Here is a 51869-nt window from a genome sequence, read left to right as displayed (position 1 = left end):
GCCAGTTCGCCACGGACAGCGTCTATCACCTCCGCCGAGCACCCCTGCCCGGCGAGCGCCGCGCGGAAATCATCGTCGTTCCACCCACCGCGCGCCGCCGCGACCGATTTGTGCCGCATCCAAAGTGACGCGTTGAAGCCGATCGTCGCGACCACCATCAGGCCGACGATCGTGACGACCGCCGTCCATCCGCTCAAGCGCGCGCGCCCTCCGCAATGGCATCGCTGTTGTGGCGCAGCGCCTTCAGCACGGTGTCGACGATGTGCTCGGCGTTCAGCCGGGCGGTGTCGTACTGCGCGTCGGGCTTGTCCTGGTCCTGAAACACATCGGGCAGGCGCATCGTGCGCAGCTTCAGCCCCGCATCGATCAGCCCGGCGTCGCTGGCGAAGGTCAACACATGCGCGCCGAGCCCGCCGACCGCGGCTTCCTCGATCGTCACGGCGACTTCATGCGTGGTCAGCAGCTTGCGGATCAGCGCCTCGTCCAAAGGCTTAACGAAACGCAGGTCGGCGACCGTGGTCGACAGGCCCTTCGCCTCCAGCGCGTCGGCGGCCTTGAGCGCCTCGGCCAGGCGGGTGCCGAGCGACAGGATCGCCACTTTCTTGCCCTCGCGCACGATGCGGCCCTTGCCGATCTCGAGCGCCTGCGGAACCTCGGGGAGTGCGACGCCGGTGCCGTTGCCGCGTGGATAGCGCACCGCGATCGGCCCGCTATCGTGCAGCACCGCGGTATGGGTCATATGGACCAGCTCCGCCTCGTCCGCCGCCGCCATCACCACAAAGTTCGGGAGAGTAGCCAGATAGGTTACGTCGAAGCTGCCGGCATGGGTCGCACCATCGGCGCCGACCAGACCAGCGCGGTCGATCGCGAACCGGACGGGTAAATTCTGGATGGCGACGTCATGCACGACCTGATCATAGGCGCGTTGCAGGAACGTCGAGTAGATCGCACAGAATGGTCGCATCCCCTGCGCCGCCAGCCCCGCGGCGAAGGTCACCGCATGCTGCTCGGCGATGCCGACATCGAACGCACGGTCGGGATAGGCCTTGGCGAAGCGATCGACGCCGGTGCCCGATGGCATCGCCGCGGTGATCGCGACGATCCGATCATCCGTAGCCGCCTCGCGCACCAGCGCGTCGCCGAACACGTTCTGGTAACTCGGCGGTCCCGGTGGGGCGGTCGCCTGCGTGCCGGTGATGACGTCGAATTTCTGGACGCCATGATATTTGTCCGCCGACGCCTCGGCCGGGGCATAGCCCTTGCCCTTCTTGGTCACGACATGGACCAGCACCGGCCCCTGCTCGGCGTCGCGGACATTCTCCAGCACCGGGATGAGGTGATCGAGGTTGTGCCCGTCGATCGGCCCGACATAGTAGAAGCCGAGCTCCTCGAAGAGCGTGCCCCCGGTCACCATGCCGCGGGTATATTCCTCGGCCTTGCGCGCAGTCTTGTGGACGCGGCGGGAGAGCTTCGCGGTCAGCTTCGATGCAAGACTGCGCAGGCCGAGATACTCGGAACTCGACACCATGCGCGCAAGGTACGCCGACAGCCCGCCCACCGGCGGAGCGATCGACATGTCGTTGTCGTTCAGGATCACCACCAGCCGATTGCCCGCGGCCTCGGCGTTGTTCATCGCCTCATAGGCCATGCCGGCGGACATCGATCCGTCGCCGATCACCGCGATCGCCTTGCCGGGCGCGCCGGTCAGCTTGTTGGCGATGGCAAAGCCCAGCGCCGCCGAGATCGACGTCGAGGAATGCGCCGCGCCGAACGGGTCGTATTCGCTCTCGCTACGCTTGGTGAAGCCCGAAAGGCCCCCGCCCTGCCGCAGCGTGCGGATGCGGTCGCGGCGCCCGGTCAGAATCTTGTGCGGATAGCATTGGTGGCCGACGTCCCACACCAGCCGGTCGTCGGGCGTGTTGAAGACATAGTGGATCGCGGTGGTCAGCTCGACCACGCCGAGGCCGGAGCCGAGATGCCCGCCGGTCGTGCCGACCGCGGAAATGGTTTCGGCGCGCAGCTCGTCGGCCAGTTGGCGCAGTTGCTTGTGATCGAGCTTGCGGAGGTCGTGCGGCGTCGCCACCGTATCGAGCAGGGGCGTTGCGGGAGTATCGGACATGCCCCCGTTTACCCGAGCCTGCGGGACGTGTCGATTGATACCGGATGGAGATTTGATGCACGAACTGCGCCCGGCGACCGCGGCGGACCTGCCCGCGCTCAGGCGGCTGATGGCGCGCGCGATCGATGCGTTGCAGTCGAGCTATCTGTCCGCCGACCAGGTCGCGGCGAGCCGGCTGGTCATGGGCCTCGACACGCAGCTGATCGCGGACGGCACCTATTTCGTGGTCGAGACGGGCGACCGGATCGCCGGCTGCGGCGGGTGGAGCCGGCGCGCCACGCTCTACGGCGGCGACCACAGCGCAGGCTTGCGCGAACCGCGCCTGCTCGATCCCGCCAGCGAGGCCGCGCGCGTGCGGGCGATGTACACCGATCCCGACCACGTCCGCCGCGGGATCGGGCGGGCGATCCTATCCGCCTGCGAGGCCGCCGCCGCAGTCGAGGGCTTCAGACGCGCGGAACTGATGGCGACACTGGCCGGGGAGCCGCTGTACAGCGCGGCGGGCTATGCCGAAATCGAGCGGATCGTGGATGAGAGCGGCCCCGTCGGCGTGCCGCTCATCCGGATGGGCAAGGCGCTCGCGTAACGCTCCCCCGGTCGATGTGTCAGAACGCGGACCCGTCCTTCCGCCGAAAGCCTTTTCCGGCGAACAGGTGCATGTCGATGTCGGGATAATGGCAATCGGTATCGCCCGACCGCCCGACCGCGATGAACACGCACGGCGCATCGCTGCGGTTCTGGAGGACGTGGCCATTGCCATCGCCCATCGGAAACGCCGCGCAGTCGCCCGCGCGCATCGCCGTCTCGCCGCTGTCGTCGACCAGCACCGCCTCGCCCGACAGCATCACCACGAACTCGTCTTCGCCCTCATGCCAGTGGCGGTGCGCCGACCAGGCGCCGGGATCGAGCACGACGTGACTGACGCCATATTCGGTCAAGCCGCCTGCCGGTCCCAGCCGGCGATAATGCCGCCCCTGCACCTGCCCGGCATATTCGGGCGGATAGCCGGTCGCATTGGTCTGCGGGATTGCGTCGAGGTCGAGCTTGGGCAATGCGCCTCTCCATGACTGGGTCGATCGACGTTGTAGCGCTCGCGGGCGCGCTCATCACGCAGGAAAGCGTGACGCCCGCGCGCGGGGGCGTGTTCGACGTGCTGGAGGCGGCGATCGTGCCGCTCGGCTTCGCGGTCGATCGCTTCGTGGTCGGCGAGGCGCCCGACGGTCCGGTCGAGAATCTGCTCGCGGTGCGCGGATCGGGCGGGCCGCACCTCGCCTTCGCCGGGCACCTCGACGTCGTGCCGCCCGGCGCCGGCTGGACCGGCGATCCGTTCGTTGCGGAGGTGCGCGGCGACCTGCTCTACGGGCGCGGCGCCGTCGACATGAAGGGCGCGATCGCCGCCTTCGTCGCGGCGTGTGCGACGGCGCCCGACAGCGGCACGATCAGCCTGATCGTCACCGGCGACGAGGAAGGCCCGGCGATCCACGGCACCCGCGCGCTGATCGATCGCATGGCCGCGCGCGGCATCCGCCCGGACATGTGCCTGGTCGGCGAACCGACCTCGACCACGCGGCTCGGCGACATGGTGAAGATCGGACGGCGCGGGTCGGTCAACATCTGGATCGACGTCCCCGGGCGTCAGGGCCACGTCGCCTACCCCCACCTTGCCGACAATCCGATCCCGCGTCTGGTCGCGATCCTCGCGGAGATCGACGCAATCGCCCTCGACCAGGGCAATGCCTGGTTCCAGCCGTCGAACATCGAGGTCACCGACCTGGACGTCGGCAATCCGGCGACCAACGTCATCCCCGCGCATGCCCGCGCGCGCCTGAGCATCCGGTTCAACGACGAACAGTCGGGCGAGGCGCTCGTCGCGCGCATCCGCGCGGTCGTCGATCGCCACGCCCCCGGCGCCGGGGTCCGCGGGATCGTGTCGGGAGAGGCTTTCCTGACTCCGCCCGGCGATTTGTCGGCGCTGGTGTCGGGAGCAATCACGCATGTCACCGGGCTGACCCCAGAGCTGTCGACCACCGGCGGCACCTCCGATGCGCGTTTCCTGTCGGCGGTCTGTCCCACGGTCGAATTCGGTCTGGTCAACGCGACGATGCACAAGCTGGACGAGGCGGTGGCGACCGCCGACCTGCACGCCCTGACCGCAATCTATGCCGAGGTCATCGCCCGCGCGATCAGGCGGTAATTCGCGCCGGCTCGGTCCGCGCCCAGTCGAGGAACGCCGCCTCGTCCATCGGTTCGGCGATGGCGAACCCCTGGATCACGTCGCAGCCCAGCACGCGAAGCACGTCGATCTGCGCGCGCGTCTCGATCCCCTCCGCCACCGCTTCCATGCCGAGGCCGTGGATCAGGCCGATGACCGCCTGCACGATGACGCGCGCGTGGTGGGCCTCGGCGATGTCGCGGATCAGGCAGGGGTCGATCTTCACCCGGTCCACCGGCAGGTCGCGCAGGCGAGCGAGGTTCGAGTATCCCGTGCCGAAATCGTCGATCGCGATCGTCGCGCCGTCGGCGCGCAGCGCGGCGATCGCGTCGATCACCTCGCGCGAACACTGCATCGCCAGCGTTTCGGTGATCTCCAGCTCCAACAGGTGCGCCGGCGCGTCGGCGGCCCGCATGGCGTTGCGCAAGCCCCTGAAGAACGATCCGTGATCGAGCTGTCGGGCGGAGATGTTGATGGCAAGCCGCTGCGCGATCCCCATTCGCCCCCACCGCCGGATCGTGTCGGCGACCGCCGCGATCACCCATTCCCCGATATCGACGATCAGGCCGGTGTCCTCCGCGCGCTGGAGGAAGCTGCCCGGCAACCGCAGCGCGCCCGACGGATGCCGCCAGCGCAGCAACGCCTCCACCGCGACCAGCCGATTGCCGGTCAGCGCGATCTGCGGCTGGTACACAAGTGCGAATTCGCCGCGCTCGATGGCGGCGCGCAGGTCCGTCTCCAGCTGGCTGCGGGTCGCGATCTCGGTCGCCAGCGCCTCGCTGAACAGCTCCGCGCGGCCGCGCCCGCTCGCCTTGGCGTGGTACATGGCGGTGTCGGCGGCGCGCATCAGGTCGGTCAGTGCGTGGCCGTGGCGCGGGCGCAGCGCGATGCCGATCGACGCGCCCACCGACACCGCCTGCTCGACCAGGTCGAACGGCTCGCTGAGCGCGAACAGGATGCCGCGCCCGATCCGCGTGGCCTCCGTCGGGCACCCGACCGCGGGGAAGAGCATCGCGAATTCGTCCCCGGCCAGCCGCCCGATCACCGCCGGTGCGGCGCCGTCCGCCGGCGCGAAGCGTTCGGCCACCGCGCACAGCCGGTCGGCGACCATGCCCAGCAGAGCATCGCCGACCGCGTGGCCCAGCGTGTCGTTCACCGCCTTGAACCGGTCGAGATCGATGAAGAAGATCGCCGCCGCGCCATCGCCCGGCATCGCCGCCAGCACGCGTTCGGCACTGCGGCGGAAATTGGTGCGGTTGGCAAGGCCGGTCACCTGGTCGAACATCGCCAGCTGCTGAACGATGTCGAGCTGGGTGTGGAGCTGCCCGAACAGACCGGTCATCGCGCCAGCAAGCGGGGGCACCGCCGCGGCCACCTCGTCGGGAATCTCGCTTTCCAGGTCGCCGTTCGCGGCCTGCGTCAGGCGTGCGATCGCGGCATCGATCGCCGCCGCCGTCGATGCGAGCGCGCGTTCGGCGCAGGCCCAGCACATTACCGCGCACACGATCGCCGGGATCAGCGCATGTGCGGCGCCCAGCGCGTCGAGACGCCCCGCCGACGTCGCCGCCAGCGCCAGCACGAACGCGATCATGCCCGCCCCCAGCGCGAACGCCACGGCTCTGCTTTTGAGCGAGACTGCGTTCATGCGTTCGACGTGCTTGCCCCACCCCTCGCGCGGCGCATCGACGCACCGCTGCCATCTGACCCGCCGATATGGCGTCGCAGGGTTAGGAAGCCGTGGACGAAGAGGGTTAAGGCGCCTGCCGGTCGCGCCGCAGAACGATATACAGGGCGCCGGTGCCGCCGTGGCGCGGATGCGCGCCGCGGACCGCGGCGATGCGGTCGGCATGGCGCGATGCCGCCAGCCAGTCGCCAACTGCCGCCCGGATCGCACCGCGGGCGTGGGGCCGCTCGGATTCCTTGCGCGGTGGTTTGCCGGTCACCAGCAGGATCACGCGGCTGCCGTCGCGGATCGCACGGTCGAGCGCGTGGTCGAGCAGGCTATAGGCCGACTGGAGCGTATGGCCGTGCAGGTCGATCGTGCGGTCGGGCGCGACCATCCCGCGCGACAGTCGCCGATCCCAGCCGCCATCGAGCGTCACGCCGGGCGCCACGGGGCGATGTGGCCGCGGCGGTGCCGGCTGCGGTACAGCGGAGAGGGTGACGGCGTGCGCGCGCTGCGTGGCGGGGGCGGCCACGGCGGCCGGCGGTGCGCGGCCCTCGATCGGGCGAACGCTTGCCATCACGCGCCGCCACAGCGCGGCCTCGTCAGGGCTTAGTCGCCGGTCCGCCATATGCCGCCCCCGACGTCAGCCGCGCGGCCGTCCCGATCGGCAGCAGCAGGAATGCGGTGCCTCGCGCGGCCATGCCACCGGCGATCGCGCGGGCATCGTCCCCCGCGCCCCAGAAGGTATCGAAGCGGTTGGCGCCCTTGATCGCGCCGCCGGTATCCTGCGCCACCCAGATGCCGTTGGCATCGGCGCGGTCCATCGACAGCAGCACCGGCGCGCCCAGCGGCACGAACTTCACGTCGACCGCCACGGTCCCGCCGCCGGTGACCGGATAGCCCATCGCCCCGAGCGGCCCGGCGCCCGTCAGTTCGCGGAAGAAGACGAAGCTCTTGTTCTCGCGCATGATCGCGCGGCCTTCCTCTGGGTTGGCGCGCAGATAGCCCATCAGCCCCTGCATCGACGTCTGCCCCGGCTGGAGCAGCCCGCGCTGGCGCATAAGCGCGCCGATGCCGGTGTATTCGCGCCCGTTCTGCGTGTCGTAGCCAATCCGCATGACATTGCCGTCGGGCAGGCGCAGGCGGCCCGATCCCTGGATCTGCAGGAAGAATATCTCGACCGGGTCCGCCGCCCACGCCAGCACCGGCGCGCGCCCGTCGAGCGCCCCCTGCTCGATGGCGGTGCGGTCGTCATAAGGGACGAAGCTGTTGCCCGACACCTTGCCGCGGATCTTCTTGCCCTTCAGGTCGGTCGCGAACAGGCCGAGGTCGACTTCGACCAGATCGCGCGGGCGGGCGTAGATCGGGGTCTGATACGCCCCGCCCCGCGTCCGCGAGCCGGCAATCTCAGGCTCGTAATATCCGGTCGCGAACGCCTTGCCGTCGCCGATCTGCACCGCCTCCAGCCAGCGCGCGAAGAACGCAGGGGCACCGCCGTCGCCCGTCGCGCGCGCGGCGTCGCACGCCGGCTGCCAGTCGGCGGGGCGGGTCAGCCCCGACACATCGGCGCGCTTCGTCAGGCCCGGGCAGGAGGTGCGGAACGCGGCGAGCGCCACCGCGGCATCCTCACGCGTCATCGGCAGCGACGCGACCGGCGGCCCGGCCAGCACGCCCGCCGCCGCCGCCGTCGTCACTCCGGCAGGCGTCGGCGCGGTCGCGATCGGTGCGATCGGCGTCGCGGCGGTCGGGCGCCGCACCGCGACATTGGTCGAGGGATGCACCGCCGAGGTCGCCGGACGGTCGCTCGCTGCCGGCACGCCGGTACCGACGGTAGGCGGCACGATCCGCCCCGAACAGGCGCTCAGCACCACCGCCGTCGCCACAATCGTCATCAGCCGCATCGTCATCGCCCCGTTTCGTCGCCCTTGCCCCGTTCCGTAGAGCGCGCGCGACTCCGGAGCAACGCGTTCGACGCATATCGCCGACCCCAGTCCCTGCCGCCAGTCCCGCGAAGTCACGACGGCAGTTATTGCGAGGCATCCGCAATAGTGTTTGCGAATCACTCTCACTAGCGGTACATGATGCGCAGAGCGTGAGGGATTCCTATGGTTGTCTGCGTTTGCAATGCGATCCGAGAGCGCGATGTGCGCGCCGCCGCCCGCGACGGCGCAATGAGTGCGTGCCAGGCGTACCGGTCGCTCGGCTGCCAGGCCAAATGCGGACAGTGCGTGCCCTTCGCGCGCGCCATCATCGACGCGGAACGCGCGGCTGCGTAGCATTCGCAAGGCCAGAAATCCGCAGAATTCCGCCATTTTCATACTGTTCCGACCGCGCCATTCGCGCTATCGCTCTGCCTGACAGAGAACACGGGGAACAGCCATGAAGGGCGATGCGAAAGTCATCGAATATCTGAACGAGACGCTCCGCAACGAGCTGACCGCGATCAACCAATATTGGTTGCACTACCGCCTGTTCGATCACTGGGGCGTCAAGAAACTCGCCAAGTTCGAGCGCGAGGAATCGATCGACGAGATGAAGCACGCCGATTGGGTGGCGGAGCGCATACTGTTCCTCGACGGCCTGCCCAATTTCCAGCTGCTCGGGCGCCTGCGCGTCGGCGAGACCGTCGAGGAAGCGATCCGCGGCGACCTGGAGCTGGAATATGAGGCGGTCGCCCAGCTGAAGAACGCGATCGAGCATTGCGAAAGCGTGCGCGACTATGTCAGCCGCGACCTGTTCCGCCGCATCCTCGACAGCGAGGAAGAGCATGTCGATACGCTCGAGCGTCAGTTCGAGATGATCGAGCGGATGGGGATCGCCAATTACATCCAGCTCAATTCGGAAAGCGAAGCCGACGCCTGAACGATGCGCCGCAGCGTCAGAGGCTGCGGCGTCCGAAGGCGGCGGGCCGGCGCTCGACCAGCGGGTTGGTTTCCTGTTCCAGCAGGATCAGCGTCTGGTCGAACAGCGCGCGCAGGCCGACGACATGCTGCAACGCGTCCGCGGGCGCATCGCGGCTTTCCACGCAATCGCGCGCGATCACCTCGATCGCTTCGGCCGACGCGGCCAGCACTTCGGCACCGAATTGACGCGATTCGCCCTTCAGCGTGTGCGCGGGCAACACCAGTGCCGCTGCCGAACCGCTGCGCATCGCCGCCTCGATCGCGGCCACCGACTTTTCGCCATCCTCACGGAAGTAACCGAGGATGCGGACGAAATTGGCGCCCAGTTCGATCCGCGCGGCGGAAAGCACCGCCCAGTCGATGAGTGGTTGTCCCGTATCCAAGCCCGGCATTCCCCATTCCCTGCTTGCCCCGTCCGTACGGGTTTCGCCGTATCTTTAGGCCGACAAGCGTAAACAGGGTGTTGAGATTGCTTCAGTTCCCGATGCGAAACACGTGCGGAGCCATCGTTTCGAAGGACAGGCCCCGCGCCGCGGCCACCGCCGCAAGCTCGCCCGGTGCGACCGGATCGTCGGCCAGCACCTCGACCGCCGATGCACCCTCCCTGAGCGTCCGCGCCAGCCGCAGCGCCGGCCACGGACAGCGCATGCCGCGGGTATCGAGCCGGATCACGCCCCGCCTCAGTTCTTGTCGTGGTCGAACGGATTTTTCGGCGCGCGCATCGTCAGGCGTACCGGCACCGCGCCGAATCCGAATTCCTTGCGCATGCTGTTGACCAGATAGCGGCGGTAGCTTTCGGGGATCTGGTCAACGCGCGTGCCGAACAGCACGAAGCTCGGCGGGCGCGATTTGACCTGGGTGACGTAACGCGCCTTGATCCGCTTGCCGCCGGGTGCGGGCGGCGGATTCGCCTCGATCGCGCGTTCGAACCAGCGGTTGAGCTGGCCGGTCGAAATCCGCCGCGACCAGGCGTCGCGCGTCTCGAACGCGACCTTGATGAGCTGGTCGATACCCTTGCCGGTCGCCCCCGACACGGTCATCAGCGGCACGCCTTTCACCTGCGCCAGCCCCTCGTCGAGCGCGCCCTTCACGCCGTTGAACAGGCTCGACGCATTTTCGGCGACGTCCCATTTGTTGAGCGCGATGACGAGGGCGCGCCCTTCCTGAAGCGCGCGGTCGGCGATCTTCAGATCCTGCACCTCCAGCCCGCGGGTGGCGTCGATCAGCAGCACGATGACCTCGGCGAAGTCGATCGCGCGCAGGGCATCCATCACCGACAGCTTTTCCAGCTTTTCCTGCACGCGCGCCTTCTTGCGCATGCCGGCGGTGTCGATCAGGCGAACCGGGCGCTCGTTGCCGTCGCCGTCGGTCCACGACCAGTCGATCGCGATCGAATCGCGGGTGATGCCGGCTTCCGGCCCGGTGATGAGCCGGTCCTGCCCCAGCATCCGGTTGATGAGCGTCGATTTGCCCGCGTTCGGGCGCCCGACGATGGCGAGCTTCAGCGGCCCGTCCTCGGCCTGTTCCTCCGACTCCTCGGGCGATCCGTCCTCACGGTCGACATAGGGGCGCAGCGCGTCGAACAGATCGACCACACCCTCGCCATGCTCCGCCGACAGCGGGATGGGATCGCCGAAGCCGAGCGCCATCGCCTCGATCACGCCGGTCTCGCCCGCCCGCCCCTCGGCCTTGTTGGCGACCAGGATCACTGGGGTGGAGGTGACGCGCAGCCAGCGGGCGATCTCCTCGTCCAGCGGCACGATCCCGGCGCGGGCATCGACCATGAACAGCGCGACATCGGCATCCTCGACCGCGGCCTCGGTCTGCACGCGCATCCGACCGGGCAGCGTCGCGACGTCCTGATCCTCGAACCCGGCGGTATCGACGATGCGGAATTCGAGGCCGAGGAGGTTGGCATCACCCTCGCGCCGGTCGCGCGTCACGCCGGGCTGATCGTCGACCAGCGCCAGCCGTTTGCCGACCAGGCGATTGAACAGCGTCGACTTGCCGACATTGGGACGGCCGATAATGGCAACGGTAGGATGAGGCATGGCGCCCCCCTAGCGCCTCCCGCCACAAAAGTCGCGCGCCCTGTCGGCGCGCGACTTTGGATCAGCGGTAGGCGGTCAGCACGCCCTCGTCGCTCAGCATGTATAGCGTCTGGTTGGCGACGACCGGCGACAGGCCAAACTTGCCCTTGGTCTCGATAGTCGTGCCGACGGTCCCGTCGGTCGGCGAGACCGACGCGATCTGGCCGAGCGAATTGGCCAGCCACAGCCGTCCGCCGGCCAGCACCGGGCCGACCCAGGACACCGGATCCTTCGGGTTCTTTTCCTTTTCGACCCGGAACTTGCGCAGCTGGCTGATCCAGCGGACCTGCCCGCTGGCGCGCGAAAGACAGATCAGGCGTGCGTCGTCGGTGACGACAAAGATCCACTCACCCGACACCCACGGCGTCGAGATGCCGGCGAGATTCTGTTCCCACAGACGCTGGCCGGTGGTGACGTCGAGCGCAACCATGCGACCGCCCTGCCCGATGGCATAGGCGCGGCCCTGGTCGATCACCGGCTCGGCATCGATGTCCGACAGGCTGGACACCGACGCGACGGTGCTGGTCCGCGACAGGGCGTCGGCCCACAGGGTGCGTCCGTTCTCGTAACGATAGGCGTTCAGCTCGCCCGACGAGAAGCCCGCGACCACGGTGCCCTGCGCCACGGCGGGGGCGGCCACGCCGAACACGCCCTGCGTCTCCAGGCTGCCCGACTGAGTCCAGATCACCCTGCCGTCGGCCTGATTGAGCGCGAACAGCTGGTTGTCCTGGCTCAGCACATAGGCATTGCCGTCCGACAGCGTCGGCGCACCGCGCAGCGGGCCGCCGGGCTTCGTGCGCCACACCTCGGCACCGGTCGCGGCGTCGAACGCGACGACTTCGCCCAGGCCGTTGGTCGCAAAGGCACGTCCGCCGTCCGCACTCACGCCGCCGCCGAAGCGGGCGCGGGCGTTGGCATCGCCGGTCTTGCTGGTCTGCGCCGTCCACAGCGCCGCACCGGTATCGGCGGCGTACGCATGCACGGCGCCGTTGGTGTCGCTGACGAACAGCTTGCCGCCCTCGATCACCGGCGCAGCGGCGAGGCGCACGCGCTGGTCGCCGCCCGGGATTACGACGCGCCACGCCTGCGCCACCGAGGCGCCGAGCGCCAGATGGCCCATCGACTTCGATTCGTTGCCGCCCGGCTGGTTCCAGTCGGCGTTCGCCGCCGCGGGAGGCAACACGACCTCGACCGCCGCCAGCGACTTGTCCACCGCGATCGAATTTTCCGACATCAGGATGGGCACGCGGTCGCCCAGCACCGGCGTCTTGGTGCCGCCGCCCTTAAAGATACCGCACCCGCCAAGGCCCGCCGCCAGCGCAAGCGCCGCGGTCGCCGTTACAAACTTCCTCATCCCGCCTTCTTTTCCCCAGATTGGTCGACCGCGTCGACCCCCAGAACACCGGCCATCTGAACCGCGCGTTGACGGATCGATTGCGGAACCTGCTCGTCCGCCGCGATCTCACCGAACATCCGCCCGGCCAGGTCGCGCCGGCCCATGCGCAGATGCGCGACCGCAGTCATCTCACCCGCCGAACCGAACCACGGCTGGCCCTTCACCGCCAGCGGGCGGAGCCGGTCGATCACGACTTGCGGCTGCAGCGTATCATATTCTGCCGATGTCTGGCGCACCAGCGCTAGGTCGCGCAGCGGCTGCGCGACGCCCGTATCGCCCGCGATGCCCGCGAATTTCGCCGCGGCACCCTTCAGATCGTCCTTCTTGAGCAGCAGGTCGGCCTCGGTGAAGGCCGCCATCACCGCATAGCCTTGCGTGCCGGACTTCGCGAGGTCGGCCAGGATCGGCTGCGCCTTCGCATCCTGATCGGCACCGAGCGCGTCGATCGCCTGGTTGAAGCGTTCGCCCTGCTCGCCCGCGACGTTGACGCGGTGCTGCTGCCACCACAGCCACCCGGCGAGCGCCGCCAGCGCCGCCAGCACGACCGCGATTGCGATCTTGCCCCAGCGTTTCCACAGCGCGACCGCCTGGTCCTTGCGCAGTTCCTCGTCCACCTCGCGCAGGAAGGCTTCGTTGGGTTGCGGGGTCAGCGCCAAAACTCAGTTACTCCGAAGCTGTCGGGGGAATTTTCGTCGCGCCAGCCTTTAGCCGCGCGCGATGCGAAACGAAAGTGCCTCACGCCTTGGGGCGATAGACCTGTGCGTCGCCCGGAAAGGCGCGCGAGCGCACTTCGCCCGCATAGTCGGCGACCGCGGCGGAAATGCGGCCAGCCATGTCGCCGTAGGTCTTCACGAACCGCGGCGTGCGCTCGAACAGGCCGAGCATATCCTCAGTCACCAGAACCTGCCCGTCGCACTCCGCCGACGCGCCGATGCCGATGACGGGACAGCCGACCTCTGCGACGATCGCATTGGCAAGCGATTCCATCACTCCCTCCACCACCATCGCAAAGGCGCCGGCGGCGTCGATCGCGCGCGCGTCGGACAGGATTTTCGCGTGTTCGGCGTTGCTGCGCCCGCGTGCGCCGTAGCCGCCGAGCGCGTTCACCGCCTGAGGCGTCAAACCGACGTGGCCGCATACCGGGATGCCGCGCGCCGACAGGAAGGCGACGGTCGGCGCCATCGCCTCCCCGCCCTCCAGCTTCACGCCTGCCGCGCCGGTTTCGGCCATGATCCGCGAGGCGCTGGCGAACGCCTGTTCCGGCGACGCCTCGTAGCTGCCGAAGGGCATGTCGATGATGACGACAGAATGATAGCTGCCCCGGACCACCGCGGCCCCGTGCGCGCACATCATGTCGAGCGTTACCGGCAGGGTGGACGGCAGACCGTAGATCACCTGCCCCAGGCTGTCGCCGACCAGCAGCATGTCGCAGTGCGGATCGAGCAGCTGCGCCATCCGCGCGGTATAGGCGGTCAGCATGACGATCGGCTCGCCGCCCTTTCGCCCCTGGATCGCGGGGATCGTCAGTCGCTTCATCGGCGCCGGGGTCGGCGTCGCGCGGCTGGTCGAGGTATCGATCGTGAAGGTCGTGGACATGGCCGCCGCCCTACGCGCTCCGGCGGGAGAGCGCCAGCTTAGCCGATCCAGCCGCGGCGCCGCGCATGGCCCGACAGCCAGATCGCGAACGCCGCCACCGCGACGATGAACAGCGGGAACGGTACCGTCGCCCCCGCGCCGCGCACCGCGATCATGTCGGTAGTTGCAAACAGCCAGCCGAACTGGACGACGACCGCGATCAACGACACGATGAACAGCAGCCGCGCCGTCGCCAATCGCATAAGCAGCGCGATCGCGCCGAGGAAGCCGGCGCCGACCGCCACCGCATAAACCCAATTGTACCACGCCGGGAGCGTCGCATAGAGCGTGCGGTAATAGGCATCCGCCGGCCCCATCGCGTCGGCGCCCAGCCGGAATTGCTGCAGGCAGGCATAACAGCCCATGGCCCCCCACAGCAGCAACACGATCGCGACGATCCAGAACCACACCGGCGGCTTTTGCCGAAGATAGGACGCCATCGCACACCCCTCCCCAGATATTATGGCGACAGGATAAAGGATTATCGGGGGATGTGCCAGCGGTTCAGGAAAAGGCGGCGGCGTAGCGATCCGGCTTGAACCCGACCAGGACCGCGCCGCCATGCTCGACCACCGGTCGCTTGATGAGCGATGGAGACGCCGCCATCAGCGCCAGCGCCTTCGCCCGGTCGATATCGGCGCGGTCGGCTTCGGCCAGCTTGCGGAACGTCGTGCCCGCGCGGTTGAGCAGCGCCTCCCACCCGACCGCGTCCGCCCAGCCGGCCAGCCGATCGGGGTCGACACCCGCAGTCTTGTAGTCGTGGAAAGTGTGGGCGATGCCGTGCGCATCGAGCCACGCCCGCGCCTTCTTCACCGTGTCGCAGTTGCGAATGCCGTAGAGGATCGTCATTCTTCGTCCTTCAGGAAGCGCCCATAGGTCGCGACCGGCTGCGGCTCCAGGCCGAGGGATTCGTAGAAGGCCGCCGCCGCGACGTTGTCGCCGCGGACCATCAGCTGGATCTTGACGCACCCCCGCGCCCGCAGCCAGTCCTCCGCCGCGGCCATCAGCGCCCGTCCGACGCCGCCGCGCCGCGCATCCGGCGCCACCGCGAGATAATAGACCCAGCCGCGGTGCCCGTCGTCGCCGACCATCACGCTGCCGGTGATATCCGACCCGCCGCGCGCGACCAGCACTGCCGATGTCGCACCCGCCTGCGCACGGTCGAAATCGGCGGCGGGGTCGTTCCACGGGCGGGTCAGGCCGCACGCCTCCCACAGCACCACCACGGCGGCGCGATCGCGGGCGGTCGCCGCGTCGATCATCGCGCCGCCACATGCGCGGCGAGCCGTTGCGCCTCCCGCTCGAACACGTCGAAGCCCCAGGCGCGCGACACGGCATAGACCTCGACATGGGCCAGCATCGCCGCCGCGCGCTGGAAATGCCACGTCGTCAGCCCGAGCGTCGGGAGATATTCGTGGCGGTAGCTGTTCTCCATCACCGCCGCCATCGCCTGCGTTCCGGTCAGCCGCGCGATCGTGCCGGCTTCGCCATCCGCCGCGCGTGACAGGACGTACAGGCGCTTCAGGGGCAGCGCCCGTGCGGCATGCGCCGCGGGAATCGCCACGTGGAATTTCTGGTGACCATCGACCACCCGATCGAGCGTCGCCGGATCATGCCCCAGCGACCGCGCGGCATCCTCCCACAGCTTGACGCGCGGCAGGCCGGGCCAGGCGCAGGGCTGGCCGTCCTGCGCGAACGACAGCGCGCACACGTCGTCGCACAGCACCTCGTGCCCCGCCGCCGCAAAATGCGCCGCTAGCGTCGACTTCCCCGCGCCGGACGGCCCGGCAAAGGCATAGGCGCCGCCATTCACGACGATCGCATTGGCATGCAGCGGCAGCAGACCGCGGCGATAGGCAAGGATGCCGATCGCCGAGCCGAGCAGGAACAGCCGCACCGCCCCATCACTCACCCCGGCGACCGGCGCGACCACGATCTCGTTACGGCCCCGGATCAGATAGCGCGCGACGTCCGGCACGCAGAGCAGCACGTCTCCTCCCACCACCGCGAGCCCGTAGTCGGGGGCGGCCAGCTCGTCCGGAAGCGTCCCGACGCGGATCGTCACCACGTCCCGCACGTCATCCGGCGCCGCCAGCGCGAGCTCCCCCAGTGGGATGTCCGAGGCGAAGCGGAAGTCGAAGCAGGCGTGCAGCGGGGCAGCGCGCGCGACGGCAAGGCCGCCGCCCTGCACCCCGCAATCGTCGCCCGCCGTCACTCCCACTCGATCGTGCCCGGCGGTTTCGAGGTGTAGTCGTAGGTGACGCGGTTCACGCCCTTCACCTCGTTGACGATCCGCGTGGACACGCGCGGCAGGAAACCGCCGGGGAACTCAAACGCCTGCGCGGTCATGCCGTCGGTCGAGGTCACCGCCCGCAGCGCCAGCACATAGTCGTAGGTGCGCCCGTCGCCCATCACGCCGACCGTCCGCACCGGCAGCAGCACCGCGAACGCCTGCCAGATGGCGTCGTACAGGCCGGCCGATCGGATTTCCTCGAGGTAGATGGCGTCGGCCTTGCGCAGGATATCACAGCGTTCGCGCGTGACTTCGCCGGGAATGCGGATGGCCAGGCCCGGTCCCGGGAACGGATGCCGCCCGACGAAGATGTCGGGCAGGCCCAGCTCGCGCCCGAGCTCGCGGACCTCGTCCTTGAACAGCTCGCGCAGCGGCTCGACCAGCTTCATGTCCATCCGCTCGGGCAGGCCGCCGACATTGTGGTGGCTCTTGATCGTCACCGACGGCCCGCCGGTGAAGCTGACGCTTTCGATCACGTCCGGGTACAGCGTCCCCTGCGCTAGGAATTCCGCGCCGCCGATCTTGCGCGCTTCATCCTCGAACACGTCGATGAAGGTCTTGCCGATGAACTTCCGCTTTTCCTCCGGATCAGTGATGCCCGCGAGGCCCGACAGGAACAGCGTCGATACGTCAACGTGGATCAGCGGGATGTTGTACGCACCGCGGAACAGGCTGACGACCTGATCGGCCTCCCCGGCGCGCATCAGGCCGTGGTCGACGAACACGCACGTCAGCTGCTCGCCGATCGCCTCGTGGATCAACACGGCGGCGACCGCCGAATCGACCCCGCCCGACAGGCCGCAGATGACGCGGCCCGTGCCGACCTGCTCGCGGATTTCGGCGATCTTGGTCGCGCGGAATTCGGCCATTGTCCAGTCGCCAGCCAGGCCGACGACATGCCGCGCGAAATTGGCGATCAGCCGGGCGCCGTCGGGCGTGTGGACGACCTCGGGATGGAACTGCATCGCATAGATGCGGCGCGCGTCGTCGGCGATCACTGCATTGGGCGCACCCGCCGACATCGCGACGACGCGGAAGCCGGGGGCGAGCGCCGTTACCTTGTCCCCGTGGCTCATCCACACCTGGTGCGTCTCGCCCTCGGCCCACAGCCCGTCGAACAGGCTGCACGTGTCGGCCACCTCGATGAAGGCGCTGCCGAATTCGCCCGAATCGCCCTTTACGACCGTGCCGCCCAGCTGTGCCATCAGCGCCTGCTGGCCGTAGCAGATGCCGAGCATCGGCAGGCCCGCGTCCAGGATCGCCTGCGGGATGCGAGGGCTCCCTTCGTCCAGTACCGACGCGGGGCCGCCCGACAGGATGACGCCGCGCGGCTGCATCCGCTCGAACGCTTCCGCGGCCGCATTGAACGGGGCGATCTCGCTGTACACCCCCGCCTCGCGCACGCGGCGGGCGATCAGCTGGGTCACCTGGCTGCCGAAATCGACGATCAGGATCGAATCGGGATGGTCTGTCATGCCCGCGCGGTAGGTAGCGGGCGCGGACGTGTAAAGCGCGCGACAGCGCCCCGCACCCGCATTAGGCTGGTCGGCGAAGGGTCGAGGGGGTTCGAATGGGCGACGACGGGGCGGCGGTGCGCGGGCTGGTATCCGCGGGCTTCGAGGGGCTGGTGCGCGCCGCCGCGGGCGATGCGCGCAAGCTGGCCGGGCTGGCGCGAACGGCGAAGTCGGCGGGCCACCGCGACCGCGCGTACCCCCTCGCCCGCGCCGCGCGCGCGCTCGCGCCGGGCGACGTGGAGATCGCTGCGCTGACGCAGCGTCCGCTGGCGGGCGCCGTGCCGAAATTCCACCTGCCGATGCTGCGCGATGCGCCGCGCAACCGCATGTATGCCGATGCCATCGCCCGCGTGGTGCGGCCCGGCGACCGGGTACTCGATATCGGCAGCGGGTCTGGCCTGCTGGCGATGATCGCCGCGCGCGCGGGCGCCGGACATGTGTACAGCTGCGAAATGAACCCGGCGGTCGCGGACGTTGCGGCCACGATCGTCGCCGCCAACGGCCTCACCGACCGCGTGACCGTGCTGCCGGTCAATTCCGCCGCGCTCGATGCCGACCGCGACCTGGGCGGTCGCGTCGATGTCATCATCAGCGAAATCTTCTCCGACGACGTCATCGGCGAAGGCGTCTTGCCGGCGACCGAGGATGCGGTCGCCCGGCTGTTGCGGCCCGGCGGGCGCGTGCTGCCCTGCGGCGCGCAGATCGTGGCGGCTCTGGCGAGCAACGCCCGCGCGGACACCGGTTGGATGACCGCGATCGAGGGGTTCGACCTCAGCGCCTTCGCCGCGCTCGCCCCCGTGCCGCAGCGGTACCATGCCGACGGCCCGCATCTGACGCTGCGCAGCCCGCCCCGCGACCTGTTCTCCTTCGACCTGTCAAGCGGGGGGCCGTGGCGCGCGGCACAGGCATCGGTCGATTTCGTGGCGGACGGCGAACCCGTCGACGGCGTCGCGCTGTGGCTTCGCTTCCAGCTCGACGACGCCGCGACCTATGAAAATCGGCCCGGCGCCGGCTCCGAGTCGCACTGGATGGTGTGCTTCCACCGCTTCCTGGCGCCGCTCCACCCGGCGGCATCCGCAATCGTCCGCGTCCGTGCCGCGCACGACCTGAGCCACATCCACCTCTGGCCCGCCGTCGCCTGAACGGGCAGCGACAGGCCGAGGCGCACGATCAGCGGGCGGTCGGGCTGACCGTCATCCCCGTCCATTTCGCCGAGAATGCCCACAGGTCGGCGGCTTCCTCGATGATCTTGTCGGTGGGCTTGCCCGAACCGTGGCCGGCGCGAGTTTCGATGCGGACGAGGTGCGGCTTGGGCCCGATGTCGGCGGCCTGAATCGCCGCGGTATATTTGAAGGTGTGGCCCGGCACCACGCGGTCGTCGGTGTCGGCGGTCGTCGCCAGGATCGCCGGATAGGCCTTGCCCGCCTGCACGTTGTGATAGGGCGAATATTTGATGAGCGCGCGGAAATCGGCCTCCTTCGACGGATAGCCGTAATCATCGACCCAGTACCGCCCCGCGGTCCAGCGGTCGAAGCGGGTCATGTCCATCACGCCCACCGCCGGCAGCGCCGCGGCGAACAGGTCGGGGCGCTGGTTGATGACCGCGCCGACCAGGAGACCGCCGTTCGACCCGCCCTGGATCACCGTTTTCTGCGGTGACGAAATCCCTGCCTTGTCGAGATACTCCGCCGCCGCGATCATGTCGTCGAACACGTTTTGCTTGTTCTGCAGACGCCCGGCGTCGTGCCACGCCTTCCCGTATTCGCCGCCGCCGCGCAGGTTCGGCTGGGCGATCACCCCGCCCTGCTCCATCCACGCGACGCGCGTCGCCGAGAAGCTGGGGGTTAACGACACATTGAACCCGCCATAACCGTACAGGATCGTCGGCGCCGGGCCCTTCAGCCCCTTTTTGTGAACGATGAACATCGGGATCTTCGTGCCGTCCTTCGACGGATAGAAGACCTGTTTCACCTCATAATTGGCCGGATCGAACGCGACCTTCGGCGCTGCCCACACGCTCGCCTGCCCGGTCTTCACATCGTAGCGATAGATGGTCGAGGGCGTCGCGAAGCTGGTGAAGGCGAAGAAGGTTTCGGCGTCGTCGGGCTTGCCCCCGAACCCGCCTGCGGAGCCGATACCCGGCAGCGCGACCTTGCCGATCAACTTGCCGTCCAGGCCGTAGCGCCGCACTTCGCTCTTCACGTCGACCATATATTGCGCGACCAGCACGCCCCCGACGATCCCGCTGCCGTCGAGCACGGCCTTGTCCTCGGCCACTACCTGCACCGGTTGCGGATTCGCCTGCGCCACGTCGAGCGTCACGATGCGGTTGCGCGGCGCGTCCTTGTTGGTCTGGACGTAGAATTTCGTGCCGACGTTGCCGACCACCGACCATTCATTGTCGAGGCCGGAAATCAGCTTGCGCGGCTTCCAGTCGCTCGACTTCAGGTCGATCAGCGTCAGCTCGTTGCGGTTGTCGGTACCCTCGCTGGTGTAGATCAGCAGGTAGCGGCCGTCGTCGGTGACGCTCGCATAATGGCCGCGCTTGGGCAGGTCGGGCGTCGCATAGACCAGACGGTCGGCGGACTGGGGCGTGCCGAGCTTGTGGTAATAGACCGTCGAATTGAGCGTCAGTGCCTGGTATTTCTGCCCCGCCGGCGGCTCCGGGAAACGCGTGTAGAAGAAACCCGACCCGTCCTTCGTCCAGTCACCCAGGCCCCGCACCCATTCCAGCTGGTCGCCGGTATCCTTGCCGGTGGCGATGTCCATCACCTTCAGGGTCCGCCAGTCGGTGCCGCCATCCTGGATCGAATAGAGCAGCTTCGTGCCGTCATCCGACGCGGCATAGCCGCCGAGCGCGGTCGCGCCGTCCTTCGCCCATGCGTTGGGATCGATCAGCACGCGGCCCGGGCCGTTCAGCGTGTCGCGGACGTAGAGGACCGACTGGTTCTGAAGTCCCGAGTTGCGGCTGTAGAAATACTTGCCACCCTTCTTCACCGGCAGGCCGAACCGCTCGTAATCGTACAGCTGGCGCATCCGGTTTTTGAAGATTTCGCGTCCCGGCAGAGTCGACAGATAGGCGTTGGTCACCTTGTTCTGCTCGGCCACCCAGGCAGCCACCTTGGGATTGGTGCGGACGTCGTTTTCGAGCCAGCGATACGGATCGGCGACCTTCACGCCGAACTGTTCGTCGATCTGGGTGCCGCGCTCGGTGGCGGGATAGGTCATCTTGGGCATGGCATCCTGCGCAAAGGCGGCGACGGGCGCGGTGGCGACGAACAGGGCAGCGACGAGCGCACGGACAGCCATCGGGTTTCTCCGGAAACGAAAAAGAAGGCCGCACCCTATCCGGGCCGGCCTTCTTCTCAAGTCCGAAATCCTGCCAACTGCCGCAACGCGGCAGCGGGCGGGACGATCAGGCGTCGTCGTAGTCGGCGTCCGACATCACCGGGCCCGAATTCTGGCCCTTGGCGCTGACGTCGCGGTCCACGAATTCGATGATCGCCATCGGCGAGGCGTCCGACGCGCGGATGCCGGCCTTGATGACGCGGGTGTAGCCGCCGTTGCGGTCGGCGTAGCGCCCGGCCAGCGTATCGAACAGCTTCTGCAGCTGCACATCGTCGAGCAGGCGGGCATGCGCCAGGCGACGGTTCGACAGGCCTCCCTTCTTCGCCAGCGTGATGAGCTTCTCGATATACGGACGCAGCTCCTTCGCCTTGGCGAGGGTGGTCGTGATCTGCTCGTGCTTGATGAGTGCCGCCGACATGTTGCGGAACAGGGCGGTGCGGTGAGCCGAAGTCCGCTGAAGCTTACGGCCGCCTACGCGATGGCGCATGGTATTTTCCTTCGTTCGTTAAGGGGCCGTTTCACGGAAACCCCAGACCAGGTGGGGACGGTGGCCCACCCAAATAAACCGTCACCCCGGCGAAGGCCGGGGTCCAGTAACGCTGTGCTCGCCGCGGCAATGCCACCCTTCGACTGCCTGCCAAGGCAGGCGCTCAGGACAGCCTGACAGCGGCAAAGCCGATGTCGTCGGTCGGGCTGCGCCCGCCGGCCGTGCTGATCGCCGCGACGCCGATTAGCTTGCGCTAATCGTCTGCGATCAGCCGAGAATTTCCTGCTCGAGCCGCTTCGCCATCTCTTCGATGTTCTCAGGCGGCCAGCCCGGGATTTCCATGCCCAGGCGCAGGCCCATCGACGACAGCACTTCCTTGATCTCGTTCAAGGACTTGCGGCCGAAGTTCGGGGTGCGCAGCATCTCGGCTTCGGTCTTCTGGACCAGATCGCCGATGTAGATAATGTTGTCGTTCTTCAGGCAGTTCGCCGAACGCACCGACAGCTCCAGCTCGTCCACCTTCTTGAGGAGGAAGCGGTTGATCGTCGCGGTGTCGCCGGTCGCCTCGGGCTGAGCCGAGGGAGCCGCCACGCCGATCGGCGCCGAACGGGTCACGCTCGAATCGTCGAAGTGCACGAACAGCGCGAGCTGGTCCTGCAGGATGCGACCGGCATAGGCCACCGCGTCCTCGGGCGTGATCGTGCCGTCGGTTTCGACCTGCAGCGTCAGCTTGTCGTAATCCAGGTCCTGACCGACGCGGGTCGGGTCGACCTTGTACGACACCTGGCGTACCGGCGAATACAGCGCGTCGACCGGGATCAGGCCGATCGGCGCATCGGCCGGACGGTTGTTCGCAGCGGGGACATAGCCCTTGCCCGTATCGGCGGTCAGTTCCATGTTCAGCGTCGCGCCGTCGTCCAGGTGGCACAGCACCAGCGACGGGTTCATGATCTCGATGTCGCCCGATACGGCGATGTCGCCGGCCTTCACTTCACCAGGGCCGGTCGCCGACAGCTGGAGGCGCTTCGGCCCCTCGCCGGTCATGCGGATCGCGACCTGCTTCACGTTCAGGACGATGTCGGTCACGTCCTCGCGGACGCCGGCCAGCGACGAGAATTCGTGCAGCACGTTCTCGATCTTGATCGAGGTGACGGCGGCGCCCTGCAGCGACGACAGCAGCACGCGACGCAGTGCGTTGCCGAGCGTCAGGCCGAAACCACGCTCCAGCGGTTCGGCCACGAAGGTCGACTTACGCTTGCCATCGCCGCCCTTCTTCTCGAGGCCGTTGGGCTTCTTCAGTTCCTGCCAATTCTTTGCGTTGACGGACACGGGCTACCCCTTGCTTTTGGGTCGCGGCTGATCGGGCCGCAACCATTGAGAAACGTGCCCGCGCGGCGCGATCAACCGCGCGCGGGCCAGTCGAAAATCAGACGCGGCGACGCTTCGACGGGCGCACGCCGTTGTGCGGGATCGAGGTCACGTCGCGGATCGAGGTGATCTGGAAACCGACCGCCTGCAGCGCGCGCAGCGCCGATTCGCGGCCCGAACCCGGACCCTTGACCTCGACCTCGAGCGTGCGAACGCCGTGCTCGGCGGCCTTCTTGCCCGCGTCTTCGGCTGCAACCTGCGCCGCGTACGGGGTCGACTTGCGCGAGCCCTTGAAGCCCATCATGCCGGCCGACGACCAGCTGATGGCATTGCCCTGCGCGTCGGTGATCGTGATCATGGTGTTGTTGAAGCTGGCGTTCACGTGCGCGACGCCGGCGGTGATGTTCTTGCGTTCGCGACGGCGAATACGCTGCGGTGCTTGTGCCATGTGGTGTTCCTGACCTGAATCTCAAGATGCCGTTAGGTCCGGAGAGCGACGGGCTGTCAGCCTCTTGCCTGCCTCCGGCGGAGAAGTAAGCGCCCCGCGCTTACTTCTTCTTGCCGGCGATCGGCTTGGCCTTGCCCTTGCGGGTGCGCGCATTGGTGTGCGTGCGCTGGCCGCGAACCGGCAGCCCCTTGCGATGACGCAGGCCGCGGTAGCAGGCCAGGTCCATCAGGCGCTTGATGTTCATCGCGGTCTCGCGACGCAGGTCGCCCTCGACGCGGTAGCCGGCGTCGATGGTCTCGCGGATCTGCAGCACTTCCTGATCGGTCAGGTCCTGCACGCGACGCTCGGTCGCGATGCCCAGCTTCTCGACGATCTCGGCGGCCTTCGACGCGCCGATGCCGTGGATATACTGAAGCGCGATGATAACGCGCTTGTTGGTCGGGATATTGACGCCCGCAATACGTGCCATGAAGATTTTCTCCCAGCTCCACGGGCCCGGCATGGCTGCACAGACCCATCTCATAGCGTTGCCATCCGAAACGCACGACAGCGGCGAGCGCAGACGAGCGCCGCCGGGCAACCGGGGTTTCGGAATGACGGTCAGTTAGGCGCGCGGATTACGCGAGTCAAGCGGTCGGTGCGCCCGAACGGCGTCGCATCCACTTCGCCACCGCGACGCCCGCCCATGCCAGTTCCACCAGACCGAACGGCCAGGCGCCCTGCAGGAAACCATAGGCCGATCCCAGCAGGCAGCCGAGGGCGAACGCCAGCGTCCACCAGTGCGACCGCGCCTCCAGCATGTAGCAGACCAGCATCATGCCGACCGCGAACAGTCCGAATGCGCTCAGCCCGTCCATGCCCGCGCGCCGTTCAGCCGGCAACCGCGCGCATCGTCAGGCGACGCCGGCCAGCACCGCCTCGATCGCCGCGGTCACATGCGCGATGTCGGCCATGCCGTCGACGCGGTGGACGATGCCGCGGGCTTCGTAGATCGGCAGGATCGGCGCGGTCTTGGCCCGATACTCGGCCATCCGCGTGCGCACCGTCTCGGCATTGTCGTCGGGGCGGCGCTTGAAGTCGGTCGATCCACAGACGTCGCAGACGCCCTCGACCGCGGGCTGCTTGTAGCGGTCGTGATAGCCCGCGCCGCACTTCGCGCAGGTGAAGCGCCCGGTGATCCGATCGACCAGCGCCTCTTCGTCCACCGCCAGCTCGATCACCGCGTCGAGCGTGCGCCCGCGCTCCGAGAGCAGCAAGTCTAGTGCGTCGGCCTGCGCCGCGGTGCGCGGATAGCCGTCGAAGATCGCGCCCGACGTGGTATCGGCCATGTCGAGCCGCTCGCCAATCAGCGCCGAGACGATCGCGTCGGAGACGAGCTCGCCCGCCTCCATCACCGCCTTTGCCTTCAGCCCGACCGGCGTACCCGCCTTCACCGCAGCGCGCAGCATGTCGCCGGTGGACAGCTGCACCATGCCGCGATCCGCCTCCAGACGGCTGGCCTGGGTACCCTTGCCGGCACCCGGAGGGCCAAGGAGGATGATGTTCACGTCGCGGCGCTCCCCAAAGTCGCAGTCACAGTCGAGTGGCTTAGCGGAGACGTCCGCCCTTCAGCTTCGCCTTCTTGATGAGGTCGCCGTACTGGTGCGCCAGCAGGTGCGACTGGATCTGCGTTACCGTATCCATCGTGACATTGACCACGATCAAAAGGCTAGTCCCACCAAGGTAGAACGGGATCGACAACGCCGAGACCAGATACTCGGGCAGCAGGCAGATCACAGTCAGATACGCCGCACCGATGACGGTGATGCGCGTCAGCACGTAATCGAAATACGCCTCGGTGTTCTTGCCCGGGCGGATGCCGGGGATGAACCCGCCGTACCGCTTCAGATTGTCCGCCGTCTCCTCCGGGTTGAACACGACCGCGGTGTAGAAGAAGCAGAAGAAGATGATGCCGAGGCCGTAGAGCGCCATGTACACGGGCGAGCCGTGCTGGAGATACTGGTTGAGGCTGATGACGAAATCGCCCCACTTGCTCTCCCCCGCCGCGGCTTGCCCTGCGAACTGGGTGATCGTCAGCGGCAGCAGCAGCAGCGACGAGGCGAAGATCGGCGGGATGACGCCGGCGGTGTTCAGCTTCAGCGGCAGGTGGCTGCGCTCGGCCTGGACGCCGCGCGCTGTCTGGCGCTTGGGATATTGGATCAGGATGCGGCGCTGGGCGCGCTCCATGAAGCAGATCAGCAGGATCAGGCCGACGACCGCGACGATGATACCGATCAGCGTGCCCGCACCCATCGTGCCGGTGCGCCCGCCTTCGAACAGCTGCACCAGCGTCTTGGGCAGATGCGCCACGATGCCCGCCATGATGATCAGCGAAATGCCGTTGCCGATGCCGCGGCTGGTGATCTGCTCGCCGATCCACATCAGGAACATCGTGCCGCCGATCAGCGAGACGACCGCGGCGACGCGGAACGCCATGCCGGGCTCGATCACCGCCTGCACGCCTTGGCTCGCGCCGAAGGCCTCGAGCCCGACGGCGATGAACCAGCCCTGGATCGCGGTCAGCGCGACCGTGCCGTAACGGGTATACTGGTTGAGCTTCTTGCGCCCGCTCTCACCTTCCTTCTTGATCGCGGCGAGCTGCGGCGACAGCGAGGTTGCGAGCTGTACCACGATCGAGGCGGTGATATAGGGCATCACGCCCAGCGCGATCAGCGACATGCGCGTCAGCGCGCCGCCCGAGAAGGTGTTGAAGAAATCGAGGACGCCGCCTTGCGTCTGGTTGGCCAGCAGGCCGAGCGCGGTCGGATCGACCCCCGGCAGCGGCACATAGCTCAGCAGGCGGAACACGATGAGCGCCCCGAGCGTGAACCAGAGGCGCTTTTTGAGATCGGTCGCCTGACCGAATTTCGACAGGTTCAGGCCGGAGGCCATGTTGTCGGCTGCGGATGCCATGATGTGATTCGTATCCCGGTAACTGGCGGGATCACCCGCCCCCGCCGCTCATATAGGGGGCCGGAGCGGCTTGTCTAACCTGATGCGGTGTGCCCCGTGTATACAATCCGTTCGTTTCGAGTAGCCGTCGAGCTTGTCGAGACGGCGTATCGAGAAATTTCTCGATACGGGCTCTCGACGGGGCTCGATCCCTACTTGAAACGAACGGCTTAGGAAGCAGCCGACTGCCTCAGTTCTTGAACGACGCCTTCTTCTCCGCCTTCGCCTTCTGGACGACGCGGTGCTTGGCCTTCGCCTTCTCGGCGGCGGGGACGATCTCCGGGATCGTCAGCGTGCCGCCCAGCTTCTCGAACACGTCGCGCGCGCCCTTCGACGCACCGGCGACGGTCATCGTCAGCTTCGCGGTCAGCTCGCCCTTCGCCAGCAGGCGAACGCCGTCCTTGCCGCCACGCGCCAGGCCAGCGGCCTTCAGCGTGTCATGATCGACCGGCTTGCTCGCGTCGATGGTACCGGCGTCGATCGCCTTCTGGATCGCGCCCAGGTTCACCTCGGCATAATCCTTGGCGTGGATGTTGTTGAAGCCGCGCTTCGGGATCCGCATGTGGAGCGGCATCTGGCCGCCCTCGAAGCCGTTGATCGAGACACCCTCGCGGCTCGACTGACCCTTCTGGCCGCGGCCCGAAGTCTTGCCCTTACCGGAACCGATACCACGGCCGACCCGCATCCTGCGGTGACGGGCGCCTTCGTTGTCGCGGAGATCGTTCAGTTTCATGGGTAGGCACTCGCTTTCGCTATGTTCGCGCTGATTAATGAAGAAGGGGGCCGTTAGCCCCCTTCCCCGCATTTGTCACGTGGCAGCAGGGCGTTCAGCCCTCGACCACTTCCACCATGTGCGGCAGCTTGCGGATCATGCCCCGGACTTCGGGGGTATCCTCAAGCTCCGAAACCCGGTGCATCTTGTTGAGGCCCAGGCCGATCAGCGTCGCGCGCTGATCCTTGGTGCGGCGGATCGGCGAGCCGATCTGCTTGATCTTGATGGTTGCCATCTGTCTTACTCCGCGATCGCTGCGGCATCGGCCTCGGCGGTCTGCGAACCACCACGGCCGAGCAGGTCGGCGATCTTCTTGCCGCGACGCTGCGCGACCGACTTGGGGCTGGTCTGCTCGGTCAGAGCCTCGAACGTAGCCCGGATCATGTTGTACGGGTTCGACGTGCCGACCGACTTCGTCACGACGTCATGGACACCGAGCGATTCGAAGATGGCGCGCATCGGACCGCCGGCGATGATGCCGGTACCGGCAGGCGCCGTCCGGATCGTCACGCGACCGGCACCGAAGTGACCGTTGCCGTCATGATGCAGCGTGCGACCGTCCTTCAGCGGCACGCGGACCATCGCCTTCTTCGCGGCAGCCGTCGCCTTCGAGATGGCTTCCGGCACTTCGCGCGCCTTGCCATGACCGAAGCCGACACGGCCCTTGCCGTCGCCCACGACGACCAGCGCCGCGAAACCGAAGCGCTTGCCGCCCTTCACCGTCTTCGAGACGCGGTTGATGTGGACCAGCTTCTCGATCAGCTCTTCGCCGCCATCGTCGGCGCCGCGCGGGCCGCCACGGTTGTCGCGACCGCGGCCGCCGTCACGACCGCCGCGATTGCCGCCGGGGCCACCCGGGCCACGACCGCGACCACCGCCGCCGCCGGGACCGCCGCGACCGCGACCACCGCCGGCATAGCCGCCGGACTGCGGAGCGTCGTTGGTCGGAGCCGAAGCCTCTGCCGGTGCGCCGGCGGGCGTGTTGTTCTCGTCGGCCATCTTAGAACTCCAATCCGCTCTCGCGCGCGGCATCCGCCAGCGCCTTGACGCGACCGTGATACAGGAAGCCACCGCGGTCGAAGACGACCTGGGTGACGCCCGCGGCCTTCGCCGCCTCGGCCACGCGCTGACCGACGGCCTTGGCGGCGTCGATCGTCGCACCGGTCTTGCCGGCGTTGTCCTTGCCCAGCGTCGATGCGGCGGCGAGGGTCTTGCCCTCGGCGTCGTCGATGACCTGTGCGTAGATGTGCTTGCCCGAACGATGGATCGACAGGCGCGGACGAGTGCCGGCACGCGCACGCAGCGTGGTCCGGTTGCGGCGGCGCCGCTTCTCGAAGAGGGAGAGACCCTTGGTCATTACTTCTTCTTCCCTTCCTTGCGGAAGATATACTCGCCGTCGTACTTGATGCCCTTGCCCTTGTACGGCTCGGGCTTACGCCAGCGACGGATTTCCGCGGCAAACTGGCCGACCGCCTGCTTGTCGTTGCCCGAGATCTCGACCGTGGTCTGATCGGGGGTCTTCACCTCGACGCCTTCCGGCACCTCGAGGTCGACATCATGCGAATAGCCCAGCTGCAGCTTCAGCTTGCGACCGTTGGCCGACGCGCGATAACCGACGCCGGTGATGAGCAGCTTCTTCGAGAAGCCCTCGGTCACGCCGGTCACCAGGTTCTGCACCAGCGTACGCTGCATGCCCCAGAAGGCCCGCGCCTGCTTGGTTGCGTTGGCCGGCTGCACCGAAATGCTGCCGTCCTCGATCGCGTAGCTGATCTCGTCGCGCATCGCGAGCGTCAGGGTGCCCTTCGGGCCCTTCACGTTCAGCGTCTTGCCGTCGATAGAGGCGCTGACGCCTGCCGGTACCGAAACCGGCTTCTTGCCGATGCGGCTCATCAGAACACCTCCGCCAGCACTTCGCCACCGACGTTCTGCTCTCGCGCTTCCGCGTCGGACAGGACACCGCGGGGCGTCGAGACGATCGTGATGCCAAGGCCGTTGCGAATCCGCGGCAGCTCCTGGCTGCCCGAATAGACGCGGCGACCCGGCTTCGAGATGCGCGCGACGTGCTTGATCGCCGGCTGGCCCTCGAAATACTTCAGCTCGATGCGGATGCCGGCCGCGGGGCCCATCTGCTCTTCGCTGTAGCCACGGATATAGCCCTCGCGCTGAAGCACGTCGAGCACACGGGTCCGCAGCTTGCTGCCCGGCGTCAGGACACTGTCCTTGCGCGCGCGCTGGCCGTTGCGGATGCGGGTGAGCATGTCACCCAGGGGATCGGTCAATGCCATGTCGTCAGACCCTTACCAGCTCGACTTCGTGAGACCGGGGATCAGGCCCTTGTTGGCCAGATCGCGCAGCATCACGCGTGCGAGACGGAACTTGCGGTAATACGCGCGCGGACGGCCGGTCAGCTCGCAGCGGTTGCGGATGCGCGTCGGGTTCCCGTTGCGGGGAATCTCGGCCATCTTCAACCGCGCCATCAGTCGCTCGGACTCGTCCAGGGACTCGTCGTTGGCCTGCGCCTTGAGCTTCGCATATTTGCCGGCGTACTTCTTCACCAGCTGCTTGCGACGCTCGTTCTTGTTGATCGAACTCAGTTTCGCCATCGGACTTAAGCTCTCTTTCGCTTACGCTGCCTGGGCCTGCTCACCGGTCATGCCGATGAACGGGAAGCCGAAGAGACGGAGAAGCTCGCGAGCTTCTTCATCGGTCTTGGCGGTGGTGGTGACGATGATGTCCATGCCGCGCACCTTGTCGATGCTGTCATAGCTGATCTCCGGGAACACGAGCTGTTCCTTCAGACCCATCGCATAATTGCCGCGGCCGTCGAACGACTTGGGGTTCAGGCCACGGAAGTCGCGGACGCGCGGCAGCGCGATCGTGACGAGGCGGTCGAGGAACTCGTACATGCGCTCGCGACGAAGGGTCACCTTCGCACCGATCGGCATGCCTTCACGCAGCTTGAACTGCGCGATCGACTTCTTCGCCTTGGTCACGACCGGCTTCTGGCCGGCGATCTTCTGCATCTCGGCAGCGGCCTGCTCGACCTTCTTCTTATCCTGGGTCGCTTCACCGACGCCCATGTTGATGACGATCTTGTCGAGCTTCGGAACTTCCATAACGTTCTTGTAGCCGAACTTCTCGGTCATCGCCTTGGCGATGCTGTCGTCGTACTGCTTGCGCAGACGCGGCGTGTACTTGTCAGCCACTGATGGCCTCCCCGGTCTTGACGGCCACACGGACCTTCTTGCCGTCCTTGGTCTCGAAACGGACGCGGGTCGGCTTGCCGTCCGCGGTCACGTGGGCGACCTTGGACACGTGCATCGGCGCTTCCGAACGCTTCAGGCCACCCTGCGGGTCGCCCTGCGACGGCTTGGTGTGACGCACGGCGATGTTCACGCCCGACACCACGACCTTGCCGTCCTTCGGCATCGACGCGGTGACTTCGCCGGTCTTGCCCTTGTCCTTGCCGGACAGGACGATGACCTTGTCACCCTTCTTGATACGAGCGGCGGCCATTACAGCACCTCCGGCGCAAGGCTGATGATCTTCATATACCCCTTCGAGCGCAGCTCGCGGACCACTGGGCCGAAGATACGGGTGCCGATCGGCTCCTCGTTCTTGTTGACCAGCACCGCGGCGTTGCCGTCGAAGCGGATGACCGAGCCATCGGCGCGGCGGATGTCCTTGGCGGTGCGAACGATGACGGCACGGTGCACGTCACCCTTCTTCACACGGCCCCTAGGCACTGCTTCCTTGACGCTGACGACGATGACGTCGCCCACGCCGGCCACGCGGCGCTTCGAGCCGCCCAGCACCTTGATGCACTGCACCCGCTTCGCGCCGCTGTTGTCAGCGACGTCGAGATTGGACTGCATCTGGATCATCGATCCGTATCCTTCTCATCTGGCCTGCCGGGACCAGAACGATTCTGGCCAGGTGGTTCCATCCAAAACATCGGCTCCGTGCGGGGAGCCGAAACTGACTTAGGCCGAGGCTTCCGCCGCGATCATCTCCGGCGTCGCATGGGTATTCACCCGCTCGATCACCTTCCACGTCTTCAGCTTGGACATCGGGGCGGTCTCTTCGATCCGCACCGTCTCGCCGGCCTTGTACTCGTTGCCCTCGTCATGGGCATGATACTTCTTCGAACGGCGGATGATCTTGCCGTAGAGCGGGTGCTTCACCTTGCGCTCGACGTTCACCACCACCGTCTTGTCGGTCTTGTCCGAGACGATCACCCCGGTCAGCACGCGCTTCGGCATGTCTCTCGTCCTTTACTTGGCAGCCGAGCGCGAACGCTCGGACTGCAACGTCTTGATACGGGCGATATCCTTGCGGACCTCGCGCACCCGGCTCGGCTTCTCGAGCTGGCTGGTCGCGGCCTGGAAACGCAGGTTGAACGCCTCGCGCTTCAGGTTGCCGAGCTCTTCGCCCAGCTGGTCGTCGGTCTTCGCGCGGAAGTCGGTTGCCTTAGCCATTATCTCAACCCTCCAGGTGCGACGTATCGCCGAGGCGCGCCACGACCTTGACCTTGATCGGCAGCTTCATCGCGGCGCGGCTGAACGCCTCCGCGGCGAGCGGCCCCTCGACACCGTCGAGCTCGAACAGGATGCGGCCCGGCTTCACGCGTGCCGCCCAATATTCCGGCGCGCCCTTGCCCGAGCCCATGCGGACTTCGGCCGGCTTCGACGAAACCGCGACGTCCGGGAAGATGCGGATCCACAAACGCCCCTGGCGCTTGATGTGACGCGTGATCGCGCGGCGAGCCGCCTCGATCTGGCGTGCGGTGATCCGCTCCGGCTCCATCGCCTTCAGCCCGTACGAGCCGAAGTTCAGCGTCGTCCCGCCCTTGGCATCACCGTGGATGCGGCCCTTGAACTGCTTGCGGAACTTGGTCTTCTTCGGTTGCAGCATGATTAGTTCCTGCGATCATCGCGCGCCGGGCGCACGCCGGAGGTCTGTGCCTCCATCATCAGCCGGTCCTGCGCCATCGGGTCGTGGCCAAGGATCTCGCCCTTGAACACCCAGACCTTCACGCCGCACACGCCGTAGGCGGTGTGGGCCTGCGCCTCGGCATAGTCGAGGTTCGCGCGCAGCGTGTGCAGCGGCACACGACCCTCGCGGTAGCTCTCCGAACGCGCGATCTCGGCGCCGCCGAGACGACCGCCGCAAGCGACGCGGATGCCGTCGGCACCCAGGCGCATCGCCGACTGCACCGCGCGCTTCATGGCACGGCGGAAGGCTATACGACGCTCGAGCTGGTCGGCAATACCCTGCGCGATCAGCTTGGCATCGATCTCGGGCTTGCGGATCTCGACGATGTTCAGCGACACTTCCGACGAGGTCATCTTGCCGAGCGTCTTGCGCAGCTTCTCGATGTCGGTGCCCTTCTTGCCGATGATGACACCGGGGCGGGCCGCGTAGATCGAGATGCGCGCCAGCTTCGCCGGACGCTCGATGACCACCTTCGAGATCGCGGCCTGGGGCAGCGTCTTCAGGATGTACTGGCGGATCTTCAGATCTTCCAGCAGCAGGCGACCATAGTCCGCACCCTCGGCGAACCAGCGGCTGTCCCACGTGCGGTTGATCTGCAGGCGGAGACCGATGGGGTTGCTCTTGTGACCCATTATGCTTCTTCCTGCTCGCGCACGACGATGCGCAGACGGCTGTAGGGCTTCAGGATGCGGGTGGACTTGCCACGGCCGCGGGTCGCGAAACGCTTCATGGTGATCGACTTGCCGACCGACGCCTCGGCGACGACGAGCGCGTCGACGTCGAGGTTGTGGTTGTTCTCGGCATTGGCGATCGCCGAGGCGAGCACCTTGCGGGCGTCGACCGCCATCGCCTTCTTGGAGAAAGCGAGGATGTTGAGCGCCTTGCCCACCGGCTGGTTGCGGATCAGCGCGGCGACCAGGTTCAGCTTCTGGGCCGAACCACGGATCTGCGTGCCGACCGACAGCGCTTCCTTCTCGCCCACGCGGCGCGGAGCTGCTTGCTTAGACATCAGCGCTTGCCCTTCTTGTCAGCGGCGTGACCGGGGAAGAAGCGGGTCGGAGCGAACTCGCCCAGCTTCATGCCGACCATGTCCTCGTTCACCGACACCGGCACGAACTTGCGGCCGTTATAGACGTTGAAGGTCAGGCCGACGAACTGCGGCAGGATCGTCGAGCGACGCGACCAGGTCTTGATCGGGCCGGCACGCGTACCTGCGTCCTGCGCGGTTTCCGCCTTCTTCAGAAGGCTCAGGTCCACGAACGGACCCTTCCAGATCGAGCGAGCCATTACTTCTTCCTCGCGTGGCGGCTGCGGATAATCATCTTGTCCGTCGCCTTGTTGTGACGGGTGCGCGCACCCTTCGTCGGCTTGCCCCACGGGGTGACCGGATGACGGCCGCCCGAGGTCCGGCCTTCACCGCCGCCGTGCGGATGGTCGACCGGGTTCTTGGCGACGCCGCGGGTCAGCGGGCGCTTGCCCAGCCAACGGTTGCGACCGGCCTTGCCCAGGTTGGTGTTCTGGTTGTCGGGGTTCGACACCGCGCCCACGGTCGCCATGCAGTTCGCGTGGATGTACCGCTGCTCGCCCGAGTTCAGGCGAACGATCACCATGCCCTTGTCGCGACCGACGACCTGCACATAGGTGCCTGCCGAGCGCGCGATCTGGCCGCCCTTGCCGGGCTTCATCTCGACGTTGTGGACGATCGTGCCGACCGGCATCGAGCCCAGTTCCATCGCGTTGCCCGGCTTCACGTCGGTCTTCTTGCCCGCGATCACCTTGTCGCCGACGCCCAGGCGCTGCGGCGCGATGATGTAGGCGACGTTCGCCTTGCCATCGGTTTCGCCGTAGTTGACCAGCGCGATGAAGGCGGTGCGGTTGGGATCATATTCGATCCGCTCCACGGTGCCTTCGACGTCCCAGTTGCGACGCTTGAAGTCGATGATGCGGTACCGCTGCTTATGGCCGCCGGCGATGCCGCGCGAGGTCACATGGCCCTTGTTGTTGCGGCCACCCGACTTCGTCTTGCCCTCGGTCAGCGCCTTGACCGGACGACCCTTGTACAGGGTCGAACGGTCGATCAGGATCAGGCCGCGGACGCCAGGCGACGTCGGGTTATAATTCTTGAGTGCCATGATTAGTTGACCCCCTGCGTGACGTCGATCGAGTCGCCGTCCTTCAGCGTGACGATCGCCTTCTTCATGTCAGACCGGCTGTAGGGCGTGCCCTTCCAGCGCTTGGTCTTGCCCTTCTGGACCAGCGTGTTCACGCCGATCACCGAGACATTGAACAGCGCCTCGACAGCGGCCTTGATCTCGGGCTTCGACGCGTCGTTCGACACCTTGAACACAACCGCGTTGTGCTCCGACATCATGGTCGACTTCTCGGTGATGTGGGGAGCCACGATCACGTCGTAATGGCGATTGTCGATCGCCTTCTTCGGAGCCTTAGCCATTGAAGCGCGCCTCCAGCTTCTCGACAGCGGCGCGGGTCAGCACCAGCGTGTCATGCTTCAGGATGTCGTACACATTGGCGCCGGCAGCCGGCAGCACGTTGATCGTGTGCAGGTTGCCCGCGGCCAGTGCGAAGCTCGTGTCGACCATGTCGCCGTCGATGACCAACGCGGTCTTGCCCGTGCCGAGCTTCGCCCAGTCCGCCAGCAGCGTCTTGGTCTTGTTCTCGGCGACGGCCAGGCTGTCCATGACCACCAGCGACCCTGCCTTGGCATGGGTCGACAGCGCCATCTTCAGGCCGAGCGCGCGAATCTTCTTGTTCAGCGACGGGTTGAAGTCGCGAACACGAGCGCCGTGCGCCTTACCACCACCGATGAAGATCGGCGCGCGGCGATCGCCGTGACGAGCGGTACCGCCGCCCTTCTGGCGACCGAACTTCTTGCCCGTGCGGGCGACCTCGGACCGCTCGCGCGTGCCGCGGGCGGTGCCGCGACGCTTCTCGAGCTGCCAGGTGACGACGCGGTGCAGGATGTCGGCGCGCGGCTCGACGCCGAAGATGGCGTCGTTGAGCTCGGCGTCGGCAGCCTTCGCCTTGGCGTCGAAGGATTGAACCTTGACCTTCACGTTCAGCCCTCCTGGCCGTCGGTCGCTTCGGGTGCCTGGGCCTGCTCGGCCGGCGTGTCCGCTGCGGTGTTGCTGTTGGCAGCCTGCTTCAGGCTGGCCGGATACGGGGTGTCGGCATGCGCCGGAACCTTGACCGCGTCCTTGACGATCAGCCAGCCACCCTTCGAGCCGGGCACCGAGCCCTTGACGAAGATCAGGCCGCGCTCGACGTCGGTCGACACGATCTCGAGGTTCTGCTGGGTGCGGTTGCGCGCGCCCATGTGGCCGGCCATCTTCTTGTTCTTGAAGACGCGGCCCGGATCCTGGCGGTTACCGGTCGAACCGTGCGAACGGTGCGAGACCGAGACGCCGTGCGTCGCGCGCAGACCGCCGAAGCCCCAACGCTTCATGGCGCCGGCGAAGCCCTTGCCCTGCGTTACGCCCTGCACGTCGACCAGCTGACCGCTGGCGAAATGGTCGGCCGAAATCTCGGCGCCCACGTCCAGCAGATTGTCGTCGGAAACGCGGAACTCGACCAGCTTGGCCTTGGGCTCCACCTCGGCCTTACCGAACATGCCGCGCTGCGGCTTGGCGACGTTCTTGGCCTTGGCGCTGCCCGCGCCCAGCTGCACCGCGACATAACCGTCACGATCCGATTCCTTGCGTGCGACGACCTGGAGACCATCGAGCTGCAGGACGGTCACGGGCACGTGGCGCCCATCGTCCTGGAACAGCCGGGTCATGCCCAACTTCTTCGCGATCACGCCTGTGCGCATGATGCGTATTCCCTTCCAAACAGAGGCTCCGCGGGTGTCCGGGGAGCGTGCCAACGAAAAGGCCCCCCAGCGTCACCGCCGAAGAGCCAGCCCAATTCCAAGTGCCCCCGTCAGGGCCAATGTTTTCGCTTCGTCATAAAGCGAAAGACGGGGACTCAGGCGCCAGTCAGACTGGCCGGTATCCCTGCTTTCTGCGCGTCGCCGTATCCGGCGACGCAAGCACGGCGAAGAATCAACCCCGCCGGGTGTGGAGCCATTAGGGGAAGCGGGTGCTTCCGTCAACAGCCCCACCGTCGCGCCGGATCATCTCCCGCGCGACGAAAGCGCGCATCACGCGAGCTTGATTTCCACGTCGACGCCGGCGGCCAGGTCGAGCTTCATCAGCGCATCGACCGTGTTGGCGGTCGGCTGCACGATGTCGAGCATGCGCTTGTACGTACGCACCTCGAACTGCTCGCGGCTCTTCTTGTCGATGTGGGGACCACGGTTGACCGTGAACTTCTCGATGCGCGTCGGCAGCGGGATGGGACCACGGATCAGGGCGCCGGTGCGGCGGGCGGTGTCGGCGATCTCTCCGGTGGCGCTGTCGAGCACGCGGTGGTCGAACGCCTTCAGGCGGATGCGGATATTCTGCGTTTCCATGGTCTCACCGATGCGAAAGAGCGGGCCGCCTGGGGGCGGCTCTTGACTGTTGAACTCAAACTGGAGGGCGGCCCTTACAGAGCGCCTCCATAAAAAGCAACCGCCCGACACTCCATTACGGAGTGCCGGGCGGCAGCTCGTCTCAAAAGAGACTTACTTGTCGATCTGGCTGACGACGCCGGCGCCGACGGTGCGGCCACCCTCGCGGATCGTGAAGCGCTGGCCCACGTCCATGGCGATCGGTGCGATCAGCTTGATGCCGAGAGCGACTTCGTCGCCCGGCATGACCATCTCGGTGCCCTCGGGCAGCTCGATCGTGCCGGTCACGTCCGTCGTGCGGAAGTAGAACTGCGGACGATAGTTGGCGAAGAACGGCGTGTGACGGCCACCCTCGTCCTTCGACAGCACGTACACCGACGACTGGAAGTCGGTGTGCGGCTTGATCGAACCCGGCTTCGCGAGCACCTGGCCACGCTCCACTTCGTCACGAGCGACGCCGCGGATCAGCGCGCCGACGTTGTCGCCGGCCTGGCCCTGGTCGAGCAGCTTGCGGAACATTTCGACGCCGGTGACCGTGGTCTTGCGGACTTCCGGGTGGATGCCGACGATCTCGACTTCCTCACCAACCTTGACGATGCCGGTCTCGACGCGACCGGTGACGACCGTGCCGCGACCCGAGATCGAGAACACGTCCTCGATCGGCATCATGAACGGCTTGTCGAGCGGACGCTCGGGCTGCGGGATCGACTCGTCGACGGCGGCCATGAGCGCGAGGACCGCGTCCTTGCCCAGCTTGTCGTCCGAACCCGACAGCGCGGCAGTCGCCGAACCGCGGATGATCGGGATGTTGTCGCCGTCGAACTCACGCTTGCTGAGCTCTTCGCGGATTTCCATCTCGACCAGCTCGAGGATTTCCTCATCGTCGACCAGGTCGACCTTGTTCAGGAAGACGACCATCGTCGGCACGCCGACCTGACGCGCGAGCAGGATGTGCTCCTTGGTCTGCGGCATCGGGCCGTCGGTGGCGGCGACGACCAGGATCGCGCCGTCCATCTGGGCGGCGCCGGTGATCATGTTCTTCACATAGTCGGCGTGGCCGGGGCAATCGACGTGCGCGTAGTGACGCTTGTCGGTCTCGTACTCGACGTGCGCGGTCGAGATCGTGATGCCGCGCTCACGCTCTTCCGGAGCCTTGTCGATGTTGGCGAAATCGACCGCTGCGTTGCCCGCGACGTTCTCTGCCAGCACCTTGGTGATGGCGGCCGTCAGCGAGGTCTTGCCGTGGTCGACGTGACCGATGGTGCCGATGTTGAGATGCGGCTTGTTCCGCTCGAACTTTGCTTTTGCCATGGTTTCCTACCTTCTGGATCAATTTCGCGGCCGGTAAGGGCGCCACGCGAACGCGGCCCCTTAACGGGGGATTCAATTCAACGCCAGCCCCTACCGTGATGGAGAGGCAGACAGCGGAGTAAATCCGCTGTCGTCGGACTGCGGTGCCCGCAGCCGGCCGGCCTCCGCGCGTCCCGGAGCCAGCTTCACTGGTTCCGGGCGCCTCGGCTCAAGCCAATTTGGCCTTCACCTCGTCGGCGACGTTCTGGGGCACTTCGTCATAGTGCGAGAACTGCATGCTGTACTGCGCGCGGCCCTGCGTAAACGAGCGCAGCTGGTTCACGTAACCGAACATGTTGGCCAGCGGCACCATCGCCTCGACCGCCTGCGCGTTGCCGCGGGTGTCGGTGCCCTGGATCTGGCCGCGGCGACTGTTCATGTCGCCGATGACGTCGCCCAGATAATCCTCCGGGGTGACGACCTCGACCTTCATGATCGGCTCGAGCAGCTTGATGCCCGACTTCTGCGCCGCTTCACGCATCGCACCACGCGCGGTGATTTCGAACGCCAGCGCCGACGAGTCGACGTCATGGTAGGCGCCGTCATACAGCACGATCTCGAAATCGATGATCGGGAAGCCGACCAGCGAGCCCGAGGCTGCCGTCTCGCGGAAGCCCTTTTCGATCGCCGGCAGATATTCCTTCGGAATGTTGCCGCCCTTGATCTCGTCCTTGAAGACGATGCCCGAACCGCGCTCGCCCGGCGTCAGCTTTACCTTCACGCGACCGAACTGGCCGGTACCGCCCGACTGCTTCTTGTGCGTGTAGTCGATGTCGACCGGCTTGCCGAGGTACTCGCGGTACGCCACCTGCGGCGCGCCGACGTTCGCCTCGACCTTGAACTCGCGCTTCATGCGATCGACGATGATCTCGAGGTGGAGCTCGCCCATCCCCTTGATGATCGTCTGGCCGCTCTCAGCGTCCGAGGTCACGCGGAACGACGGATCCTCGCGCGCCAGGCGATTGAGCGCGACGCCCATCTTCTCCTGGTCGGCCTTGGTCTTCGGCTCCACCGACAGCTCGATGACGGGCTCGGGGAATTCCATCCGCTCGAGCACGATCGGTGCGGCCGTCGCGCACAGCGTGTCGCCGGTCGTCGTGTCCTTCAGGCCCGCCAGAGCGACGATGTCGCCGGCATAGGCCACCTGGATGTCCTCACGCTCGTTCGCATGCATCAGCAGCATGCGGCCGACCTTTTCCTTCTTGTCCTTCACCGAGTTCAGGACCTGCGACGCCGTCTCGAGCTTGCCCGAATAGATGCGCGCGAAGGTCAGCGTGCCGACGAACGGGTCGTTCATGATCTTGAACGCCAGCGCCGAGAACGGTGCGTCGTCCGACGACGGGCGATCGGCCTCGTCGCCGTTCGGCAGGATGCCCTTGATCGCCGGCACGTCGAGCGGGCTCGGCAGATAGTCGACGACCGCGTCGAGCAGGGGCTGCACGCCCTTGTTCTTGAACGCCGAGCCGCAGACGACCGGCACGAACGCCATGCCCAGCGTCCCCTTGCGGATCAGCGCCTTCAGCGTCTTCGCGTCGGGCTCGTTACCCTCGAGGTACTGCTCCATCGCGTCGTCGTCCTGCTCGACCGCCAGCTCGATCAGCTGGTTGCGATAGTCGGCGGCCTTGTCCTTCAGGTCGTCCGGGATGTCCTGATATTCGAACTTCGCGCCCAGCGACTCTTCGAGCCAGATGATCGCGCGGTTCTCGACCAGGTCGACCAGGCCCTTGAAGCCGCCTTCCATGCCGATCGGGAGATACAGCACGGCCGGCTTCGCACCCAGGCGATCGATGATCGACTGCACGCAGAAATAGAAATCGGCGCCGGTGCGGTCGAGCTTGTTGACGAAGCACATGCGCGGCACGCCGTACTTGTCAGCCTGACGCCACACGGTTTCCGACTGCGGCTCGACGCCCGCAACGCCGTCGAAGCACGCGACCGCGCCGTCGAGCACGCGCAGCGAACGCTCGACTTCGATCGTGAAGTCGACGTGGCCGGGGGTGTCGATGATGTTGATGAGGTGCTCGGGGCCCGCGCCGTCCTCGGCCTTCCACTTGCAGGTGGTCGCAGCCGACGTGATCGTGATCCCGCGCTCCTGCTCCTGCTCCATCCAGTCCATCGTCGCGGTGCCTTCATGCACTTCGCCGATCTTGTAGGACTTGCCGGTGTAATAGAGGATGCGCTCGGTCGTCGTCGTCTTGCCGGCGTCGATGTGCGCCATGATGCCGATATTGCGGTAACGCTCGAGCGGATGGCTGCGGGCCATTGTCATGCTTCCTTGGAAATGTGGGGAGCCGGACGATCCAGCTCCCCACTATATAGTTTCGATTACAGCGACTTGAAGCCTTACCAGCGGTAGTGCGAGAACGCGCGGTTGGCTTCGGCCATGCGGTGCGTGTCTTCGCGCTTCTTCACGGCGTTGCCGCGGTTGTTGGCGGCATCCATCAGCTCGCCCGAGAGGCGTGCCGACATGGTGTGCTCGCTGCGGTTGCGCGCCGCGGTGATGAGCCAGCGGATCGCCAGCGCCTGGGCGCGCTCGGGACGCACCTCGACCGGCACCTGGTAGGTCGCACCGCCGACGCGGCGCGAACGGACCTCGATGCCCGGCTTGATGTTGTTCAGCGCGTCGTGGAACACGCCGATCGGCTCGCGCTTGGCGCGCTGCTCGACGGTTTCCATCGCCGAATAGACGATGCCTTCCGCGACGGACTTCTTGCCGTCCAGCATCACGCTGTTCATGAACTTCGACAGAACCTCATCACCAAACTTGGGATCAGGCAGGATTTCCCGCTTTTCGGGACGACGACGACGAGCCATTTCAAATTCCTTCTAAACTTCAGCCATTCTAAGGATCGGCTAAAAAGCCGACCGGCTTACTTCGGACGCTTTGCGCCGTACTTGGAACGCGACTGCTTGCGATCCTTCACGCCCTGCGTATCGAGCACGCCGCGCAGGACGTGGTAGCGAACGCCGGGAAGATCGCGGACACGGCCGCCGCGGATCAGGACCACCGAGTGCTCCTGAAGGTTGTGGCCCTCGCCCGGGATGTACGAAATGACTTCGCGCTGGTTGGTCAGGCGAACCTTGGCCACCTTGCGCAGAGCCGAGTTCGGCTTCTTCGGGGTCGTCGTATAGACTCGGGTGCAGACGCCGCGCTTCTGCGGGTTCTGTTCCATCGCAGGGACCTTCGACTTGGCCTTCTGCGGGTCGCGGCCCTTGCGGACCAGCTGGTTGATCGTTGGCATGAAGCCCTTCACCTTTTTCGTTACCGGCACATTCCGGCGGTTACTTTGCTGAAGCCCTCAGGCGTCGAAACGACAGAAGGGCCATGGGAAGCGATGCCCCCCGGGCCCAACAGTCTCCAGCAACGTTCAGCTCTTGTCCCGCGGGCTGGATGGCAGCGGCGAAGAATCACCGGTTTGCCGCTCACGAGACGCGGCAGGCCTATACGCGGCACCCCGGTATCGGTCAACAGGAGCGCGGGGGCAGCGCCGGACTTAACCGGTCCGCAACCGGGACGCGCGCATGAGCATGCGCAATGGCCGCGATTCCCCTTCCCCGCCGCAGGCTGCACGCCGCCTCAACCGCGCTGGCGATGGCGGTCGTGGCGGGCTGGAGCATGGTCGCGCTGTCGCTCCCCACGATCGCGCGGATCCTGAGCGCCCTGCCCCCGACATGGCGAGATGCGGTGCTTGCGGTCGCGACCACCTTTGCCATCGGCGTGAGCGCCTATGCCCTGGCCCACGCGGTGCGCCGCTGGCAACGCCCGCCACCGCGCCGCCCGGCGAACGACAACGCGCCGTATCCGAGCCCCGCCTTCGACTGGTCCCCGATCGCGACGCCCGAAGCGCCGATGGCCATCGCCCGCCGATAGACGGGCGAGGCGCCCTCACATGTGCAGCTGGCGTCCGTAGGCGGCCAGCACGCTTTCGTGCATCATTTCGGATAGCGTCGGGTGCGGGAACACCGTTTCCATCAGCTCCGCCTCGGTCGTCTCGAGCTGCTTGCCGACGGTATAGCCCTGGATCAGCTCGGTCACCTCGGCCCCGACCATATGCGCACCCAGCAGCTCGCCGGTCTTCGCGTCGAACACCGTCTTGATGAAGCCTTCCGCTTCGCCGAGCGCGATCGCCTTGCCGTTGCCGATGAACGGGAAGGTGCCGACCTTCAGCTCGTAGCCCGCCTCCTTCGCCTTCGCCTCGGTCAGGCCGACGCTGGCGACCTGGGGGTGGCAATAGGTGCAGCCGGGGATGTTCAGCGGGTCCATCGCGTGCGGATGCTTGCCCGCGATCGCCTCGACCGCGATCACGCCCTCGTGGCTCGCCTTGTGCGCCAGCCACGGCGGCGCGGTGATGTCGCCGATCGCGTAAATCCCCTCGACATTGGTCCTGCAGGTTGCGTCGGTCTTCAGGAAGCCGCGGTCGTCCACCGCGACGCCCAGTTCCTTCAAGCCGATGTCGGCGGTGTTGGGCACGATGCCGATCGCGACGATGACGTGGCTGAATTCGGCGTCGGTGACCTTGCCGGCCTTGTCCTTCAGCTTCGCGGTCACGCTCGCGCCGCCGACCTTGATGTCGGACACGCCCGCACCCGTCAGGATCGTCATGCCCTGTTTCTTCAGTGCCTTTTCCAAGAAGGCGGAGACGTCGGCGTCCTCGACCGGCACGATCCGGTCCATCATCTCGACCACGGTCACCTCGGCGCCCATGTCGTTGTAAAAGCTCGCGAATTCGATCCCGATCGCGCCCGATCCGATGACCAGCAGCTTGCGTGGCATCTCGGTCGGCACCATCGCGTGGCGATAGGTCCACACGCGCTTGCCGTCGGCAGGGGTGCCGGGCAGATCGCGAGCGCGAGCGCCGGTGGCGACGATGATGTTCTTCGCGGTCAGCTCGGTCGTCTTGCCGTCCGCGGCGGTGACGGTCAGCCTGCCCTTCCCGGTCAGCTTGCCGGTGCCCATGTGGACTGCAATCTTGTTCTTCTTCATCAGGTGCGTAACGCCCTGATTGAGCTGCTTCGCGACCCCGCGCGAGCGCTTCACCACCGCGTCCAGGTCGGCGCTGATCTTCTCGGCGACCAGCCCATAGTCCTTGGCGTGCTGCATATAGTGGAAGATCTCCGCCGAGCGCAGCAGCGCCTTGGTCGGGATGCAGCCCCAGTTCAGGCAGATGCCGCCCAGATTCTCGCGCTCGACGATCGCGGTCTTCATCCCCAGCTGCGCCGCGCGGATCGCCGCGACATAGCCGCCCGGCCCGGAGCCGAGCACGATGAGGTCGTAGGTGTCAGCCAAAGGATCAGCTCCCGTCAGAAAGTCAGTGGATGCGGCAGCAGGCTGAGCCCGCCGGCAAGGATCATCATGTCGGCAAGCGCGAACAGCGCGACCGGTAGCGCGGACACCGGTGCCGGCCCGGCAAACAGCCGCCCCGAGCCGCGCTGCGTCCACGCACAGAGGGCACACACCAGTACGCCCGCCGCGCCGATCGTCGCCCAGCCGCCCAGTCGCGGCGCCGCCAGGCTCGCCACCTGACCGATCGCGACCGCGGCCAGATTGGCGACGATCGACACGCAGAAGATCAGGGTCACGAACAGGAACACGAACGACAGGAACACGCTGTCGACGCTGTTCCCGTCCACGACGCGGGAATGCAGCACCCACAGCCCCAGCACGCAGAGCGTCGTGGGCAGCGCGGCGAGCAGCGCGACCGGATAGGCGAGCAGGCCCGTCATCCCGCGATCGCCCGCGGACGGCGATGTTCGTCGATCGCGACGAACACGAATTGCGCCTGCGTCACCTTGTGGCGCGCGGCTTCGTGGCGGTGGCGGCGCCACGCCTCGACATCGATGGTCATCGACGTGCGCCCGGCCTTCACCAGCGTCGCATAGACCGACAGCTCGTCACCGACGAACACCGGGTTCAGGAACTGCATGCCGTCCATCGCGATGGTGACGGCGCGTCCGCCGCAGTGCAGCGAGGCGACCGAGCCAGCGGCGGAATCCATCCAGCTCATCAGCCACCCGCCGAAGATATCGCCGTAAGGATTGGCATCCGCGGGCATCGCGATGACGCGGATGACCGGTTCGCCCGCGGGCGGCGTTGCCGCGGGGGCCGCCGGCAGCTCACTCACCGCCGCGCTCCTGATGATCGACCGCCCAGGCGCGGCGCAGCGGACGCACGCCCATCGCCACGACGATCGCCGCCGCCATCCAGCCGACGACGCGGATCTCGTGACGCGCCAGCGGGTACGCCCAGGCCGCGACCGCGACGATCGCGACCGTCGCGGCCAGGCCCGCCACTATGTGGAACAGCTCTGTCAGGGTGCGGGACGGCACGGCGGGGCGCCCCTCAGGCGATCATGCCCAGCGGGGATTCGACCAGCGCCTTGAACGCCTTCATCAGTTCGGCCCCGTCGGCGCCGTCGATCGCGCGGTGATCGAAGCTGCCGGTCGCCGACATGACCGTCGCGACGCCCAGCGCGTCGTCGATGACATAGGGCCGCTTCTCGCCCGCGCCGATCGCCATGATCATGCCCTGCGGCGGATTGATGACCGCTTCGAACTGCTTGATGCCGAACATGCCCATGTTCGACAGGCTGGCGGTGCCGCCCTGATATTCCTCTGGCTTCAGCTTGCCTTCCTTGGCGCGGCCCGCCAGCTCCTTCATCTGCGTGGAGATGCTCGACGGAGACGCATTGGCGGCGTCGCGGATGATCGGGGTGATGAGGCCCGTCGGCGTCGACACCGCGACCGACACGTCGGCCCGGGTGTAGCTGACCAGATTGTCGCCAGTGAAGGTGACGTTGCATTTCGGCGTCGCCTCCAGAGCGACGCCCAGCGCCTTGATGAGCAGGTCGTTCACCGACAGCTTCACGCCCCGCGCCTCGAGCGCCTTGTTGAGATCGCTGCGCAGCTTCAGCAGCGCGTCGAGGCGGATGTCGACCGTCAGATAGATGTGCGGCACCGTCTGCTTCGATTCGGTCAGGCGGCGCGCGATCGTCTTGCGGATGTTGCTGAGCTTCTCGACGCTGTGCGGGATGCTCTCGTCGTACCAGACCTTCGACGGCGCCGGTGCGGCGGCGGGTGCGGTAGCGGGCGTCTCGGCAGCGGCGGCAGCCGGCTGCGCAGTCGGTGCGGCCCCGCTCTTGGCGCCCTCCAGGTCGGCCTTCACAATGCGACCGTTCGGCCCGGACCCCGACAGCGACGACAGCTCGATGCCCTTTTCGGCGGCGATGCGGCGGGCGAGCGGCGACGCCTTGATGCGGTCGCCGCTGGACGCGGGTGCTGGCGCTGGCGCTGGCGCTGCGGCCTTCGGCGCTTCGGCGGGCTTGGGTGCTTCGGGCTTCGGAGCCTCCGCCTTCGGAGCCTCGGCCTTCGGAGCCTCGGCCTTCGCCTCGGGCGCCGGCGCGGCGCTCGCGTCCTCGCCCTCGGCGGCGATCTGCGCGATCACGGTGCCGACCTTCACCCCGTCGGTGCCCTCGGCCACCAGGATCTTGGCGATCGTGCCCTCGTCGACCGCCTCGAACTCCATCGTCGCCTTGTCGGTCTCGATCTCGGCGAGCAGATCGCCCGATTTCACGACGTCGCCTTCCTTCACCAGCCATTTGGCGAGCGTGCCTTCCTCCATCGTCGGGGAGAGCGCGGGCATCTTGAGGTCAATCGCCATGACGGATCCTGTAAGTCCTGGGGGCCATCTCTCTTGCGCCCGGGCGGGGCCGGGTCAAGGCTGACGCTTGCGTCAGGCGCGCGCTTGCGTCACCCCTGCTGCCGGAAGAGGGGAACGGCGATGCGCACCTATCTGGTGGTGGTGGACGACAGCCCGGAGGCGGAGATCGCGCTGCGCTTCGCCGCGCGGCGCGCGGTGAAGACCGGCGGCGGCGTCGTCATCCTCGCGCTCATCGCACCCGCCGAATTCGTGCAATGGGGCGGCGTCCAGGCGACCATCGAAGAGGAAGCGCGGCTGCACGCCGAGGCGATCGTCGCCGGGGCGGCGGGCACGCTCTTCGCCGAATCGGGGGTCACGCCCTCGATCGTGGTCCGCCAGGGCGACGGGCCGAAGATCGTGCGCGAGATGATCGCAGCCACGCCCGACGTCGCCGCGCTGGTGCTGGGGGCCGCCGCCAGCGGCGCGCCCGGCCCGCTGGTCAGCCACTTCGCAGGCGCCGACGCGGGCAGCCTGTCGGTACCAGTGATGATTATCCCCGGCGGGCTCACCCGCGAGGACATCGACAGGATGAGCTGAACGGGCGGACGCCGCGCGCCCGCCCGAACCGCCTCATTTCGTGTAGTTGCAGCGGCAATCGCGCGAGAGGATTTTCGACCGCACCACCGGCTTGCGATAGCTGCGTTTCTTGTACGAAGCGCGCGCCGCCGTCTCATAGACATATTCGGTGGTCGTCGTGGTCGTCGTCGTGACGGTCGGCTGGACGTGGACGATCGTGCTGCCCGCCGCATAGCTGCTGCCGCCTGCGACCCACGTCCGCGAATAGCCGTGGCCGTACGGCATTGACCCATAGCCGTAGCCCGGCGACGGCGGCGGCGCATGGTCGGGCGCGATCGGCGGCAGCGGGCGGCGCGCGCCGCGGCGGTCGTCGCGGTCCTCCGCCCGGTCGATCGCGCTGCCGACGACCGCACCGACACCGGCGCCGACGATCGTGCCCGGCAGGCGGTTGCCGCGCCCCGCGATGACGTTGCCGGCGACGCCGCCCACGACTCCGCCGATCACCGCGCCGCCCATCCCGCGGTCGCCGCGCGGGCGCGGACCATAGTGGTCGTCGGCGCCGTCCGCATAATAACGGTCGCCATCGTCATAGGCGCGGTCGTCATAGGCGTAGCGATCCCAGTCGAGCCCGGTCACGCTGTCGTACACCCGGCCCCGCCCATCTACCAAGACGGCGTCGTCGTAATAGCGCGTCCACGTATAGCCGTAAGGCGGCGCGCCGAGGCCGTAGGCGGCATAGTCGTTCACGTAGAAGCTCGGCGCGAACCAGTAGCCCGGCAGCACCCAGCCGCGCGCGGGCCGGCGATAGGCCGCCCAGCCGCCGGGGGCGCGCACGCCGCCGTGCCAGCGCCCGCCGATCGACTGGCCCCAGCGCATGCCCGGATTGCCGGTGCGCGGCATCGTCGGGCGCCCCTGCCACATGCCGCCACGACGCTGCGCGGTGGTCGCGGTCCAGCTGCCCGCGGGCGCGGTGGTGCGCACGATCGGCGCGCTCGACTGCGCGAAGGCCGCGCCGCCGGCGGGCGCCTGCGTCACGACGGTGCCGCCCGCGCTGCGCGCCTGGGCAATAGCCTGCGCGTCGGCGGCGGGCGCCGCGGCCAGCGCACATCCGGCGATCGTCGCGGCGGTCAAAAGGTTGCGCATCCTGTCACTCCCTGCTGGTGCCGCCCCCGCGCACCGATGGTTAATTCGCCGGAGAGGATAAGCGCAATTCTCGGCCTGTTGAACCGCCAACCAGGGTTAATGCCGTCCCGATCCGGGCCAGCGCGCGGTTAACCGACCAGGCGCGGCGCGAGCAGCCGCATCAACGCCTCGCACCCCGCCGCATCGCCGGCATCGAACCGGTTCGCCAGCGGGCTGTCGAGGTCGAGCACACCGATCAGCGCGCCCTGGTGGACGATCGGCACCACCAGCTCCGAAGCGCTCGCCGCATCGCAGGCGATATGGCCCGGAAAGGCGTGGACGTCGTCGATCCGCTGCGTCTCGCGCGTCGCCGCCGCCGCACCGCACACGCCCTTGCCGAACGGGATGCGGATGCACGCCGCCTTGCCCTGAAACGGCCCGAGCACGAGTTCGTCGCCGATGTTCCGGTAGAAGCCGGCCCAGTTCAGGTCGGGCAAATACTGCCAAAGCAGCGCCGCTGCATTCGCCATGTTGGCGATGGCATCGGGCTCGTCCACGGTCAGCGCGTCGAGCGCGACCGAGAGTTCGCGGTAAAGTTCGGTCTTGGACCCTGCGGCGATGGCGAAATCATACATGCGCGGGGATATAGGGCCGAGACCAGCCAAGCGGTAGCGTCAGTCGATCCGCACGCGGCCCCTGCCCGCCTTGATCGTCGCACGTCCCTTCTTATCGTCCACCCGGCGCGCCTTCGCCGCCTTCGACGGTTTGGTCTTCACCCGCCGGGCCTGGCGTTCCTTCGCCTTCTCGACCAGTTCGGAAAGGCGCGCGCGCGCATCCTCGCGATTGGCGTCCTGCGTCCGAAAGCGTCGCGCGGTGATGAGGAGTTCGCCCGCCGCGGTCATCTTCGACCCCGCCAGCGTCTTCAGCTGCGCATAGGCGTAGGGCGGCAGGCCCAAACGGAAGACATCGACGCGCAGCTGCACCGCGGTCGCGACCTTGTTGACGTTCTGCCCGCCGGGACCGGTCGCTGCGAGGAATTTCTCCTCGACGATCGCATCCTCGGGAATCACCCTGCCGCGCTCTCAGCATCGGTGAAGCCGAGATGCGCGAACCGCGGCGGCAGCTTCGCCGCCGCCTCGACCGGCGGCTTGTTCGCGCGCGGCATCGTCAGGTTCGCGGCATGCAGCATCATCGCCGGCCCGCCGCGGCCATAGACGGGATCGCCGACGATCGGGATGCCAAGGCCGGTCGCGGCATGGACGCGCAACTGATGCGTGCGCCCGGTTTCGGGCCGAAACTCGACCAGCGCGCGCCCGTCCTTCGTCTCCACAACCCGCCAGTGCGTCCGCGCTGCCTTGCCTTCCGGATCGCCGACCATCCGCCAGCCCTCCTCGCGCGTGCTGACCTTGGCGAGCGCCAGATCGACGAGCCCCTCGCCTTCGTCCGGCACGCCGTCGAGGATCGCGAGGTACCGCTTCGTCACCAGCCCGCCCTCGAACGTCTGGCCGAACCGCTTCATCGCGCCGGGATTGCGCGCCAGCAGCAGGCAGCCGCTGGTGTCACGGTCGATCCTGTGGACCGGCTGGGGCAGGCGGTGGAAGCCGAAGGTCAGCTCGTCCAGCATCGATTCGACGCTGGGCGAACGGTCGCGCGGGGCGTCGACCGGCAGGCCGGCGGGCTTGTCGAGGACGATCGCCTCGCCATCGAGGAAGATGATGTGGTCGGCGATCATCCCCGCCCCTTGCCACCGCTTGGCGCTCAGTGGAAGGCGTAGGCATCCATCGCGAGCACGCCGTAGGTGAAGCTGTGGTGGATGCGCTCGCCCCGCCCGCCCGCGCCCATCGCGGCGAACAACGGCAGGATGTGGTCCGGGGTCGGGTGATTCTGCCGCCCGTGCGGGCCGCGCTCGACGGCGTTCAGCACCGCTTCCGTATCGCCCGCCGCAATGCGCTCCTGCACCCAGTCCGCGAACGCCGCGGCCCAATCGGGCACCGCGGCGTCATGGTCGCGCCCCTCTGCAAAGATCGCGCGCAGATTGTGCGTCAGGCTGCCCGACCCGAGCACAAGCACGCCGCGCTCGCGCAGCGGCTGGAGCAACCGCCCAATCTCGAAATGCCACGCGGGCGCATGCCGGCTGCTGATCGACAGCTGTACCACCGGCACATCCGCCTCCGGCCAGCCGAGCATCAACGGCACCCAAGCCCCGTGATCCAGCCCGCGGTCGGCATCGACGCTGACCGGCATGCCGGCCCCCGCGACGATGTCCGCAATCTCCTGCGCCAGCGCCGGGTCGCCGGGCGCCGGATAGCGCATGTCGAACAGCGCCTGCGGAAAGCCGCCGAAGTCGTGGATCGTCGCCGGGGCGGGCGACGCCGTCGCCACCGCCTCCACGGTGTCGTGGTGCGCGGACACCACGACGATCGCTTCGGGCTTGCCGAACCGCGCCCCCAGCCCGGCAAGGAAATCCCGCGCCGGGCTGGGTTCGAGCATGATCATCGGCGACCCGTGCGAGACGAAGACGGAGGGCAGCATGGCGGCGCTCATGCCTCAGCCACGTCGCCACGCCACCGCGCGAGCCGAGGCGCCGGAATGGTCGGGACGAAGGACAGGTGATCCATAATGGCTCCAGCGATACAACGCATTTGCGGGGACAAGGCGGGCATTACTTGATGATCGCCCTGGTCATCTCGTCGGTAACGGCGGCTATCCGCCAGGCTTGCAGTTGATCGGGCGCGTCGGCCCGATCCGCCTGCCAGAGGGCTTCCACGAACACATCCTTGATCGCGAAAGCGGCGATGCAGGTGACGAACGGCGACTTGCCATCGTCGCGCGCCACCAGCGGCCATCCATGTTCGGTCGTGTCGATACTTGCGGGGTTGAGCACGCTCAGTCGACTGAGCGCATAGTCCGAATCCGCCGGCTTCAGTCTTCGCGCTCGCGGATCGTACGGGGTGGGCAGCAAGGCCGTAGGCACCGGTTCTCTGACGTCCGGCCGTTCGCTGATCGACGGCGATTTCGCCCGCGATCGCGGCGCGTGGATCAGAACGTAGATTTCGTCCCTTACCGGCAGCGCCGCAATCGCCTCGCAGCCGGGGGCACGTCGACCGTCCGTTGCGATCGTCGGGCACAGCTCGAACTTGATATAGTCTCCACGCCCCCCTCGCAGACTGAGCGAAGCCCGCTCGTACACCCGACTGTCGGGCACGCTGAGAGTGGTAATTCCCAACGTCCCGACGAACGGTACCTTGTGGATCACCTGATCCGCCGAGCTCGGGCGTCCCAGCAGATAGATGCTGATCGCGACCATCCAGAAGGCGAGCAGAAAGCGCATTTTCGGCAACTCCCTTCCCACCGGGTCTGAACCCGATGGACGCCTCCAGCGATCGCAGACGGGGCTTTACGAGCTGTTACCCGAACAGCTTCGTCGCGACTTCGGCGACGCGCTTGCCCTGATAGCGCGCGCCATCGAGGTCGACTGCGCTCGGTTGCCGGCTGCCGTCGCCGCCGGCGATCGTCGAGGCGCCATAGGGCGTGGTGCCGTGGACCTCGGTGACGCCCTGATGCCCCTCATAGCCGTAATCCAGCCCGACGACGACCAGCCCGAAGTGCAGCAAATTGGTGATGATGCCGAACAGCGTCGTCTCCTGCCCGCCATGCTGGGTCGCGGTGGAGGTGAAGGCGGCGCCGACCTTGCCGTTCAGCGCGCCCTTCGCCCACAAGCCGCCGGCGGTGTCCCAGAACGCCGCCATCTGGCTGGACATGCGGCCGAAGCGGGTCGGCGACCCGACGACGATCGCGTCATACCCCTCCAGCTCGTGCGGGCCGGCGATGACGGGATGCGCGCTGTCGGTCTTGAAATGCGCTGCCTTCGCGACCTCCGGCGGTGCGGTTTCGGGGACGCGGCGGATGTCGACCTGTGCGCCAGCAGAGCGGGCGCCCTCGGCGACGGCATCGGCCATCTGCTCCATGTGACCGTAGGAGGAATAATAGAGGACGAGGACCTTGGCCATGTTGCTGCTCCGATGAAAATTGGGGTGTCCCGAGGCGGGGAATCCTCGGGCCGGGGGGGACTTATTCGCTGTCGACCAGAACGATCTCGGCGTCCTCGATCGCGGTGATCGTCACGGTCTGCCCGCCGCTCAGCGCCGCACCGTCGCGGGGCTCGAAGCGGACGCCATCGATCGTGATCGCACCGGTCGCAGGGACGAGATAGACGTGGCGCCCCTCCCCGATCGCGTGCGTCGTGCTCGCACCGGCCTTGAGCGTTGCGCCCATGACCCGTGCATCGGAGCGGATCGGCAGGGCGCCGGCGTCGATGTCGTCGGCAAAGCCGCTGGCCAGCGCGACGAAGTTGCCGCTGCGGTCGTCCTTCGGGAACGGCTTCGCGCCCCAAGACGGCGCGCCGCCGCGGGTGCGCGGTTCGATCCAGATCTGGAAC

70 protein-coding genes (2 of these 70 cut by a window edge) are annotated in these 51869 nt (G+C 67.3%); 7 read left to right on the top strand and 63 right to left on the bottom strand.

The features are described 5' to 3' along the window. Window positions 1–197: the start of a hypothetical protein gene (locus tag M9980_RS02790; RefSeq protein WP_250753106.1), read on the bottom strand. 214 nt of this gene lie to the left of the window's left edge; the window shows 197 of its 411 coding nt (coding positions 1–197); it begins with the start codon at window positions 195–197; its stop codon lies beyond the left edge, outside the window. After that, window positions 194–2119 (bottom strand): 1-deoxy-D-xylulose-5-phosphate synthase, encoded by a 1926-nt coding sequence (gene dxs / locus M9980_RS02785; RefSeq protein ID WP_250753104.1) that lies wholly within the window; start codon window positions 2117–2119, stop codon window positions 194–196. The genes M9980_RS02790 and dxs overlap by 4 nt, the downstream gene beginning before the upstream one ends. A 55-nt stretch (window positions 2120–2174) precedes the next feature. On the opposite strand from dxs, the gene M9980_RS02780 reads away from it, so the two are divergent. Then, window positions 2175–2705, top strand: coding sequence for a GNAT family N-acetyltransferase (locus M9980_RS02780; RefSeq protein ID WP_250753102.1), 531 nt, complete (start codon window positions 2175–2177; stop codon window positions 2703–2705). Between the two features lie 19 nt (window positions 2706–2724). On the opposite strand, the gene M9980_RS02775 is transcribed toward M9980_RS02780, so the two are convergent. Further along, window positions 2725–3171, bottom strand: a complete 447-nt coding sequence (locus M9980_RS02775) for a cupin domain-containing protein (protein ID WP_250753099.1) — start codon at window positions 3169–3171, stop codon at window positions 2725–2727. An 11-nt stretch (window positions 3172–3182) separates the two neighbouring features. On the opposite strand from M9980_RS02775, the gene dapE reads away from it, so the two are divergent. Continuing rightward, window positions 3183–4313 (top strand): succinyl-diaminopimelate desuccinylase, encoded by a 1131-nt coding sequence (gene dapE / locus M9980_RS02770; protein WP_250753096.1) that lies wholly within the window; start codon window positions 3183–3185, stop codon window positions 4311–4313. On the opposite strand, the gene M9980_RS02765 is transcribed toward dapE, so the two are convergent. The 3 genes from M9980_RS02765 to mltA form a co-directional block, all read right to left on the bottom strand. Beyond that, window positions 4303–5976, bottom strand: coding sequence for a putative bifunctional diguanylate cyclase/phosphodiesterase (locus tag M9980_RS02765; protein WP_250753093.1), 1674 nt, complete (start codon window positions 5974–5976; stop codon window positions 4303–4305). The genes dapE and M9980_RS02765 overlap by 11 nt on opposite strands. Window positions 5977–6082: 106 nt before the next feature. Continuing rightward, window positions 6083–6574: a Smr/MutS family protein gene (locus tag M9980_RS02760; RefSeq protein WP_250753091.1), complete on the bottom strand. Its 492-nt coding sequence runs from the start codon at window positions 6572–6574 to the stop codon at window positions 6083–6085. Between the two features lie 25 nt (window positions 6575–6599). Next, window positions 6600–7904 carry a murein transglycosylase A gene (gene mltA / locus M9980_RS02755; protein ID WP_250753087.1) on the bottom strand — a complete coding sequence of 435 codons (1305 nt, stop codon included), beginning with the start codon at window positions 7902–7904 and terminating at the stop codon, window positions 6600–6602. Between the two features lie 198 nt (window positions 7905–8102). Between mltA and M9980_RS02750 the strand changes: the two genes are divergently transcribed. Then, on the top strand, window positions 8103–8273 hold the full coding sequence (locus tag M9980_RS02750) for a (2Fe-2S)-binding protein (protein ID WP_250753085.1): 171 nt from the start codon (window positions 8103–8105) through the stop codon (window positions 8271–8273). Between the two features lie 103 nt (window positions 8274–8376). Continuing rightward, on the top strand, window positions 8377–8859 hold the full coding sequence (bfr, locus tag M9980_RS02745; protein WP_250753082.1) for a bacterioferritin: 483 nt from the start codon (window positions 8377–8379) through the stop codon (window positions 8857–8859). A gap of 16 nt (window positions 8860–8875) precedes the next feature. Here bfr and M9980_RS02740 read toward each other — a convergent pair whose 3' ends face one another. The 11 genes from M9980_RS02740 to guaA all read right to left on the bottom strand — a co-directional run bounded on the left by M9980_RS02740 (window position 8876) and on the right by guaA (window position 17789). Beyond that, window positions 8876–9283, bottom strand: a complete 408-nt coding sequence (locus tag M9980_RS02740; protein WP_250753080.1) for an Hpt domain-containing protein — start codon at window positions 9281–9283, stop codon at window positions 8876–8878. 91 nt (window positions 9284–9374) lie between these two features. Then, window positions 9375–9572 carry a sulfurtransferase TusA family protein gene (locus tag M9980_RS02735; protein WP_340689109.1) on the bottom strand — a complete coding sequence of 66 codons (198 nt, stop codon included), beginning with the start codon at window positions 9570–9572 and terminating at the stop codon, window positions 9375–9377. An 8-nt stretch (window positions 9573–9580) separates the two neighbouring features. Further along, window positions 9581–10951: a ribosome biogenesis GTPase Der gene (gene der, locus M9980_RS02730; protein WP_250753078.1), complete on the bottom strand. Its 1371-nt coding sequence runs from the start codon at window positions 10949–10951 to the stop codon at window positions 9581–9583. A 61-nt stretch (window positions 10952–11012) separates the two neighbouring features. Further along, the gene (locus tag M9980_RS02725) at window positions 11013–12344 is read right to left on the bottom strand and encodes a PQQ-like beta-propeller repeat protein (RefSeq protein ID WP_250753076.1); all 1332 of its coding nucleotides are present in this window, start codon (window positions 12342–12344) and stop codon (window positions 11013–11015) included. After that, window positions 12341–13042 carry a tetratricopeptide repeat protein gene (locus M9980_RS02720; RefSeq protein WP_250753075.1) on the bottom strand — a complete coding sequence of 234 codons (702 nt, stop codon included), beginning with the start codon at window positions 13040–13042 and terminating at the stop codon, window positions 12341–12343. Before M9980_RS02720 ends, M9980_RS02725 begins: the two co-directional genes overlap by 4 nt. Before the next feature lie 79 nt (window positions 13043–13121). Beyond that, the gene (panB, locus tag M9980_RS02715) at window positions 13122–13982 is read right to left on the bottom strand and encodes a 3-methyl-2-oxobutanoate hydroxymethyltransferase (RefSeq protein WP_250753074.1); all 861 of its coding nucleotides are present in this window, start codon (window positions 13980–13982) and stop codon (window positions 13122–13124) included. 38 nt (window positions 13983–14020) lie between these two features. Next, window positions 14021–14461, bottom strand: coding sequence for a hypothetical protein (locus M9980_RS02710; protein WP_250753073.1), 441 nt, complete (start codon window positions 14459–14461; stop codon window positions 14021–14023). A gap of 64 nt (window positions 14462–14525) precedes the next feature. Beyond that, entirely contained in the window at window positions 14526–14870 is a 345-nt protein-coding gene (locus M9980_RS02705) for an ArsC family reductase (RefSeq protein ID WP_250753072.1), read from the bottom strand. Continuing rightward, window positions 14867–15283 (bottom strand): GNAT family acetyltransferase, encoded by a 417-nt coding sequence (locus tag M9980_RS02700; protein WP_250753070.1) that lies wholly within the window; start codon window positions 15281–15283, stop codon window positions 14867–14869. Before M9980_RS02700 ends, M9980_RS02705 begins: the two co-directional genes overlap by 4 nt. After that, complete coding sequence (locus M9980_RS02695; RefSeq protein WP_250753068.1) at window positions 15280–16236, bottom strand: phosphoenolpyruvate carboxykinase (ATP); 957 nt, start codon at window positions 16234–16236, stop codon at window positions 15280–15282. Before M9980_RS02695 ends, M9980_RS02700 begins: the two co-directional genes overlap by 4 nt. After that, window positions 16233–17789 (bottom strand): glutamine-hydrolyzing GMP synthase, encoded by a 1557-nt coding sequence (gene guaA / locus M9980_RS02690; protein ID WP_250753066.1) that lies wholly within the window; start codon window positions 17787–17789, stop codon window positions 16233–16235. Before guaA ends, M9980_RS02695 begins: the two co-directional genes overlap by 4 nt. Window positions 17790–17884: 95 nt before the next feature. Here guaA and M9980_RS02685 point away from each other — a divergent pair, with 95 nt between their 5' ends. Next, window positions 17885–18970 carry a class I SAM-dependent methyltransferase gene (locus tag M9980_RS02685; RefSeq protein WP_250753063.1) on the top strand — a complete coding sequence of 362 codons (1086 nt, stop codon included), beginning with the start codon at window positions 17885–17887 and terminating at the stop codon, window positions 18968–18970. 28 nt (window positions 18971–18998) lie between these two features. Here M9980_RS02685 and M9980_RS02680 read toward each other — a convergent pair whose 3' ends face one another. The 33 genes from M9980_RS02680 to rpsL all read right to left on the bottom strand — a co-directional run bounded on the left by M9980_RS02680 (window position 18999) and on the right by rpsL (window position 41339). After that, window positions 18999–21137 (bottom strand): prolyl oligopeptidase family serine peptidase, encoded by a 2139-nt coding sequence (locus M9980_RS02680; protein WP_422921378.1) that lies wholly within the window; start codon window positions 21135–21137, stop codon window positions 18999–19001. Window positions 21138–21243: 106 nt separating this feature from the next. Beyond that, the gene (gene rplQ, locus M9980_RS02675) at window positions 21244–21663 is read right to left on the bottom strand and encodes a 50S ribosomal protein L17 (RefSeq protein ID WP_250753060.1); all 420 of its coding nucleotides are present in this window, start codon (window positions 21661–21663) and stop codon (window positions 21244–21246) included. 267 nt (window positions 21664–21930) lie between these two features. Continuing rightward, entirely contained in the window at window positions 21931–22992 is a 1062-nt protein-coding gene (locus M9980_RS02670; protein ID WP_250753058.1) for a DNA-directed RNA polymerase subunit alpha, read from the bottom strand. Between the two features lie 97 nt (window positions 22993–23089). Continuing rightward, window positions 23090–23479: a 30S ribosomal protein S11 gene (gene rpsK / locus M9980_RS02665; protein WP_019516037.1), complete on the bottom strand. Its 390-nt coding sequence runs from the start codon at window positions 23477–23479 to the stop codon at window positions 23090–23092. Between the two features lie 100 nt (window positions 23480–23579). Further along, on the bottom strand, window positions 23580–23948 hold the full coding sequence (gene rpsM, locus M9980_RS02660) for a 30S ribosomal protein S13 (protein ID WP_250753056.1): 369 nt from the start codon (window positions 23946–23948) through the stop codon (window positions 23580–23582). A 157-nt stretch (window positions 23949–24105) separates the two neighbouring features. Continuing rightward, a complete protein-coding gene (locus tag M9980_RS02655) occupies window positions 24106–24336 on the bottom strand; it encodes a hypothetical protein (protein ID WP_250753054.1) in 231 nt (76 codons plus the stop codon). A gap of 36 nt (window positions 24337–24372) precedes the next feature. Next, complete coding sequence (locus M9980_RS02650) at window positions 24373–25026, bottom strand: adenylate kinase (protein ID WP_250753053.1); 654 nt, start codon at window positions 25024–25026, stop codon at window positions 24373–24375. A gap of 40 nt (window positions 25027–25066) precedes the next feature. After that, window positions 25067–26431 (bottom strand): preprotein translocase subunit SecY, encoded by a 1365-nt coding sequence (gene secY / locus M9980_RS02645; protein ID WP_250753051.1) that lies wholly within the window; start codon window positions 26429–26431, stop codon window positions 25067–25069. Window positions 26432–26660: 229 nt separating this feature from the next. Further along, window positions 26661–27203: a 50S ribosomal protein L15 gene (gene rplO, locus M9980_RS02640; RefSeq protein WP_250753050.1), complete on the bottom strand. Its 543-nt coding sequence runs from the start codon at window positions 27201–27203 to the stop codon at window positions 26661–26663. 94 nt (window positions 27204–27297) lie between these two features. Beyond that, window positions 27298–27477, bottom strand: coding sequence for a 50S ribosomal protein L30 (gene rpmD, locus M9980_RS02635; protein WP_250753048.1), 180 nt, complete (start codon window positions 27475–27477; stop codon window positions 27298–27300). Between the two features lie 5 nt (window positions 27478–27482). After that, window positions 27483–28241 (bottom strand): 30S ribosomal protein S5, encoded by a 759-nt coding sequence (gene rpsE / locus M9980_RS02630; protein ID WP_250753046.1) that lies wholly within the window; start codon window positions 28239–28241, stop codon window positions 27483–27485. 1 nt (window position 28242) lies between these two features. After that, the gene (gene rplR, locus M9980_RS02625) at window positions 28243–28599 is read right to left on the bottom strand and encodes a 50S ribosomal protein L18 (RefSeq protein ID WP_250753043.1); all 357 of its coding nucleotides are present in this window, start codon (window positions 28597–28599) and stop codon (window positions 28243–28245) included. Next, window positions 28599–29132, bottom strand: a complete 534-nt coding sequence (gene rplF, locus M9980_RS02620) for a 50S ribosomal protein L6 (RefSeq protein WP_250753041.1) — start codon at window positions 29130–29132, stop codon at window positions 28599–28601. Before rplF ends, rplR begins: the two co-directional genes overlap by 1 nt. Beyond that, entirely contained in the window at window positions 29132–29527 is a 396-nt protein-coding gene (gene rpsH, locus M9980_RS02615; RefSeq protein WP_250753039.1) for a 30S ribosomal protein S8, read from the bottom strand. The genes rplF and rpsH overlap by 1 nt, the downstream gene beginning before the upstream one ends. A 12-nt stretch (window positions 29528–29539) precedes the next feature. Then, window positions 29540–29845, bottom strand: a complete 306-nt coding sequence (gene rpsN / locus M9980_RS02610) for a 30S ribosomal protein S14 (RefSeq protein ID WP_250753037.1) — start codon at window positions 29843–29845, stop codon at window positions 29540–29542. Between the two features lie 21 nt (window positions 29846–29866). Further along, window positions 29867–30448, bottom strand: a complete 582-nt coding sequence (gene rplE / locus M9980_RS02605; RefSeq protein ID WP_250753035.1) for a 50S ribosomal protein L5 — start codon at window positions 30446–30448, stop codon at window positions 29867–29869. Beyond that, a complete protein-coding gene (rplX, locus tag M9980_RS02600; protein ID WP_250753033.1) occupies window positions 30441–30758 on the bottom strand; it encodes a 50S ribosomal protein L24 in 318 nt (105 codons plus the stop codon). The genes rplE and rplX overlap by 8 nt, the downstream gene beginning before the upstream one ends. Next, window positions 30758–31126 (bottom strand): 50S ribosomal protein L14, encoded by a 369-nt coding sequence (gene rplN / locus M9980_RS02595; RefSeq protein WP_250753031.1) that lies wholly within the window; start codon window positions 31124–31126, stop codon window positions 30758–30760. The genes rplX and rplN overlap by 1 nt, the downstream gene beginning before the upstream one ends. 99 nt (window positions 31127–31225) lie before the next feature. Next, on the bottom strand, window positions 31226–31504 hold the full coding sequence (gene rpsQ / locus M9980_RS02590; RefSeq protein ID WP_250753029.1) for a 30S ribosomal protein S17: 279 nt from the start codon (window positions 31502–31504) through the stop codon (window positions 31226–31228). A 12-nt stretch (window positions 31505–31516) separates the two neighbouring features. Beyond that, the gene (gene rpmC, locus M9980_RS02585) at window positions 31517–31720 is read right to left on the bottom strand and encodes a 50S ribosomal protein L29 (RefSeq protein WP_250753027.1); all 204 of its coding nucleotides are present in this window, start codon (window positions 31718–31720) and stop codon (window positions 31517–31519) included. Window positions 31721–31724: 4 nt separating this feature from the next. Next, a complete protein-coding gene (gene rplP / locus M9980_RS02580; protein ID WP_250753024.1) occupies window positions 31725–32156 on the bottom strand; it encodes a 50S ribosomal protein L16 in 432 nt (143 codons plus the stop codon). Window positions 32157–32158: 2 nt separating this feature from the next. Then, a complete protein-coding gene (rpsC, locus tag M9980_RS02575) occupies window positions 32159–32869 on the bottom strand; it encodes a 30S ribosomal protein S3 (RefSeq protein ID WP_250753021.1) in 711 nt (236 codons plus the stop codon). Beyond that, entirely contained in the window at window positions 32869–33246 is a 378-nt protein-coding gene (gene rplV / locus M9980_RS02570) for a 50S ribosomal protein L22 (protein WP_250753018.1), read from the bottom strand. The genes rpsC and rplV overlap by 1 nt, the downstream gene beginning before the upstream one ends. Continuing rightward, the gene (rpsS, locus tag M9980_RS02565; protein ID WP_250753015.1) at window positions 33246–33524 is read right to left on the bottom strand and encodes a 30S ribosomal protein S19; all 279 of its coding nucleotides are present in this window, start codon (window positions 33522–33524) and stop codon (window positions 33246–33248) included. The genes rplV and rpsS overlap by 1 nt, the downstream gene beginning before the upstream one ends. Then, window positions 33524–34369 carry a 50S ribosomal protein L2 gene (rplB, locus tag M9980_RS02560; protein ID WP_250753012.1) on the bottom strand — a complete coding sequence of 282 codons (846 nt, stop codon included), beginning with the start codon at window positions 34367–34369 and terminating at the stop codon, window positions 33524–33526. Before rplB ends, rpsS begins: the two co-directional genes overlap by 1 nt. A 2-nt stretch (window positions 34370–34371) precedes the next feature. Then, window positions 34372–34689, bottom strand: a complete 318-nt coding sequence (locus M9980_RS02555; RefSeq protein WP_250753009.1) for a 50S ribosomal protein L23 — start codon at window positions 34687–34689, stop codon at window positions 34372–34374. Next, entirely contained in the window at window positions 34682–35311 is a 630-nt protein-coding gene (gene rplD / locus M9980_RS02550; RefSeq protein WP_250753006.1) for a 50S ribosomal protein L4, read from the bottom strand. Before rplD ends, M9980_RS02555 begins: the two co-directional genes overlap by 8 nt. Window positions 35312–35313: 2 nt before the next feature. Next, on the bottom strand, window positions 35314–36066 hold the full coding sequence (gene rplC, locus M9980_RS02545; protein ID WP_250755034.1) for a 50S ribosomal protein L3: 753 nt from the start codon (window positions 36064–36066) through the stop codon (window positions 35314–35316). A gap of 330 nt (window positions 36067–36396) precedes the next feature. Beyond that, on the bottom strand, window positions 36397–36708 hold the full coding sequence (gene rpsJ / locus M9980_RS02540) for a 30S ribosomal protein S10 (RefSeq protein WP_097064463.1): 312 nt from the start codon (window positions 36706–36708) through the stop codon (window positions 36397–36399). Window positions 36709–36861: 153 nt separating this feature from the next. Then, the gene (gene tuf / locus M9980_RS02535; RefSeq protein WP_250753004.1) at window positions 36862–38058 is read right to left on the bottom strand and encodes an elongation factor Tu; all 1197 of its coding nucleotides are present in this window, start codon (window positions 38056–38058) and stop codon (window positions 36862–36864) included. A gap of 208 nt (window positions 38059–38266) precedes the next feature. Continuing rightward, window positions 38267–40360: an elongation factor G gene (fusA, locus tag M9980_RS02530; RefSeq protein WP_250753002.1), complete on the bottom strand. Its 2094-nt coding sequence runs from the start codon at window positions 40358–40360 to the stop codon at window positions 38267–38269. A gap of 80 nt (window positions 40361–40440) precedes the next feature. Continuing rightward, a complete protein-coding gene (rpsG, locus tag M9980_RS02525; protein ID WP_250753000.1) occupies window positions 40441–40911 on the bottom strand; it encodes a 30S ribosomal protein S7 in 471 nt (156 codons plus the stop codon). Window positions 40912–40967: 56 nt separating this feature from the next. After that, complete coding sequence (gene rpsL, locus M9980_RS02520; protein WP_022691828.1) at window positions 40968–41339, bottom strand: 30S ribosomal protein S12; 372 nt, start codon at window positions 41337–41339, stop codon at window positions 40968–40970. A 293-nt stretch (window positions 41340–41632) separates the two neighbouring features. Here rpsL and M9980_RS02515 point away from each other — a divergent pair, with 293 nt between their 5' ends. After that, entirely contained in the window at window positions 41633–41968 is a 336-nt protein-coding gene (locus M9980_RS02515; protein ID WP_250752998.1) for a hypothetical protein, read from the top strand. 15 nt (window positions 41969–41983) lie between these two features. On the opposite strand, the gene lpdA is transcribed toward M9980_RS02515, so the two are convergent. The 5 genes from lpdA to M9980_RS02490 form a co-directional block, all read right to left on the bottom strand. After that, entirely contained in the window at window positions 41984–43384 is a 1401-nt protein-coding gene (lpdA, locus tag M9980_RS02510) for a dihydrolipoyl dehydrogenase (protein WP_250752996.1), read from the bottom strand. 14 nt (window positions 43385–43398) lie between these two features. After that, complete coding sequence (locus tag M9980_RS02505; protein ID WP_250752995.1) at window positions 43399–43821, bottom strand: hypothetical protein; 423 nt, start codon at window positions 43819–43821, stop codon at window positions 43399–43401. Beyond that, a complete protein-coding gene (locus tag M9980_RS02500; protein WP_250755033.1) occupies window positions 43818–44150 on the bottom strand; it encodes an acyl-CoA thioesterase in 333 nt (110 codons plus the stop codon). The genes M9980_RS02505 and M9980_RS02500 overlap by 4 nt, the downstream gene beginning before the upstream one ends. Before the next feature lie 61 nt (window positions 44151–44211). Next, window positions 44212–44424, bottom strand: coding sequence for a hypothetical protein (locus tag M9980_RS02495; protein WP_250752994.1), 213 nt, complete (start codon window positions 44422–44424; stop codon window positions 44212–44214). Between the two features lie 13 nt (window positions 44425–44437). Then, on the bottom strand, window positions 44438–45754 hold the full coding sequence (locus M9980_RS02490) for a pyruvate dehydrogenase complex dihydrolipoamide acetyltransferase (protein WP_250752992.1): 1317 nt from the start codon (window positions 45752–45754) through the stop codon (window positions 44438–44440). 120 nt (window positions 45755–45874) lie between these two features. On the opposite strand from M9980_RS02490, the gene M9980_RS02485 reads away from it, so the two are divergent. Beyond that, window positions 45875–46330, top strand: a complete 456-nt coding sequence (locus M9980_RS02485) for a universal stress protein (protein WP_250752991.1) — start codon at window positions 45875–45877, stop codon at window positions 46328–46330. 33 nt (window positions 46331–46363) lie between these two features. Here M9980_RS02485 and M9980_RS02480 read toward each other — a convergent pair whose 3' ends face one another. The 8 genes from M9980_RS02480 to M9980_RS02445 all read right to left on the bottom strand — a co-directional run. Further along, window positions 46364–47452, bottom strand: coding sequence for an RcnB family protein (locus tag M9980_RS02480; RefSeq protein ID WP_250752990.1), 1089 nt, complete (start codon window positions 47450–47452; stop codon window positions 46364–46366). A 128-nt stretch (window positions 47453–47580) separates the two neighbouring features. Beyond that, entirely contained in the window at window positions 47581–48066 is a 486-nt protein-coding gene (locus M9980_RS02475; RefSeq protein WP_250752989.1) for a GAF domain-containing protein, read from the bottom strand. 39 nt (window positions 48067–48105) lie between these two features. Further along, on the bottom strand, window positions 48106–48501 hold the full coding sequence (gene arfB, locus M9980_RS02470) for an alternative ribosome rescue aminoacyl-tRNA hydrolase ArfB (protein WP_250752988.1): 396 nt from the start codon (window positions 48499–48501) through the stop codon (window positions 48106–48108). Further along, complete coding sequence (locus tag M9980_RS02465) at window positions 48498–49163, bottom strand: RluA family pseudouridine synthase (RefSeq protein ID WP_250752986.1); 666 nt, start codon at window positions 49161–49163, stop codon at window positions 48498–48500. The genes arfB and M9980_RS02465 overlap by 4 nt, the downstream gene beginning before the upstream one ends. 26 nt (window positions 49164–49189) lie before the next feature. Beyond that, complete coding sequence (locus tag M9980_RS02460; RefSeq protein ID WP_250752984.1) at window positions 49190–49975, bottom strand: DODA-type extradiol aromatic ring-opening family dioxygenase; 786 nt, start codon at window positions 49973–49975, stop codon at window positions 49190–49192. 118 nt (window positions 49976–50093) lie between these two features. Then, a complete protein-coding gene (locus M9980_RS02455; RefSeq protein WP_250752982.1) occupies window positions 50094–50762 on the bottom strand; it encodes a hypothetical protein in 669 nt (222 codons plus the stop codon). A 76-nt stretch (window positions 50763–50838) separates the two neighbouring features. Further along, window positions 50839–51441: an NAD(P)H:quinone oxidoreductase gene (wrbA, locus tag M9980_RS02450; RefSeq protein WP_250752981.1), complete on the bottom strand. Its 603-nt coding sequence runs from the start codon at window positions 51439–51441 to the stop codon at window positions 50839–50841. Between the two features lie 61 nt (window positions 51442–51502). Further along, window positions 51503–51869: the 3' portion of a pirin family protein gene (locus M9980_RS02445; protein WP_250752978.1), read on the bottom strand. It continues 362 nt past the right edge of the window; only the last 367 of its 729 coding nucleotides appear in the window; its start codon lies beyond the right edge, outside the window — the gene reads right to left on this strand; the stop codon is at window positions 51503–51505.

The sequence above is a fragment of the Sphingomonas donggukensis genome (assembly GCF_023674425.1).
In the GTDB taxonomy this organism is placed as follows: Bacteria; Pseudomonadota; Alphaproteobacteria; order Sphingomonadales; family Sphingomonadaceae; genus Sphingomonas; species Sphingomonas donggukensis.
Note: the sequence above shows the minus strand (reverse complement) of the source record. Positions and strands in the feature narration are given on the sequence as shown.

What these genes read in the sequence shown, in the direction of transcription:
- M9980_RS02710 (WP_250753073.1), bottom strand. Translation starts at nt 14,461, where the DNA reads ATGGCGTCCTATCTTCGGCAAAAGCCGCCGGTGTGGTTCTGGATCGTC.
- rpsM (WP_250753056.1), bottom strand. Translation starts at nt 23,948, where the DNA reads ATGGCACGTATTGCGGGCGTCAATATCCCGACCAACAAGCGCGTTATC.
- rplV (WP_250753018.1), bottom strand. Translation starts at nt 33,246, where the DNA reads ATGTCTAAGCAAGCAGCTCCGCGCCGCGTGGGCGAGAAGGAAGCGCTG.
- M9980_RS02760 (WP_250753091.1), bottom strand. Translation starts at nt 6,574, where the DNA reads ATGGCAAGCGTTCGCCCGATCGAGGGCCGCGCACCGCCGGCCGCCGTG.
- M9980_RS02700 (WP_250753070.1), bottom strand. Translation starts at nt 15,283, where the DNA reads ATGATCGACGCGGCGACCGCCCGCGATCGCGCCGCCGTGGTGGTGCTG.
- rpsS (WP_250753015.1), bottom strand. Translation starts at nt 33,524, where the DNA reads ATGGCTCGCTCGATCTGGAAGGGTCCGTTCGTGGACCTGAGCCTTCTG.
- tuf (WP_250753004.1), bottom strand. Translation starts at nt 38,058, where the DNA reads ATGGCAAAAGCAAAGTTCGAGCGGAACAAGCCGCATCTCAACATCGGC.
- M9980_RS02680 (WP_422921378.1), bottom strand. Translation starts at nt 21,137, where the DNA reads ATGGCTGTCCGTGCGCTCGTCGCTGCCCTGTTCGTCGCCACCGCGCCC.
- mltA (WP_250753087.1), bottom strand. Translation starts at nt 7,904, where the DNA reads ATGACGATGCGGCTGATGACGATTGTGGCGACGGCGGTGGTGCTGAGC.
- M9980_RS02475 (WP_250752989.1), bottom strand. Translation starts at nt 48,066, where the DNA reads ATGTATGATTTCGCCATCGCCGCAGGGTCCAAGACCGAACTTTACCGC.
- M9980_RS02460 (WP_250752984.1), bottom strand. Translation starts at nt 49,975, where the DNA reads ATGAGCGCCGCCATGCTGCCCTCCGTCTTCGTCTCGCACGGGTCGCCG.
- fusA (WP_250753002.1), bottom strand. Translation starts at nt 40,360, where the DNA reads ATGGCCCGCAGCCATCCGCTCGAGCGTTACCGCAATATCGGCATCATG.
- M9980_RS02655 (WP_250753054.1), bottom strand. Translation starts at nt 24,336, where the DNA reads ATGGACGGGCTGAGCGCATTCGGACTGTTCGCGGTCGGCATGATGCTG.
- M9980_RS02505 (WP_250752995.1), bottom strand. Translation starts at nt 43,821, where the DNA reads ATGACGGGCCTGCTCGCCTATCCGGTCGCGCTGCTCGCCGCGCTGCCC.
- rplR (WP_250753043.1), bottom strand. Translation starts at nt 28,599, where the DNA reads ATGACCAAGGGTCTCTCCCTCTTCGAGAAGCGGCGCCGCCGCAACCGG.
- rpmC (WP_250753027.1), bottom strand. Translation starts at nt 31,720, where the DNA reads ATGGCTAAGGCAACCGACTTCCGCGCGAAGACCGACGACCAGCTGGGC.
- rplO (WP_250753050.1), bottom strand. Translation starts at nt 27,203, where the DNA reads ATGAAACTGAACGATCTCCGCGACAACGAAGGCGCCCGTCACCGCAGG.
- M9980_RS02685 (WP_250753063.1), top strand. Translation starts at nt 17,885, where the DNA reads ATGGGCGACGACGGGGCGGCGGTGCGCGGGCTGGTATCCGCGGGCTTC.
- rplF (WP_250753041.1), bottom strand. Translation starts at nt 29,132, where the DNA reads ATGAGCCGCATCGGCAAGAAGCCGGTTTCGGTACCGGCAGGCGTCAGC.
- rpsE (WP_250753046.1), bottom strand. Translation starts at nt 28,241, where the DNA reads ATGGCCGACGAGAACAACACGCCCGCCGGCGCACCGGCAGAGGCTTCG.
- rpsL (WP_022691828.1), bottom strand. Translation starts at nt 41,339, where the DNA reads ATGCCAACGATCAACCAGCTGGTCCGCAAGGGCCGCGACCCGCAGAAG.
- dxs (WP_250753104.1), bottom strand. Translation starts at nt 2,119, where the DNA reads ATGTCCGATACTCCCGCAACGCCCCTGCTCGATACGGTGGCGACGCCG.
- rpsC (WP_250753021.1), bottom strand. Translation starts at nt 32,869, where the DNA reads ATGGGTCACAAGAGCAACCCCATCGGTCTCCGCCTGCAGATCAACCGC.
- M9980_RS02780 (WP_250753102.1), top strand. Translation starts at nt 2,175, where the DNA reads ATGCACGAACTGCGCCCGGCGACCGCGGCGGACCTGCCCGCGCTCAGG.
- rplQ (WP_250753060.1), bottom strand. Translation starts at nt 21,663, where the DNA reads ATGCGCCATCGCGTAGGCGGCCGTAAGCTTCAGCGGACTTCGGCTCAC.
- rplX (WP_250753033.1), bottom strand. Translation starts at nt 30,758, where the DNA reads ATGGCCGCCGCTCGTATCAAGAAGGGTGACAAGGTCATCGTCCTGTCC.
- rplP (WP_250753024.1), bottom strand. Translation starts at nt 32,156, where the DNA reads ATGCTGCAACCGAAGAAGACCAAGTTCCGCAAGCAGTTCAAGGGCCGC.
- M9980_RS02480 (WP_250752990.1), bottom strand. Translation starts at nt 47,452, where the DNA reads ATGCGCAACCTTTTGACCGCCGCGACGATCGCCGGATGTGCGCTGGCC.
- rpmD (WP_250753048.1), bottom strand. Translation starts at nt 27,477, where the DNA reads ATGGCAACCATCAAGATCAAGCAGATCGGCTCGCCGATCCGCCGCACC.
- bfr (WP_250753082.1), top strand. Translation starts at nt 8,377, where the DNA reads ATGAAGGGCGATGCGAAAGTCATCGAATATCTGAACGAGACGCTCCGC.
- M9980_RS02485 (WP_250752991.1), top strand. Translation starts at nt 45,875, where the DNA reads ATGCGCACCTATCTGGTGGTGGTGGACGACAGCCCGGAGGCGGAGATC.
- M9980_RS02500 (WP_250755033.1), bottom strand. Translation starts at nt 44,150, where the DNA reads ATGCCCGCGGATGCCAATCCTTACGGCGATATCTTCGGCGGGTGGCTG.
- M9980_RS02465 (WP_250752986.1), bottom strand. Translation starts at nt 49,163, where the DNA reads ATGATCGCCGACCACATCATCTTCCTCGATGGCGAGGCGATCGTCCTC.
- M9980_RS02750 (WP_250753085.1), top strand. Translation starts at nt 8,103, where the DNA reads ATGGTTGTCTGCGTTTGCAATGCGATCCGAGAGCGCGATGTGCGCGCC.
- secY (WP_250753051.1), bottom strand. Translation starts at nt 26,431, where the DNA reads ATGGCATCCGCAGCCGACAACATGGCCTCCGGCCTGAACCTGTCGAAA.
- rpsG (WP_250753000.1), bottom strand. Translation starts at nt 40,911, where the DNA reads ATGGCTCGTCGTCGTCGTCCCGAAAAGCGGGAAATCCTGCCTGATCCC.
- M9980_RS02765 (WP_250753093.1), bottom strand. Translation starts at nt 5,976, where the DNA reads ATGAACGCAGTCTCGCTCAAAAGCAGAGCCGTGGCGTTCGCGCTGGGG.
- rpsQ (WP_250753029.1), bottom strand. Translation starts at nt 31,504, where the DNA reads ATGCCGAAGCGCGTGCTGACCGGGGTGATCGTCTCGGACAAGACCGAC.
- M9980_RS02705 (WP_250753072.1), bottom strand. Translation starts at nt 14,870, where the DNA reads ATGACGATCCTCTACGGCATTCGCAACTGCGACACGGTGAAGAAGGCG.
- M9980_RS02490 (WP_250752992.1), bottom strand. Translation starts at nt 45,754, where the DNA reads ATGGCGATTGACCTCAAGATGCCCGCGCTCTCCCCGACGATGGAGGAA.
- rpsN (WP_250753037.1), bottom strand. Translation starts at nt 29,845, where the DNA reads ATGGCGAAACTGAGTTCGATCAACAAGAACGAGCGTCGCAAGCAGCTG.
- M9980_RS02515 (WP_250752998.1), top strand. Translation starts at nt 41,633, where the DNA reads ATGGCCGCGATTCCCCTTCCCCGCCGCAGGCTGCACGCCGCCTCAACC.
- rplB (WP_250753012.1), bottom strand. Translation starts at nt 34,369, where the DNA reads ATGGCACTCAAGAATTATAACCCGACGTCGCCTGGCGTCCGCGGCCTG.
- rpsH (WP_250753039.1), bottom strand. Translation starts at nt 29,527, where the DNA reads ATGGCATTGACCGATCCCCTGGGTGACATGCTCACCCGCATCCGCAAC.
- rpsJ (WP_097064463.1), bottom strand. Translation starts at nt 36,708, where the DNA reads ATGGAAACGCAGAATATCCGCATCCGCCTGAAGGCGTTCGACCACCGC.
- rpsK (WP_019516037.1), bottom strand. Translation starts at nt 23,479, where the DNA reads ATGGCACAAGCACCGCAGCGTATTCGCCGTCGCGAACGCAAGAACATC.
- guaA (WP_250753066.1), bottom strand. Translation starts at nt 17,789, where the DNA reads ATGACAGACCATCCCGATTCGATCCTGATCGTCGATTTCGGCAGCCAG.
- M9980_RS02555 (WP_250753009.1), bottom strand. Translation starts at nt 34,689, where the DNA reads ATGGCTAAGGCTCCGAAGAAGGCGATCGACAATCGCCATTACGACGTG.
- dapE (WP_250753096.1), top strand. Translation starts at nt 3,183, where the DNA reads ATGACTGGGTCGATCGACGTTGTAGCGCTCGCGGGCGCGCTCATCACG.
- der (WP_250753078.1), bottom strand. Translation starts at nt 10,951, where the DNA reads ATGCCTCATCCTACCGTTGCCATTATCGGCCGTCCCAATGTCGGCAAG.
- panB (WP_250753074.1), bottom strand. Translation starts at nt 13,982, where the DNA reads ATGTCCACGACCTTCACGATCGATACCTCGACCAGCCGCGCGACGCCG.
- rplC (WP_250755034.1), bottom strand. Translation starts at nt 36,066, where the DNA reads ATGCGCACAGGCGTGATCGCGAAGAAGTTGGGCATGACCCGGCTGTTC.
- wrbA (WP_250752981.1), bottom strand. Translation starts at nt 51,441, where the DNA reads ATGGCCAAGGTCCTCGTCCTCTATTATTCCTCCTACGGTCACATGGAG.
- rplN (WP_250753031.1), bottom strand. Translation starts at nt 31,126, where the DNA reads ATGATCCAGATGCAGTCCAATCTCGACGTCGCTGACAACAGCGGCGCG.
- M9980_RS02725 (WP_250753076.1), bottom strand. Translation starts at nt 12,344, where the DNA reads ATGAGGAAGTTTGTAACGGCGACCGCGGCGCTTGCGCTGGCGGCGGGC.
- M9980_RS02455 (WP_250752982.1), bottom strand. Translation starts at nt 50,762, where the DNA reads ATGCGCTTTCTGCTCGCCTTCTGGATGGTCGCGATCAGCATCTATCTG.